The following is a 54,611-nucleotide window of genomic DNA, read 5'->3' as shown; positions in this document are numbered from 1 at the left end:
CTCCGGCGACCTCCCCGGCTACCGCACCTCACCCCGCGGCCACTGGCGCGTCAAGGTCGCCGACCTCGACGCCTGGGCCCGCGGCGAAACCGCCTCCAGGGCCGAGTGACATGGGCCGCCGCCACAGCGAGGAGTGGGAAACCCTCTCCGACGCCGAGAAGGCCTTTATCGAGCGGCAGCTCGCCAAGACCAAGCCGCTCGCCGAGTGCGACCCCGCCCGGGTGCGCCGCCTCGCGGTCCTCCTCGGCCTCCGGCCGCCCGTGATCGAAACCGGCGACTCGCTCCAGTGAGGGGCGAGCCGCCCGCCTAGACGACGGTGCCCCCGGCGACGAGAGCCGAGGGCACCGCGGAAAGGAACAACCCGTGAGAGCAAGCATGACCACCCCGCCGAGGCTCGGCAACACCGAGCCGGAGCCGCCCGACCACCGCTGCGCCCGCTGCGGTGTGCTCGACCTGACCGACCGGGCCCGAGCCGCAGGCCTCGGCCTGTTCTGCTCGGCCCGGCACTGCGCCGCCCGCGACCTTGGCTTGGCCCGGTGAGCGGCGCCAAGTCCGTGTCGGCGGTCCTGGTGGACCTCGCCGAGGAGCGATACGACTTTGGTTGCACCGAGGACGGCCATCCGTACGCGGTGCCCCGCCCCGATGGGCCCGTGCTCAACGTCGGGCACGTCGTCCGGCTGCTGCGCGGAGGCCAGGTCTCGCTACGTACCGAGCTGGCCGCCGCCTATCGAGCCGACACCGGGAAGGTGCCCGGACAGCAAGCCCTCACCGATGCACTCTCGGTCATCGAGGGCATGGCACACGAAGCCGAGCCTCGGCCGGTAGCGATCCGGGTCGCCGCTGACGAATACGGCACCCGTTGGCTCGACCTCGGCGACAAAGACGGTCGTGTCGTGGTCTTGAAGGAGGCCGGAGGGTGGGAGGTGCTCCACAACACCGACGGAACGATGTTTCGCCGCACCAAGTTGACCGGCGCCCTTCCTGTGCCCCTCCGGGGCGGGCAGCTCGACCGGCTGTGGTCGGTGCTCAACGTCGCCGCAGCCGATCGTCCGCTCGTGCTCGGCTGGCTGGTCGCCGCGATCATCTGCCCCGACATCCCTCACCCGGTGCTCGCATTGTTCGGCGAACAGGGCACCGGGAAATCCTCGGCCTGCCGCCGCCTCGTTTCGCTGGTGGACCCATCCCCGGTCCCGCTCCGCAAGCCGCCCAAAGAGCCCGAGTCCTGGGTCACCGCCGCCCTCGGTTCCTGGGTCGTCGGCCTCGACAACCTCTCCGCGGTGCCCGACTGGCTCTCCGACTCCCTATGTCGGGCAGTGACCGGGGACGGCGACGTGCGGCGCCAGCTCTACACCGACGACGGCCTCGCCGTCTTCGCGTTCCGCCGCGCCGTGATCCTCAACGGCATCGACGTCGGCGCGCTACGCGGCGACCTCGCCGACCGCACGCTCACCGTCAACCTGGACGTCATCCCCGAACGGGACCGGCTCCCCGAAAGCGAGCTTGACGAGGCCTGGGAGCTGGCCTACCCCCTCATCCTCGGCGCCCTGCTCGACCAGTGTTGCGCGGTACTTCTCCGGCTGCCATCTGTCCGTCTTGGCACCTCACCCCGCATGGCTGACTTCGCCCGCATCCTCGCCGCCCTCGACCAGATCAACGGCAGCGACGGCCTCGCGCGCTACCTCGGGCAGGCCCGCAGCCTCGCCGAGGACACTATCGACGCCGACAGCTTCCTCGCCGCGCTCCGCAAGACGGTCACGCGAGAATTCACCGGCACCTCTGCTGACCTGCTCGCCCACGTCGAGCACCGCCTCGGGGGCGAGGGCTGGCGCGCCCCCAAGGACTGGCCCAGCTCCCGCACCGTCACCGCCCTCCTACGCCGTAACGCCCCCGGTCTCCGGCGCCTCGGCTGGACCGTCGAGACCCAGCCCCGGTCCCGCGACTCCGGTGTGCTGCGCTGGCACCTACGCCCCGAGGGGTGCGAAGAGAAGGCGGCGAAACCACCCGCGCAATCCGCGCATCCCGCGGATGCGCGGATTGCGCGGATGAATTCCCCCACAACTCCTGCCACCCCCAGGCCCGGGGCGGCCCGAGGGGGCACCCAGTGACCACCTCGCCGTGCCGACACGCTGCCCCGCGAAGAAGTCACCGAAGAAGCCGAAGAGGTCAGCCCCTGAGAGCTGACCTCTTCGACACCTGTCGTGACCCCTTCGACAAGCGCCACGCCCGAGGAGGACCAGCCGTGAGCGACCCGCGGAGCACCCGCACGTGGCGCCGAGCCCGGGCCGCGTGGGCCCCGGTCGTCGCCGCGGGAGGAGTCGCCTGCCGCCGCTGCGGTGCCGTCCTGACCCCCGGCGAGCCCTGGGACCTCGGGCACCCCGAGGAGGCGCACGGCCGGGCGCCCCTGACCCCCGAGCTGCTCGCCGCCTGCCGTCCCGAACACGTCCGCTGCAACAGGTCCGCGGGCGGGCGAGGCAACACCCCCACCGCGATCGTCACCGCCCCGCCCGGGGTGCTGTGGTGACCCGGTGCCCGACCCCGAGGAGCTGACCCCCATGCCTGCCGCCACCCCGAGCCGTGAGCCGCACCCCGACCCGCTGGTCTTCGACATCGCACAGATTCGCGCGGTCGCCTCCGCCGCCTGGTACGCGGGGCGAGCGAGCGCCACCGGCAACGACGACGGCGCCCGCATCCTCGCCGCGATCACCGCCGACCTCGTGCAGGGTCGACCGATCGCTGGCGCCGCGCTGCTCGTGCTCCTCGACCTGCCGCCCGCCATCGCCGAGCACCTCCGCTAACCCTGTGCCGCTACCGCACTCCCTTATGCACCGATGCATACCTATGCACTCGCAGCCGCACCCGCCCGGTTTTTCCTGCGCCGCGCCGGACACGGGGCCAGAGTCACCGGCCGTCCCCCTCCCTCAACGGCCCCCGGGGGTGCTCCACGAGCCCCAGAAGGCCTCTAGGAAGCGCAGAAACCGCTCTAGGACGGCCTTTCACGGCTCAGATGCCACCTAGACGCTGCGGGAGGCGGAAAGAGCCCCGAATCGGGCGTTTGCCTCCCGCGACCCTCTCCCGCTGGCCGCGCCCGTGTGGGACGCTGATGCATAGATATGCACCGCCTGAGAGGAGCCAACCCGATGACCGACGAGGAGCTGACCCCACCGCCCGAGCCCGGCAGCCCCGGCGACCCGACGAGCCAGACACCGGAGCGAGTGGTCGGCCTCCTCGCCTCCGGCCTGTCGGTCTCCGCGGTCGCCGCGAAGCTCAAGGTCGGCATCCCCGAGGTGCTCGCGCAGGTCCGCGCCGCCGCCGAGGCCGAGTCCTGGGTCCCTAAGGACGTGCGCCGCACGATCGAGCTGGCCCACCTCGACATGCTCCGCCGCGCGCTGCTCCCGAGCGTGCTCCGCCAGGGCGACCCACAGTCCACGTATGCGGCACTCAAGGTCTCCGAGGCTCGGGCGCTGCTGCTCGGCATCACCGGCCCCGAGGGGTGGGGCGAGGAGCAGCCCGACGAGCTGGACCGCATCCGCGCCCGTCGTGCCGCCCGCCGAGCCGAGAACGGGGGCGCGTGATGACACCCCGCGACGCCGCCCGAGCCGCCTACGCGCGGTTCACCCCCACCCCGAACAGCCCGGAGGGGAACGACCCGGACCTGTGGCCCCTCGGCTGGGACCGGATGCCCGCGGATGGTGCCGAGGACACGTTCTGGATCATGCGCGTACCTGTCGAGCTGCTGCCCTACTACTGCCGCTGCGAGGCGGTCGACGCGAACCGTCTCCGGCAGGCGCGGCAGCGCCGCGAGAAGGCGCCCGACCGGGTGCCGGTGCTCGCCCAGCCGATCGCCGACCTCATGGGGGCAGGCGGGCGGCCGGTGCCGTTGCTGACCTTCTCCCGCGACCGGGGCGGGGACACCGACCGGATGCTGCACCTCCTCGCAGTCGCCGACGCCTGGGGCACCTGGCAGCAGGCCCGAGCTGCCGCCGAGCGGGTCCGTCAGGGCCGCTACTGCCGTTGTCAGATGTGCGCCCGGGTCGACCAGCTCGGCGTGTTCATCCGCACCCTGCCCGACGGCCGCACACCCCGCCTGTGCCAGCCGTGCTACGACGTCGCGCGGGAGGTGGCCGCCGAGCTTGCCGCCGAGGCCGCCGCCAACACCAAGCTCGCCACCGGGGCCACCCGCGCCCAGGCCGCACGGCAGCTTCTAGGAGCGTGACCCCGTGGTCCTCGCCCTCACCTTCGCCCAGCCCGTCAACACCCCGTCTACGGCCTCACACGGCCCGAGTACGGCCCACCACACCGCCCCCGAGGAGGTGCGCCGCGGATGGCCCGGAGGCCGCAGGCTGACCGGCTTGGCGGTGCCCTACGACCGCATCTCAACCCGCACCCAGTACGAAGACGGCGAGGTGTTCCGTTACGGCGCGTTCGCCGTCGACTGCGAACAATTCGCCGCGGGCGAGCTGTCGATCCCCCTCGTGGTCGACCACAACGACGAGGACCGCATCGGCTGGATCACCGAGATGCACGAAACCCCCGAGGGGCTAGAGGTCGAGGCCTGGGTGGGCGACCCAAACGAGCTGCTCACCATCCGCCGCAACCTCTCCATCTCCTTCCGCGACGGCGCCGTACGCCAGGGCCCCGAGGGAGTGCGGGAGGTGCTCGCCGCGCACCTGTCCCACGTCTCCCTCGTGCGCGACTCCGCCTACGTTGACGCGCGCATCTACGACCCGCCGCTCGCCCCCGCCCCCGAGCTGGTGCCCGCGTGAGCACCTGCCCCTGGTGCGGAAAACGTCCCCGAGCCGGAGCCCGGGGACGCTACTGCTGCCGCCGCTGCGAAACCGAAGCCACCCGCTACCGCCGCTGGCTCGCCCTCGGCTGCCCCACCCTCGGCACGGGGCAGTCCGCGCAGCTCGGCACCTAGACCGGCGAGGCGGCCGGGGTGCACGGCATGACCCCGGCCGTCTCCGCCATCGGCGTAGCCCTCCGTCAGGGCGTGGGCTTACGCCTCGTCCTCGCGTTTCTGCTCCGCCTGCTGGCACTCCATGCAGACACCAGTCCGCGCCTCAGCGAACGTCGGCCCGCCGACATACTCGTGGCACCGCTTGCAAATCATGTGGGCTCCTCCCTCTCACTTTCGAGGGTAGGAGCGGACACCGGCTCTCAGAGCCGACACGCCCGAAATGGCCCCGGCGCGCCACCTACCGCAAGCCTGCCCCCCGGAGCCAGCGTGCCCGCACGCCGCGCAGGTGTCACGTCCGTTACACCCGCGCCCGGCTCCCCAGCCGTTCACGCGCACAGGACAGCGCCCCGCTCCCAGGGGGTATAGGTAATCGCGTGGATTCCAAATTCACCAGCGTCCGCCCCTTCGGCGGCTGAATCACCAACGGCGCCGCCGGCAACTCGATCGTCTTGAACGCCTCCAAGATCCGCCCCGGCGTCAAGGTGGGCGCCTTCGCACCCGGCGGCTGCGCCGACGCCATCCCCGGACACCAGATGCGCCGGTCCTCCGGCCCCTCAGCCGTCTCATACCAGGACTGCTGCATCACTTGGCCGTTCTCGCAGCGTTGCGCCTCGCCACACACCGACAACCCACCGACCGCGCACACTGACTTCTGCCGATACGAGCCCTGATGATGGACGCTGACGATCCCAGCCGATGACGTGTCTCGGCCGCCACCCGGTGTGCCCGTGTCGTTGATCTTCTGTTGGCCTGAGGCCATATATCCGTTCTTGCCAGGCTTTGCCGTCACAGCATCAGCCACCGGAATGAACATGAACGCCAGAACCGCGCTGATAACGACCGTTGCGAGCCTCACTTGAGCGTCTCCCACAATGCGACCCGCCATCCGCTCGCCACCGGCTGGAGTGTGAAGCGGTTCGTTCCTCTTCCGCCGGAGTAGACCTCGTCCTTCTTCGTCCCGGGGAAGTCGACCACCTGCCTGGGGGAACTCCAGGAGTAGGTCACCGCCATCCAGACCTGGCCGGCGACATCCAACCTTCGAACAGTCTCACGTCCAACCGTGATTGCTCCGCCACGGATCGTGCCGCGCCCCTTCTTGACCCGTTCGACGAACTCAACGCCACCGGTGCATCCGGTGCAGTTCTCCGACGCCAGAGAGGCGACGAGGGAAGCGTCCAACGTCGTCTGGGCATAGTTGGCGGCGCGCCAGAAGTATCGAACGAACGCCTTCGCCCCCGCCACCGTGTGCGCCTTCGCGGCCTCGGGCATCTCCGGCGGAGCGAGATCGTCCGCCGGCGCAGCACTAGAGCTCACCGCCGACGGTGACGGATCAGCCGAGTGCGCAAACTTCGGTTTCGGGTCGCCCCCACACCCCGACACTCCACCAACCACCAGCGCGCCCACCGCGACGGCCGCCACCGACGTACGCCTCATCCCACGTCCTTCCCGAGAGCCACCGCCCGAGCGGCGTGCCAGCAGTATGGGCGCTAGTCGGGGAAGGCGCCACTGTCACCCCTGCTGACTGTGGATAACACAACCCGGCGCGGCCTTCGACCTCGCAAGCCCATCCTCAGAGTTGTCCGCGACGCGCCTCGCCGCAGAGCTTCGTTTGGGCCCGTAGTCATGCTCGCCGAGCCACTTCTTCTGTCATCACCTCACGTAGCGTCCGGAGCCATTCGCGCACCGGTTCGCCTGGAAGGTAGTAGCAGCCTGCTCCAAGAAGCCAGTCCTGCAATTGCTCTTCCGAGAGTTCCGCCGCAAGTAGAGATTCAATTTCCGAGATAGCCATACGCACGCAGTCAGCGTCGTCATGACGAGCAAAGTCGATCGCCCCGTCAGTGGCGTCGCGATACTCCAAGTCCCAATCCTGATGCAAATACGCACCAAGGAACTGAGTCAGATTCGGAAGATTCATCTTTGCTCCGGGAAGGCCGTGAGGACGCGATACCCAATCGGGAGATCGGCGGGACGAAGTACGACTCGAACAGAGAATGCCTCTATAGCTTCAGACTGACCCCGCCGCAACGTTATTCCCACAGGGCTAGAGAAAGTATGGGTGAACGCTGAGCCAGCCCTGCCGCCTCCCGAATCCAACCACGTCGACGGCCACACAGCTTCACATTCGGCACAGACTCGGATCACGTCACCTTTTGCTCGAACAGTTTTCACGGCGACCGGCCCCTGAGAACAGCGTGGACACTCGATGACGATGCTCATGAGAAGGGAAACTCAGTCTCAGCTCTTGACAATCCTGGCCAATGACGCCGGCCACATTCGCCGAACCGCGAGGCCAATTTAGTCCGCAGCGAATGAATCAAGGTCAGGCGGCATAAATTCTTCCTCGACCAACTCGGACGAGTATGCGCGCACACGATCAATCAACTCCCGAGGAACCATCACGCCAACGTTAGATATAGCCCAGGCGATCGAGCACATCCCTTCTGCCGGCTCGCCATGATCAACCAAGCGCTCAGCTTCAAGCAGCTCTTCGACGGGAAGATACTTCTTGGCCAAGTCCAGTGTCGCAATCACATTTTTGATGTAGATATCAACGGCACTCATGGATTCTTCGGGACGTTGGTAGGGTACGCCGTCCATATCTGGTTCCTCCGAATCAGGACTTCGATGTCTACACCCTCACGTGTGCCGCTGACCCAGAAGTCTCCTGGCCGCGACCCTGGCCGCCAACCCAGTGCGGGATCGGTCGCAATATCTGATATCTCGTGAATTATCTTGGCATCTGACCACGTCTCAGGAAACTCCGACTTTTGTGGAAAACCCGTACCGTGCCGATGCCCGCCACCATAGGTTCCGTTAGGCCGTACTTCACCGTCAAGGATATGGCGGCGGCGCCGGGCACCGACAAGATCAACAGCATCCCGACACGAGAACAACCCCAAGGGATCAGCCAGGACCGTGGGATTGGCGACATACGCGTTCGGGTTCGGCGCGGGGGCAAGGCCGAGCGGATCCTGAGAGAGGTAGCGGGCGGTGTCGGGGTCGTAGTAGCGGTGGAGGTTGTAGAAGAGCCCGGACTCCGGGTCGGCGTACTGGCCGGGAAAGCGCAACGGGACGGGGTCGGCGTCGGGAGTGCGCGGCGCGCCCCAGAGCGCACGACGGGCGTGCCACACCAACTCTCCATCCGCGGTGACCAGCTCGGCGGGCGCGCCGACGAGGTCGGCGACGATCGCGTAGAACCGCGCGTCGACGTCATCGTCGGTGGAGCGCTCGACCTGCGCCACGGGCGCAAGCCCCTCGTGGACCCACGCCCGCGACCCGGCAGCGGTGGTCTCCTCGACAAGCGTCGGACCGTCCCAGGCGAACAGCACCTCCTCGGCCACGTGCCCGTCGCGGTCCAGCCGCCGCTTCGCGACCCGCCGTCCGAGCGCGTCGTAGAGGTAACGCCACCACACGCCGTCGGGCGTCCTCAGACCGACAAGCCGGTCCTCGGCGTCCCACTGGTAGGCCCACACCTCGGGCTTGCGCGAGACCCGCGTGCGCACCCGACGCACGAGCCGCCCCTGACCGTCGTAGCTGGAGCGGGTCCGGCCGGCGCGGAGGAGCAGAGTGCCGTCGTACTCCCGCCGCTCGACGTCCCCGCCGCCCACTTCCGTGCCGCCCACTTCCGCGCCGCCGACGGCCGCGCGGACGATGTTGCCCATCGGGTCGTAGGCATAGACCTCCGCCACGTCGCCGTCGACGGCGAGGATCCGGTCAGCGAGGTCGAGCTCGAAGCGCCGTGCCCCACAGAGCCGGTCCGCGACACCGACGAGCCGGCCGGCGGAGTAGGTGTAGTCCCGCTGCTGCCGCACGGACAGCGTCGCCCCCGTCGCCTCCTGCGCTGCTCCGACCACGGCACCCAGCGTCTGCCTGACGAGCTGCCCGAGCATGTCCCAGGTCTGCTCGAGCACCGCCGCACCGACCTGACGCCGCGTCTCCCGCCCGCAGGCGTCGCGGAGGAAGCCGATCTCGTGGCCGCCGACGACCACCCGTTCGGGAAGCCTCGACGCGCCGAAGGTCCACGTCGTCTCGAGACCGGTCGGCGTGATGCGGGAGATACGCCGCCCGAGCAGGTCGTACGACGACGACACGGTCCGCCCGTCGACCGACTCGGCCACGACCCGACCCAACGGGTCCCGCTCAAGTGCGAGCTCGACGACCGGGCCGGTCGCGCGCAGCAGCCGGCCGAGCGGGTCGTAGGCGAAGGTCGTGACGGCGTCGCCCGCGCGCTGCCACACGACGTTCCCGAGCAGGTCGTGCGTCGTCTCGACGCACTCCCCCGCCCCATTGACCCGCCGCACGAGCTGGCCCGCCGCGTCGTAGCCGAACCGCAGCGTCCGTCCGTTGAGGTCGGTCTCCTCGACGAGGCGGCCGGCCGCGTCGTACTCATATCGCCACGTCCGCCCGTGCGGGCCGGTGACCGCGACGAGCCGCAGCTCGGGATCGTAGGCGAAGCGCGTGACACCACCGTCCGGCGCGGTGACCTCGGCAGGCAGGTCGAAGTGGGTGTACGCCGTCCGGGTGACCCGGCCCGCGGCGTCGACGTGCTCCACGGGGTTGCCCTCCGCGTCATAGCTCCAGCGCTCGACCGAGCCGTCGGCGAAGATGCGCGAGACGAGCCGGCCCGACCGCGTCCAGGTGAGCTCGGTCCGCGCGCCGAGCGCGTCCGTCACGGCGACGACCCGGCCCAGCGCCTCCCGGTCGAGCCGAGTGGTCGCGCCGTCGGGCTCCGTGACGACGACCGGCAGGCCGGCCGCGTCGCTCTCGATGGTGCGCGTCGCCCCGGTCGCGTCGGTCACCGACGCGAGATGGCCACGCGCGTCGTAGGCGTAGCGCGTGGTTGCGCCGACTGGGTCCGTCATCGCGGTCCGGCGACCCTGCTGGTCGTAGGAGAAGGTCCACACCGTCCCGTCGGCCAACGTGGCGCCGACCGGACAGGACCGGCCGCCGAAGGTCGCCCACGCGATCGTCTGCCGGGAGCCGTCGGGCCGGATGAGCGCGACCAGGTTGCCATCCTCGTCGTACTCGTAAGCCGCCGTCCGGCCGAGCGGATCGGTGATCGCCACGAGCCGGTCACCGTCCCAGACCTTGCGGGTCTCGTGACCGAGCGCATCGACCTCCCCGACGATCCGCAGCCGGTCGTCGACGACGAACCGGGTCGTACCGCGCGAGTCGGTGACCGCAGTCTCGCGCCACCCGTCGCCGAGGTCGGTGTAGGTGAACCGGCTGGCCATGACACCGTCGGTCCCGGCCTGGTCGGCGCAGCGTCCACGCGCGTCGTAGGCGTAGCCGAACACCATGCCGTTGCGGTCGGTCCAGGAGGTGAGGCGGCCGGCGGCGTCGTACGTGAGACGCAGCGGCTCGCCCGACTCGTCCACGACGGCGACGAGGTGGCCGTGGGCGTACTCGTAACTCGCGACCCGCTCCGCCTCCCCATCCTCGCGTACGACGGCCAGGCCGGTGATCCGACCGTCGGCCGCCTCCACGAGCACGCGATAGCCGGCGGAGTGCCGCACCTCCACCGGCGTGCCGACCGCGTCACGCACGAACTCGACCCGGTGCCCGTCGGCGTCCGTGATCGTCTCGAGCAGCGACCGCCCGCCCACCGGTGGGGCATAGCAGCGCGTCCACCCGGTCATCGGATCGGTGAGCGTGAAACCACCGTTGTCGGCGCGCCGCAGGAGGCCGCGCTCGCCGGCCGTCGGCGAGACCTCCGCGCTCCGCCGGGGACGCGGGAACACGATCGCGCAGGCATCGGCGCGGACGACGACCACGTGGTCGTCGCCGACGTCGATCCGCTCGTCGAACGTCGACGACCAGGTGGGTCCGAACCAGTGACCGTAGGCCCAGCTGGAGAGGTGGCGCCGGCGCAGCACCAGCGGCAGCGCGCCCGGGAGCTCCAGGTCGGTCTGGTCGAGGACCACCGCCCCGGTCGCGACGTCGACCGGATCCTTGCAGTGCACCCGCACGTGCGCCGGCCGGGCATGCTCCGCGGTCTTCGTCGCATCCTCGGCGATCTCGGTCGCCCGCCGGCCCAGCCCGCGCACGCCCAGCCGTAGGCCGAGCGAGCCGCCGGCCTCGGCCGCGGTGCCCGTGCCGCCGCTCACCAGCCCGAGCAGAAGCGACGGCGTCAGCCGGCCCGCTGCTCCGGCGGGATCGGTGCTCCAGCCGGAGCCGACGAGGCCGCGGAGCAGCTCTCGAGGGTGCGTGACGGAGGAGCCGAGCGAGTCGGCCGTCTCGGCGAGACGTGCGTCGTACTCCTCGGGGTGCGAACTGTTGGCGGGGTCGTTCGGCGAGAGGGCGCGGACGGTGTGGACCAGGTCGGCCGTGCCCTCGACGAAGCCACCGGCGAAGTGCACCTGCTGGAACTGGTGGAGCTGGGACAGATCGAGCAGGTCCATCCCCAGCCGGTCGTGGAAGGACGGGAGCGCCGGGGCGGTCGCCGTCGCCGCGCGGATCGCGGCGGCCGCGTGCTCGGCGGCGTCGTTGCGCTGTCGCCGTGCGTCGGCGAGCAGCTCCTGCGCCGCCGCGAACAGCGCGGGCCCGGGATCGTGGAACGGCGCCGGTTTCACCGGCGGCAGCCCGGGGCTCGCGCCGGTGGCGAGGTCGGCGTTGTAGTCGTCGACCGCCCGGTTGTAGGAGCGTACGGCGGTCCGGTGCGCCGCGAGTGCGGCCGATTGGCGTCCGGCCGCGGCGTTCCACTGCCGGACCGCCTCGGCGGCCTGCCGCTGCGCCCACCGAACGGTGCCGATGTAGCCGGCGAGCGCGCTCGCCGCGCGGTGACAGGCATCCTGCGCAGCCCGCCAGTCCCCCGGCGTCGTGCGCCACGTCGAGGCGAAGGCCTCCGCCCCGTCTCCGGCCCACCGACCCGTCTCGATCCGACCGAGCCCGTCGGCGACGTCACCGAAGGAGTCCCCGAGCTCGGTGAGCGAGGAGACCCGATCCTGCAGCGAGTCGGGTACGCCGTGGACGAGCTGCGCCGGGTCGTCGGTCTCTCCCAGGTCGCGCTCGCCCACCTGCGCGCCCAGCCTGTCGGCGAGTTGGTCACCGTGTGTGCGCACCCAGTCGGCGGCCGTCACGAGACCGACCTCGTCCAGCCGCTGCTCCGCAAGTCGGGACAGCGCCTCGACCCCGCTCCCCACGAGTGTCACCTGGTCGTCCCAGGCCTCCTCCACCGCGTCACCGACGGCGTCGACCTTGGACGCGATCCAGCCTCCGAGCCCCATCAGCGGCCTCCCGTGTCCGGGTCCGAGACGAGCGCCGCCGCGGTCGTGATCGCGCCCTTGAGCGCGGCGTCCTCGTGCTCGTAGAGCCCGGCCGAGAGGTCCAGCGCGGCCGCGGCACGGTTGGCGTCGACCACGAGACCACGCACATCCCATCCCCAGCGGTCGCAGAAGTCGGCCATCGCGGCAGCGAGCCCCTGGTGCCCCGCCTCCATCGTGGTCAGCGCCAGGCCGCCGAACCCGCGCCCAACCTCACCCTCGGACAGGACGCCCAGGCCGCTGAGGCCGGCGATCGTCTCGTCGATTCCCCGGGCGACCAGCGACAGCGCGTCGGGGTCCACCTCGAGCCGGCCCGCCATCACACGCCCCCGAGAGCGGGCGGCACCATTGCGTCACACATGAGGACATGATCTCGGACGAGTACGGGCGCAAACAGAGGCAAACACGAGGCTGTGGATAAGTCCGTTCCGTTCAACCGGTGACCCGCACCACATGCGCCGTCGCCGCGCCGTACACCGTCCACTAAGGTCGAGGTGTGCACGCTGATCTCGTGGTCGTCGCCAACCGACTCCCCGTCGACCGGGTAGAACTGGCCGACGGGACGCGGACGTGGCGGCGTTCGCCGGGCGGTCTGGTGAGCGCCCTCGAGCCGGTGCTGCGCGCCAACGACGGCGTCTGGATCGGCTGGCCCGGCGGCACGGAGACGGGCCTCGAGCCGTTCGACGACGACGGCCTCCACCTGCTGCCGATGTCGATGAGCGCGCAGGAGATCGAGGAGCACTACGAGGGCTTCTCGAACGGCACGCTGTGGCCGCTCTACCACGACCTTGTCGCCAAGCCGGAGTTCCACCGGGAGTGGTGGAACGGCTATCGATCGGTCAACCAGCGCTTCGCGGAGAAGTGTGCGGAGGTGGCCGCCGAGGGCGCGACCGTCTGGGTCCAGGACTATCAACTCCAGCTCGTCCCGCAGATGCTGCGCGAGCTGCGCCCCGACCTGCGGATCGGCTTCTACCTCCACATCCCCTTCCCTCCGGCCGAGCTCTTCCAGCAGCTCCCCTGGCGCCGCCAGCTCCTCGAGGGGCTCCTCGGCGCCGACCTCGTCGGCTTCCAACTCCCGGGCGCAGCCCAGAACTTCATCCGACTCGTCCGCCAGCGGGTCGGCCACAAGACCCATCGCGACCTCGTCTACCTGCCCGACGGGCGCACCGTCCGGGCAGCGGCCTTCCCGATCTCGATCGACTTCGCCGGCTTCGAGGAGCTCGCCCACCGCGAGTCGGTCAACGCCCGCGCCAAGGAGATCCGCGAGCAGCTCGGCAACCCCCGCAAGATCTTCCTGGGCGTCGACCGACTCGACTACACGAAGGGCATCTACGCGCGCCTGCGTTCCTTCGGGGAGCTGCTGCGCGACGCCCACTTCGACGTCGACGACGCGGTCTTCGTGCAGGTCGCCGTCCCCTCACGCGAGCGCGTCGAGCAGTACCGCGTCCTGCGCGACGAGATCGACCGACTCGTGGGCCGGCTCAACGGCGACCTCGGCCGGATCGGACGACCCGCGATCTCCTATCTCCACTCCTCCTTCCCCCGCGAGGAGATGGCGGCGCTCTACCGCGCGGCGGACATCATGGTCGTCACGCCCTACCGCGACGGCATGAACCTCGTCGCCAAGGAGTACGTCGCCTGCCGCTACGAGGACGACGGCGCGCTCGTGCTCTCGGAGTTCGCCGGTGCTGCGGAGGAGCTGCGCCAGGCCTGGCTCGTGAACCCCTACGACATGAACGGCATGAAGGCCGCCCTGCTGGAGGCCTACAAGGCCGACCAGCGCGAGCTCACTCGCCGGATGCGGGCGATGCGCAAGACGGTGTCGACCAACGACGTACGCCACTGGGCCGACACCTTCCTCGCCGAGCTCGCCCGCATCCCGGCCGACCACGGCAAGCCGGTCAAGCCCGCCAAGCGCAGCTGAGCGCGCTCAGGGTGGTCGACCGTGGCCGCCACCGCATTTCTGGCGATACCGTCGGTCCATGCCTCAGCTGCCGCTCCCCTCGATCCCTCGCCCCGGCCGCGCGGTGACCACCGCGGGCTCGCTGGCGCACAAGGTGCTGACGGGTGGGCTCACCGTCGCCCAGTCGCTCGTCGACCGGCTCCCCGGCGCGCCGGCGAGGCCGGACGCGTCCAGCATCGGCGCCAACCCGCAGCGCCGCTACCGCTCGGCGGGTTCGCGCAACCTCGCCCGCTGACGGCACTCCCCCGGCGCCCAGGCCCAACACTCAGGCCCAGCACTCAGGCCCAGCACTCAGGCCCAGCACTCAGGCCGTCGGCTTCTCGTCGAAGGTCGCCTTCGTGTGCAGCACGGTGGTGATGTCGTCGACGAGCTCGGGGCCGAGCTGGCCCCAGTGGTCCTTGTAGCCGTACATCCCCGCCAGCGTCCGGCTCTCGTAGTCGCCGTTCATGATCTCCACGTCGTGCGGGGTGATGAGCGAGGGGTGCGCGACGCCGACGGCGGCGCTGACCTTCATCAGCTCCTTGCGCAGCGTGATGAGATACGACGCGCAGCGGTCCGCCTTGTCGGCCGGGTCGAGGCCGCGGACGAGCCACGGGTTCTGGGTGGCGACACCGGTCGGGCACCGGTCGGTGTGGCAGCGCTGCGACTGGATGCAGCCGATCGACATCATCGCCTCCCGGGCGACGTTGACCATGTCGGCGCCGAGCGCGAACGCGACGACGGCGTTCTCGGGCAGACCGAGCTTGCCGGAGCCGATGAACGTGACGTCGTCGGTGAGCCCCAGCTCGGCGAAGGTGCCGTAGACCCGGGAGAAGCCCATCCGGAACGGCAGCGACACCGAGTCGGTGAAGATCAACGGCGCGGCGCCGGTGCCGCCCTCGCCGCCGTCGACGGTGATGAAGTCGACCCCACGCTGGCGGCTCTCCATCTGGTCGGCGAGCTCGAGCCAGAAGCCCATGTCTCCCACCGCCGACTTGATCCCGACCGGCAGCCCCGTCTCGCTCGCGAGCAGCTCCACGAAGTCGAGCATCGAGTCGACCCCGTCGAAGGCGGTGTGGCGCGAGGGCGAGGCACAGTCCTTGTCCTTGGGGATGCCGCGGATCTCGGCGATCTCGTCCGTGATCTTCGCCGCCGGCAGCAGACCGCCGAGGCCCGGTTTGGCGCCCTGGGACAGTTTGATCTCGATCGCCTTGACCGGCGCGGAGGCGACCGCGTCCTTGAGCCGGGCCAGGGAGAAGTCGCCCTTCTCATCGCGGCAGCCGAAGTACGCCGTACCGAGCTGGAGGATGAGGTCGGCGCCGTTGCGGTGGTACGGCGAGAGCCCGCCCTCGCCGGTGTTGTGCATGGCACCCGCCTTGGCCGCCCCCTTGTCGAGCGCCGTGATCGCCGCCCCCGAGAGCGAGCCGAAGCTCATCGCCGACACGTTGACCACCGACCGCGGCCGGAACGCCTTCACCCGACCCCGTGGGCCGCCGAGGACCTTGGCCGACGGCAGCAGCGCCGCGGGGTCGTGGTCGTCCGGGAGCCGGTCGGCGAAGGTGCGGTGCTTGATGTAGGCCCGCCCCTGGGTGTGCTCGACGTCGCAGTCGGTGCCGAAGCCGAAGTAGTTGTTCTCCTGCTTCGCCGAGGCATAGACCCAGCGCCGCTGGTCGCGGCTGAACGGCCGCTCCTCGTCGTTGCCGGTCACGATGTACTGCCGCAGCTCGGGCCCCACCTCCTCGAGGAGGTAGCGCGCATGCCCGATGATCGGGAAGTTGCGGAGGATCGCGTGCTTCTTCTGGGTCAGGTCGCGCGCGGCCACGGCTCCCAGAGCCACCGCAGCACCCCCCGCCAGGCGGCTCAGCTTCATGGCGTCTTCCTACCCTCCCGACCACCGGTGTTGTCAACGGCACGTCGCCGCCGTGCGCTGGACACGTGACCCCACGGCGTCCATCCCGGTTAACGTCGCGTGGTGCTCCCCATCCTCCGCACGAACCCGCTCGCGATCCCCCTCCGCGCAGCGGCCGGCAACGTCGCCCACAAGATCCTGTACGGCGGTCTCGCGGACCTGCGTCCGATGCCGCGGACGCTGATCGACGACGGCACGCTGCGCGAGGTCTATCACTACCGGCCGCTCCCGGGGGTTGCCCAGACGGGCGACCCGGTGCTGCTCGTGACACCGCTCGCGGCGCCCGCGATCTGCTACGACCTACGCCGCGGCTGCTCGGTCGTCGAGCACCTGCTGCGGCTCGGCCGACCCGTCTACCTCGTCGAGTACGGCGAGGTGTCGTTCGCCAACCGCTCGCTCGGCATCGAGCACTGGATCGAGGAGGCGGTCCCCGAGGCGGTCCGGCGGGTCGCGGAGCACGCGGGACGCCCGGTCCACGTCGTCGGCTGGTCGCTCGGCGGGATCTTCGCGCTCCTCGCCGCGGCCGACGACACCGAGCTCCCGATCGCCTCGCTCGCGGTGGTCGGCTCGCCGATCGACGTGAGCAAGGTGCCGCTGGTCGCGCCGCTACGCCCCCTCGTCGACCTGACCCAGGGCCGCATCGTCACGACGGCGTACCAGCTCCTCGGCGGCGCCCCGAAGCCGGTGGTCCGCTGGGCCTTCCAGCTCAGCGCCGTCGACAAGCTGCTCACCAAGCCGGTAGCGAAGCTCACGCACCTGGCCGACACCGAGTTCCTCGCCCAACTGGAGGCGGTCGACCGGTTCACCGAGAACCTCATCGCCTACCCCGGCCGCACGTTCGGGCAGCTCTACCACCGGTTCTTCCGCACCAACGTCATGGTCACCGGCCGGGTCGACCTCGGCGACCGCACCATCGACCTGGCGAAGGTCGCCGTCCCGGTGATCGTCCTGGCCGGCTCCGGCGACGGCATCGCGCCCGTACCCGCGGTGGAGGCCGTCCTCCCGCTCCTCGGCGGCGCGCGCGAGGTCCGCTTCGAGGTGGTGCCGGGCGGTCACCTCGGCATGCTCACCGGCCGGGCCGCGCGCACGACGACCTGGCCGCTGTTGGCGGAGTGGTTCGGCGCCCACGACGCGTCGTGACGGGTTGTGAGTGTCAGCGCGGCCCCTGGGCCGCGCTGACACTCACAACCGTGCGTCCAGTCAGCGCAGCGCCGGGATGACCTGCTGCTCGAACAGCTCCATCGAGGACCGGTCGTAGGCCGCGTCCGCGAAGTAGGCGATCGCGTAGGTCATGCCGAGCGACTCGAGGGTCTGCAGCTTCTCGACGATCTGCTCCGGCGTGCCGACGAGGCCGCTGCGGGCCGCGCCGCGGACCCACTTCTCGGCCTGCTCCTGACCGAGGTACGGCGTCACCCGGGCGATCGTGGCCTCGAGCTTCGCCTGCGCCTCGGCCTCGGTCTCCCCGATGAAGACGTTGTAGTTCGACGAGCGGGTGATCTCGTCGAAGTCGCGGCCGACCGTTCGGCAGTGCTCGGCGAGGATGTCCGACTTCGCCTTGAAGCCGTCGGCGTCGCCGAAGAAGTTGGTGTAGTCGGCGTGCTCGGCGGCGATCTTGAGCGTCACCTTCTCGCCGCCGCCGGCGATCCACAGCGGGATGCCGCTGCGGCCGGTCTGCAGCGGCTTCGGCTCCACGATGGCGCCGTCGACCTGGTAGTACTTCCCGTCCAGCGTCGCCGAGCCCTCGGTCCAGGCCTCGCGGAAGATCTTCACGCCCTCGCGGAGCATGCCGAGCCGGTCACGCGCCTCCGGGAAGCCGTAGCCGTAGGCCCGCCACTCGTGCTCGTACCACCCCGCGCCGATGCCCATCTCGACGCGCCCGCCGGAGACGTGGTCGACGGTGGCCGCGACCTTCGCGAGGTACGCCGGGTTGCGGTAGCTCATGCAGGTGCACATCTGTCCCAGACGGATGCGCTCGGTCGACGCACCGAACGCGGACATCAGGGTCCACGCCTCGTGGGTCGCCTGGTCCGAGGCCTGCGGGGTGGTGTGGAAGTGGTCGTAGACCCACAGCGACTCCCAGTCCGGGTTCGCGTCCGCGCGCTGCGCGAGGTCCTTCATCGTCTGCCACTGCTGTGCCGGCTCGATGCCGACGAGGTCGAACCGCCACCCCTGCGGGATGAAGACGCCGAACTTCATGTGACTTGCTCCTTGGCTCCGTGAGACCTGGTGCACCCGTGTTCCGTTTCGTGCACCAACTTAGCGTCGCTAACGACATCGGTCTCTCGGTACCCTCGACCACCGTGAGCGCACTGGCTGGACTCGTCGACCGCGGTCTGATGGCCCCCGATTGGGCGCAGGCCCTGCAGCCGGTCGAGGGACGGATCGAGCAGCTCGGCGCCTTCCTTCGCGAGGAGCTGGCGAAGAAGCGGCCCTATCTCCCCGCCGGCGACCGGATCTTCCACGCCTTCCGGCGGCCGCTGGCCGACGTACGCGTCCTCATCGTCGGCCAGGACCCCTATCCGACCATCGGCCACCCGATCGGTCTCTGCTTCGCCGTCGAGCGGCACGTCCGACCGCTTCCCGCGTCGTTGCGCAACATCTATCTCGAGCTCGCCTCCGACCTGGGTGTCACCCCACCCGAGCACGGCGACCTGTCGGCCTGGTCCGACCGGGGCGTCATGCTGCTCAACCGGGTCCTCACCGTCCGGCCCGGCGCCCCCGCGTCCCATCAGAACAAGGGCTGGGAGCAGGTCACGCAGTGCGCGATCGAGGCCTTGGTCCGCCGCCAGGCCGACGGGGGCGCGCCGCTGGCGGCCATCCTCTGGGGTCGTCAGGCGCAGTCGCTCAAGCCGATGCTCGGCGACGTGCCGTGGGTCGAGTCGGTGCATCCGTCCCCACTCTCCGCCCACCGCGGCTTCTTCGGGTCACGGCCGTTCTCCCGGGTCAACCAGCTGCTCGTCGAGCGTGGCGCCGCGCCGGTCGACTGGTCCTTGCCTGCCTGAGCGTCTCGCCGTGTGACACCCAGCGTGCAGAGCGCACCGTGGGTGTCACATCACTCGGTCGGCGCCCGGCTCACCCGGTGACGGCGTCGAGCTCCTCGAGGTCCTCCACGGTGGGCTCCCACCGCAGCGCGGCGGCGTTGGCCCGGACCCGGTCCGCCGAGGTCGCGCCGGGTGCCCGTGGGAGGATCGGGCCGTGCAGATCCTGTCCATCCAGTCCCACGTCGCGTTCGGCTACGTCGGCAACTCCGCCGCCGTCTTCCCCATCCAGCGACTCGGCCACGAGGTCTGGCCGGTGCTGACGGTGAACTTCTCCAACCACACCGGGTACGGCGAGTGGCGCGGCCCCGTGCAGTCGGCGAGCGACGTCGCCGACGTCCTGGCCGGGATCGAGGAGCGCGGCGCGCTCCCGACCGTCTCGGCGGTGCTCTCCGGCTATCAGGGCGACCCGGCGGTCGGGTCCGTCATCCTCGACGCGGTCTCCCGGGTGAAGTCGGCGAACCCGCGCGCGATCTACTGCTGCGACCCGGTGATGGGTGACGTCGGCCGGGGCTTCTTCGTCCGTGAGGGGATCCCCGAGTTCATGCGCGACGAGGTCGTGCCCGTGGCCGACGTGATCACGCCCAACCACTTCGAGCTCGACTTCCTCGCCGGCCGGGAGACCCACACGCTCGAGGAGGTCCTGGACGCCGTCGACGTCGTCCGCGGGATGGGGCCGCGCAACGTGCTGGTCACCTCGGTCGTCACCGGCAACCAGCACGAGCTCGCCCTGGTCGCGGTCGACGAGGACGGCGCCTGGGCGGTCACCACCCCGCTGCTCCCGATCACGCCCAATGGCGGCGGCGACGTCACCGCTGCGGTCTACCTCTCCCACCTGCTCTCGACCGACTCCACGCCGGACGCCCTGGGCAAGACCGCCAACACGCTCTTCGCCATCCTCGACCGCACGCTGAGGTCGGGCCGGCGTGAGCTCGAGCTGATCGCGTCGCAGGACGACATCGCCACTCCCTCGACGCGCTTCGAGGTGCGCCGGCTGCGCTGACCCCCGGCCGCGCCGTCCTCGGGTCCTCAGACGCGCCTGGCACGTCTGAGGACCCGAGGATCGATGGAGCCGGTGACAGGAATCGAACCCGCGACATCCTTATTACAAGTAAGGCGCTCTACCTACTGAGCTACACCGGCGCACCGCCCAGAGCCAGGCGACAGCGCGGCAATCCTAGACACCCACCCGGACAATGGACGCATGAGCCTGCCCGACACCCCGCGCAGCGACCCGACCGGCGACCTGCTCAGCGAGCCGCACCACGACGGTTCGCCGCTCTACCTCGACACCGAGTCGCCCACCCTGGGCTGGACGGTGAAGGTGCGCGTCCGCACGGCGGCGAGCGACCCCGTGCAGCAGGTCTGGATCAGGACGACCTACGACGCCGAGCCGACGTACCACCCGTGCACGGTCCTCGAGCACGACGAGCACACGACCTGGTGGCAGGGCGACCTGCCGGTGCACAACCCGGTCACGCACTACCGCTTCCTGCTCTCCTACGGACCCGAGCAGGGCGGGCGGCAGCGCTGGCTGACCGCCGCCGGCATGGTGGAGTACGACGGCCCCGACACGTTCGACTTCAAGGTGAGCTCCCACGAGGCGGCGCCGGCGTGGACCAGGGACGCCGTCGTCTACCAGATCTTCCCCGACCGCTTCGCGCGCAGCAGCCGGGCCGACGAGCGGCCGACGCCACAGTGGGCGGTGCCGGCGGCCTGGGACGACGAGGTCGCCTTCGAGGGCACCGACCCGCACACGCCGCTGCAGCTCTTCGGCGGCGACCTCGACGGGATCGTCGACCACCTCGACCACGTCGAGGAGACCGGTGCGAACGTCCTCTACCTCACGCCCGTCTTCCCGGGCGAGAGCAACCACCGCTACAACGCGACGACGTTCGACGAGGTCGACCCGCTGCTGGGCGGGGACGAGGCCTACGCCCGACTCGCGGAGGCGGTCCACGCCCGCGGCTGGCATCTGCTCGGCGACCTGACCGCCAACCACACCGGCGACACCCACGAGTGGTTCGTGCGGGCCAGGTCGGACCCCGCGTCCAGGACCCGCGGCTGGTACTACTTCCATCCCGACGGGGCCTACGAGTGCTGGATGGGCCACGGCACGCTGCCGAAACTCGACCACACGAACGACGAGATGCGGCGCACCATGATCGAGGGCCCGGAGAGCACGGTCGCCCGCTGGCTGCAGCCGCCGTACGCCCTCGACGGGTGGCGCATCGACGTCGCCAACATGACCGGGCGACTCGGTGCGATCGACGTCAACCACGAGGCGGCGCGCGCCGTACGCCGCACGGCGACCGCCGAGAAGCACGACGCCTGGGTCATCGGCGAGCACAACCACGACGCCTCGCAGGACATCGACGGCGACGGCTGGCACGGCACGATGAACTACTCAGGCTTCTCCTGGCCGGTCTGGTCGTGGGTGCGCGCCCACGAGACGCCGGCGCGCCCGTTCGGCCGCCCGGTCGCCGTCCCCCGCCGTCCCGGGCCACTCATCCATCGAGCACTGCAGGAGTGGCGCGCCCGCTACGGCCATCGGGCGAGCGCCCAGTCGTGGAACATCCTCAGCTCCCACGACTCCGCCCGCATCCGGACGCTCACCCGGGACCCCGCCCGCCACCGAGTGGCTGCAGGGCTGCAGTTCACCCTCCCCGGCGTGCCGATGGTCTTCGCCGGCGACGAGCTCGGCCTCGAGGGCGTCAACGGCGAGGACGGCCGCAAGCCGATGCCCTGGGGCCACCGTGACGCCTGGGACACCGCCACGCTGGCGGCGTACCGCACCCTCGCGACGCTGCGCCGCGACCACGTCGCGCTCGGCTTCGGCAGCCTGCGGTGGGCGTACGTCGACGACGACTGCCTCGTCTACCTGCGCGAGCACCCCGCGGGGTCGGTGCTGGTGTGCGCCCGGCGGGCGGGCGGCCCGGCGGTGGCGCTCGACGCGGGCCTCGTCGGCCTCACCGACGGCAGCGTGCTGGCGGCGACGGAGCCGGGCTCGGGGTCGCCGCTGAAGGCGACCGACGGCACCATCGAGCTGCCCGCGGCCGACGGCGCGGGGTTCTGGGTCTGGCAGCTGTGACCGGACGTCCCGGAGGGCACTAGTCTCGCAGCATGGCACTGCGCATCGTCGCGAGTCGCCCTGACCCCGGGATCGTGAGCCTGCCCTGGACGACGCCGCTCGGGGAGTGGGGGGACGAGGTCGTCGTACCCCTCGCCCAGGGCATCTCCCGCCACGTCGTCCGGATCGTCCGGCTGGGCGAGCGGATCTACGCGGTCAAGGAGACCCAGGAACCGATCGCCTTCCGCGAATACCGCACCCTGCGCGACCTCCAGCGCCTCGGCCTGCCGACCGTCGTCCCGCACGCCGTGGTCACGGGGCGCGTCGACGCCGCCGGCGAGGAGCTCCCGGCCGCGCTGATGACGGTGCACCTGCCGTTCTCGCTCCCCTACCGCGCGCTCTTCCAGCACGGTCTCACCAGCGACCGCCTGCCGACCCTCGTCGACGCCCTCGTCGTGCTGCTCGTGCGCCTGCACCTCGCCGACTTCTACTGGGGCGACGTGTCGCTCTCCAACGTGCTGTTCCGGCGCGACGCGGGCGGGTTCGCGGCCTACCTCGTCGACGCCGAAACCGGCGAGCTCCGGGAGACTCTCGCGGACCGGATGCGGGAGTGGGACCTCGAGGTGGCCTGCGAGAACGTGTACGGCGAGCTGCTGGATCTCCAAGCCACGGGCGCCGTCCCCGCCGACGAGACGCCGGACGCGATCGTCGAGCGGCTGCGCCGCCGGTATGCGGACCTGTGGACCGAGCTGACCACGACCCAGGAGTTCTCCACCGACCAGATGTGGGCGCTCGAGCAGCGGATCGAGCGGCTCAACGAGCTCGGCTTCGACGTGGAGGAGCTCGACATCGTCACCGACTACGACCGCGACACGATCCAGGTGTGTCCGCGCGTCGTCGAGGCCGGCCACCACCGCCGGGAGCTTCGTGGCCTCACCGGTCTCGACGTCGAGGACGAGCAGGCCCGTCGGATCCTCAACGACATCGCCGCCTACACCGTCTCGCGCGACCTCGGCGGACTCCCCCGCGAGGTCGTCGCCCAGCGCTGGCTCGCGGAGATCTATGAGCCGATCCTGGCGATGATCCCGCTGCAGGCCCGCGGCAAGCTCGAGCCGGCGCAGATGTTCCACGAGATCCTCGAGCACCGCTGGTTCATGTCCGAGCGCCGCGGCTCCTACATCAAGCTCCTCGACGCCGCGCGCGACTACTTCGCCTCGGTCATCCACGAGCGCCCCGAGGAGGCCCTCACCGCCCCGGGCGAGGCCTGACGAGCGGTCGGGCGCGCGCCCAGCAAAGTGTCACGGTGACAGTTTGCGCCACAGGTGACAGTTCGCAGCTGTCACCTGTTGCCCAACGTGTCACGGTGACACTTTGGCCAACCCGAATCGCGACGCCTCAGGCGCGCGCCTGCGCGACGGCGTAGAGCACCACGGACGCGGCGACGCCGGCGTTGAGCGACTCGACGGAGTTGGCCATCGGGATGGAGACGATCTGGTCGCACGTCTCCGCGACCAGGCGGGAGAGGCCGCCGCCCTCGGCGCCGACGACCACGACGAGCGGACCGCTCGCCAGGCTGTCGGGCGCGCCGAGCTCGGGCAGCGAGAGGTCGCCGTCCATGTCGAGCCCGACGACCATGCAGCCGGCGTCCTGGTAGGCCTTGAGCTGCCGGGTCATGTTCACCGTCTGGGCCACCGGGATGCGCGCCGCGGCACCGGCCGAGGTCTTCCACGCAGCCGCGGTCATGCCGGCGGCGCGGTTGGTCGGGATCACCACACCGTGGGCGCCGAACGCGGCGGCGGAGCGGACGATCGCCCCCAGGTTGCGCGGGTCGGTGACGTGGTCGAGCGCCACGACCAGCGCTGGCTCGCCCGCCTCGGAGGCGGCGTCGAGCAGGTCGTCGGCGTGGGCGTACTCGTACGCCGGCACGCGGGCCGCCAGCCCCTGGTGACCGTTGAACCCGGTGAGCCGGTCGAGCTCCGTCTTCGCCACCTCGAGCAGCGAGATGCCGGCCTCCGCAGCGATCTGGAACGCCTCCCGGAGCCGGCCGTCGCGCTCGGCCCCCTCGGCGACATAGACGCCGTTGACCGGGACGCCCTCGCGCAGCGCCTCGACGACGCTGTTGCGGCCGATGATCCACTCCGCATCCGAACTGGTCCGCTTGCGCGGACCCGCGCCCTTGCCGCCCCGCTTCGCGGCGGAGCGATCGGCGAGCTCCGCCGCGCGATAGGCCTTGTGGTAGGGCCGGTCCTTCGCCTTCGGCGTCGGTCCCTTGCCTTCGAGTCCGCGGCGGCGCTGGCCGCCGGAGCCGACCTGCTGGCCCTTCTTGGTGCCGGACTTGACGATCGCGCCGCGGCGCTTGCTGTTGCCTGCCATCAGGAGATGCTCCACTTCGGGCCGTCGGGGGTGTCCTCGATCTCGACGCCGGCGGCCTTGAGCCGGTCGCGGATCGCGTCGGCGCGCGTCCAGTCCTTCGCCGCACGGGCGGCGGCGCGCTCCTCGAGCAGCCCTGCGACGAGCACGTCGACCGCGTCGACGAGCTTCTCGTCCGCGCCGCCCGCGGTGCTCGCCCAGGCCTCGTCCGCGGGGTCGAGCCCGAGGACGTCGAGCATCGCCCGGACCGCCGCGACGTACGGCGCCGGGTCGCTCGCCCGGTTGCCCTCGCGGACGGTGTCATGGAGGACCGCCACGGCCGCCGGCGTACCAAGGTCGTCGTCCATCGCCGCGACGAACGCCGCCGGCAGCTCGCCGACCGGCGCCTCGGGGGCGCGCTCGATGAAGCGCTCCACGCGCTGGAACGCGCTGGCCGCCTCATCGAGCGCGTCGAAGCTGAACTCGACGTGGGAGCGGTAGTGCGCGGCGACGAGGTAGTAGCGCAGCTCGAGACCGCGGTAGCGCTTGAGCACCTCGGGGATGACGAGCGAGTTGCCCAGCGACTTCGACATCTTCTCGCCGGCGGTGGTGATCCACGCGTTGTGCAGCCAGTACGACGCGAACGGTCGCCCTGCGGCACGTGACTGCGCCTGCTCGTTCTCGTGGTGCGGGAAACGCAGGTCGAGACCGCCGCCGTGGATGTCGAACGCCGGGCCGAGGTACTTCCCCGCCATCGCGGAGCACTCGATGTGCCAGCCCGGGCGCCCGCGGCCCCACGGGCTCGGCCAGGAGGCGGTCTCGGGCTCGGACTCCTTGCGCCCCTTCCACAGGGCGAAGTCCCGCGGGTCACGCTTGCCGCGCGGGTCGGCGTCCTCGGCCGCGACCATCTCGTCGACGCGCTGGCCCGAGAGCTCGCCGTACGCCGGCCAGGTCCGGACGTCGAAGTAGACGTCGCCCGAGCCGTCCTCGGCGGCGTACGCGTGGCCCTTCTCGATGAGCTCGGCGATGAGCTCGATCATCTCGGGGGTGTGGCCGGTGGCGAGCGGCTCATAGGTCGGCGCCGCGACGTTGAGGGCGGCGTAGGCACGGTCGAGCTCGCGCTTCATCGCGTAGGCGAGGTTGTACCAGGGCCGGCCCTGCTCGGCGCTCTTGGCGAGGATCTTGTCGTCGATGTCGGTGACGTTGCGGATGAACGTCACCGCATAGCCCGAGGCGCGCAGCCAGCGCTGCAGCACATCGAAGTTCACGCCGCTGCGCACATGGCCCACGTGAGGCTCGGACTGCACGGTGAGGCCGCAGACGTAGAGCGACGCCTTCCCCTCCTCGAGGGGGACGAAGTCGCGGACTTCGCGGGTCGCGGTGTCATACAGCCTCAGGGTCACCCGGCAAGTCTAGGGAAGCGCCTGCTCACATCACGAAGCCTCGAGCGTCACCCGCGCGATCGCAGGTCGAGCCAGGGCTTTCCCGGCCGCCCTTGGAGGTCTGCGAGGAGCGCGGGCGCGTCGTCGATCGACGCCCCGGGCCGCAGCAGCTCCCCCGGCCTGATGGCGCCCCGTCCGATGAGGTCCATCACGGCGGCGAAGTCACGCGGGTGGTCATAGATGAACGAGCCGACGACGGTCAGCTGGCGCTGGACCAGCTGGAGGCTTGTCAGACCCAGGGGCGCCGAGCTCTCGCCGACGACGGTGACCTTGCCACCGACCGCGATGTGGTCGATGACGCCGGCCAGCGCCGCGGGCGCACCGGTCGTGTCGAAGACGTACGCCGCCTGCCACTCGCTCGCCGGCACAGGCTGTGCCCCCTGACGGACCGCGAGGTCGACCCGCTCAGGACGGATGTCGGTGACGAGCGGCCGCACCCCGACGGCCCGGAGACACTGGACGGCGAAGAGCCCTTGGGCGCCCGCCCCCAGCACGACGGCGGAGGCTCCGGCCGTGATGCCGGAGCGCCGAACGGCCGCTGCCGCGACACTGGCGGGCTCGACGCAGACGAGGTCCTCGACGCGCGCACCGGCCGGAGCGCGGTGCACGAACTCCGCCGGGTGCAGGACCATGTCCGTCATGAAGCCCGGTTGGGTCAGCACCCCGCTGCTGCGTCGGTGAGCGCACCGCGAGGTGTGCCCGGCTTCGCAGGCCGCACAGGTCAGATCCGGGAGGTTCGGCTCCAGCACGACCAGGTCTCCGGCGGCCGCTCCGCGCACGCCCGGGCCGACGCGGCGTACCTCGCCGACCGCCTCGTGCCCGAGGAGCCACGGCGTCGTCGGGACCGCCCGACGTCCGGACGCTAGGGCTGCGTCCGTCCCGCACAGGCCGACACCCAGGATGCGCACCAGCACCTGACCGATGCCCGGGTCACCGGGAAGCGGAAGGTCGTGACGGACGCGCACGCCACCGTCCGCCTCGACGACCACACCGCGCATCGTGCGCAACCCGGCGCCCGGGGCGACAGTTCCGCGCTCGGCGATGCTCATGCCGCGGCCACCCGCTCGTCGGCGAGGTGCTCACGGACGCCGTCTCGGCCTCGCAGCCGCAGGGCGATGAGGAGCGATGCTGCGCAGCCCACCGTGAGGTACGCCGCGACGAGGTACCACGTGCCACCGCCGAGCGCCACGAGGGCGGTCGCGATGAAGGGTGTGAACCCGCCCGCCACCGCGCTGGCGAGCTGGTATCCGAACCCGGCTCCGCTGTAGCGGAACTCCGGCGCGAAGAGCTCAGTGAAGAGCGGCTGCTGCACGCTCACGATCGCGTCATGGGCCACGTTGACCAACAGGACGCCGAACACAACGACGAGCACGCTCGCGCCGGCTTGGAGGGAGAGGAAGAACGGGACCGCGCTGACGACGCCGACGGCAGCGCCGGAGAGGAACACCGGACCGCGGCCGAACCGGTCGGACAGGTAGGCGTAGAACGGGATCGTGACGATCCCGAGCCCGCCGGCGACCAGGGTCAGCCCGAGGATGAACGACCTGTCATAGCCGAACTCGTCGGTGGCGTAGCTGAGCGCGAAGGTCGTGACGATGTACATCGTGAAGAGCTCGCCGAGGCGCATGCCGAAGATCTGCAGGATCTCGCGCGGATGGCGCCGCAGCGCCTCCAGCACCGGCGACGCCGCCTTCACGGTCTCGTTCTCCACCGCACCGGACTCCTTCGCCTGCTCAAAGACCTTCGTCTCGGTCAGGCCGGACCGGATCCACAGGGCCACGAACGCCAGCCCGGCGCTCACGAGGAACGGGATCCGCCAGCCCCAGGAGTTGAACGCGTCGTCGGAGAGGACCCCACCGAGGAATGCGACCAGCCCGGTGGCGAGCAGCAGCCCGACGGAGTAGCCGACCTGGACCCCACTGGAGAAGAAGGCCCGCCACTTCGGCGGAGCGCTCTCCACGGCCATCAGGGCTGCCCCGCCCCACTCTCCGCCGACGGCGATGCCCTGGAGCACACGGAGGACGACGAGCAGGAGCGGCGCATACCAACCGATCTGCTGATAAGTGGGGAGGACACCGATCGCCGCGGTCGCCACTCCCATCAGGGCGACCGTCCACACGAGCATGCGCTTGCGGCCGAGCCGATCACCGAAGTGTCCGAACAGCGCTCCGCCGAGCGGGCGGAAGCAGAACCCGACTCCGAAGGTCGCGAAGGCGGCCAGGGTGCCGGCGCGGCTGCTCGCGTCGGGGAAGAAGGCCTTGTCGAAGACCAGCGCCGCGACGATGCCGTAGAGCAGGAAGTCGTACCACTCCAGGACGGCGCCCACGAACGAACCGAGCGCGGCCCGCCGTGACTGCCTCTGTGTTCCTGTCGTCACTGAAGGCTCCTTTGTGCGGATAGCGCACATCTGTGCGTTGACCGCCCAAATGTAGCGCCGGTCACACCGCCTGCCAAGACCGCGCACATTTGTGCGCATCGCGCACAAATGCTAGGTTGCGACCACGGCGCATCGCTGTGCCGACGGAGGGAGGACAGCGTGGCCCGCGTTTCCGACGAGCACGACTCGCCTGCCGAGGCGGAGTCGCTGGACGAAGCCCCGGCTCCGAAGCATTTCGTCCGCGCCGTCGCACGAGCGCTCGCGGTGATCCGCACCTTCGACGCCGGCCACCCACGACTGACCCTGAGCGAGGTGGCCACCCGTACCGGGCTCGACCGGGCGACGAGTCGACGCCTCCTGCTCACCCTCCGCGATCTCGGGTACGTCGAGCAGAGCCGCCGCGACTTCGCGCTCACGCCTCGGGTGCTCGAGCTCGGCTACAGCTACCTCTCGGGTGCGACCCTCGTCGAAGTGGCCCGACCCCACCTGCAACATCTGGCGGACCTGCTGCACGAGACCGCCTCCTTGAGCGTCCTCGACGGCGAGGACGTCGTCTATCTCGACCTGGCGAGCAGCCGACGCATCACCGCGGTCCAGATCAAGGTCGGGACCCGGTTCCCGGCGCACGCCACCTCGATGGGCCGCATCCTGCTCGGAGAGCTCCCCGAGGACGAGCTCGACGCCCTGCTCGAGCGAGCGACGCAGACCGGTCGCGGCGAGCGTACGCACCGATCGGCCGAGGAGCTGCGGTCGGAGATCCGCACCGCCCACGAGCGCGGCTGGGCCATCGTCGACCAGGAGCTCGAAGCGGGCCTGACCGGCATCGCTGCCCCGGTCCGCAGCCGCGACGGCGCGATCGTCGCCGCCATCAACGTCTCAGCCCACGGCGTGAGCGGCTCGATCGACGAGCTCGCCCGCGCCTACGTGCCGCCGTTGAAGCAGGCCGCCGAGGAGATCTCGCGCGACTACGTCCCGACGTAGCCGACGGCACGCCGGACGGCACACGAGCTTCCCCTCACGAAGCCTCGAAGGACACCTGGTGCCACCCGGTGGCGCCGTCGGGGACGACGTCGCGGCGAACGGAGGTCTGCACGGTGCCGTCGCGGTCGATGGCGCGTACGACGACCTGGTGGCTGCCCGGGTCGAGGTCGAGCGCCACGGACCACTGCACCCAGGTGTCGACGCTCGGCACCCGTCCCAGCCGGGCCCGCTGCCACGGGCCGCCGTCGAGGGCCACCTCGACCGCCGAGATGCCCGTCTCCTGCTCCCAGGCGACCCCGGCCACGGTGTAGCGCCCCGCGGACACCGTCGCGCCGGAGCGCGGCCGGTCGATCCGCGACGCCAGCTTGACCGGGCCGTCGACCGCCCAGCCGCGGAGGATCCAGTAGCCGACCGCCTTCGCCATCGTCGTGACCTCGAGGTCGACGACCCACTTGCAGGCGCTCACGTAGCCGTAGAGTCCCGGCACCAGGGTGCGGACCGGGAAGCCGTGCTCGACCGGGAGCGCGGCGCCGTTCATGGCGACCGCCAGGATGGCGGGCCGGCCCTCGGTCAGGGCCGCGAGCGGCGTACCGCAGGTCCAGCCGTCGTCCGAGGTCTGCAGCACCGCGTCGGCGCCGGCCTGCACGCCCGCCTCCGCGAGCAGGTCGCGCAGCCGCACGCCGGACCAGTAGGCGTTGCCGATCAGGTCGCCGCCGACCGGGTTGGAGACGCAGTTGAGCGTGATCCAGGCGTCGGTACGCCGCCGGGCGAGGAGGTCGTCGAAGCTCAGCTCGAGCGGCGTGTCGACGAGCCCGTGGATGCGCAGGCGCCAGTGCGCGGGGTCGACGTAGGGCGGCGTGATCGCGGTGTCGATGCGGTAGAAGTCGCGCGTCGGCGTGGCCCACGGCTGTGCGAGCCCGAGGTCGGCGCCCGCGGGGGCGGTGGGCCGTCGCAGGCCCGGGATGCGCAGCGCCGACCGCGCGGCCTCGACCTGACGCCGCGCCCGGCCGACGGCCGGGCTGACGGCCGCGACCACGATGGCGCCCGCCGCCACGGCGCCCGCGCGCAGCCAGAACCGTCGCCCCTCGCCGTCCGCCGTCGGCTCTCGGGTGGGATCGGCGAGGACGCTGAACAGCCCGACCCAGGTCAGGAAGCCGACCACGACCGGCACCTCGTCGCGCGCCCCCGTCCCGGGCTGAGCGGCGACGGCGAGACCGCCGACGACCGCCAGCATGGCGAAGCCGGTGACCCCCGCCATTCGCCAGCGCGTGGCGAGCCGGCCGATCAACAGGCATGCGGCCGCCACCACGACGACCACGGTGGCGACAAGGACCTGCTTGTCGTGGTGGCCGAACCACGAGATGCCCTGCTCGGCCGTGCCGCCCGGCAGCCGCACGATGACCTGCTCGGCGACCGCACTGACCGGGTCGTCCTTCGCCGCCAGCGCATGCGCCGCGAACCAGCTCGTCGCCAGCCCGGCGCCTCCGGCGAGCACCCCGGCGATCGGCCACGCCCGCCGGCGGGCGGCCCGCATCCTCGTCACGCCCTCCAGTGTGCCTGCGGCATGATCACGCCATGGCTTCCCCGCTCCCCCGTGTGGGCATCGGCACCGACGTGCACCAGCTCGCCGACGGCGTACCCATGCATCTCGCCGGTCTCGCCTTCCCCGACGAGCCACGCGGTCTCGCCGGCCACTCCGACGGCGACGTCGCCGCGCACGCGTGCTGCGACGCCCTGCTCTCGGCCGCCGGTCTCGGCGACCTGGGTTCGAACTTCGGTACGGCGGAGCCCGCGTGGGCCGGGGCCGCCGGCGTCACCCTGCTCGCCGAGACGGCGCGGCGGGTCCGGGCGGCCGGCTACGAGATCGGGAACGTCGCCGTGCAGGTGATCGGCAACCGGCCGAAGATCGGTCCACGACGCGAGGAGGCGCAGCAGGCGCTCTCGACTGCCGCCGGTGCGCCGGTGACGGTCACCGCGACCACCACCGACGGCCTCGGTCTCACCGGCCGCGGCGAGGGCGTCGCCGCCATCGCCACCGCGCTGATCGTCGCCGAGGGAAGCGCTCAGGCCGCGTCGCCGGCCTTCCGGTGACCGACGAGCACGGTGCCGTCGACGACCTTGACGAGGTAGGCGGGGACGGCGACGTGCTGGTCATCGAGGCAGCGCCCGGTGCGCAGGTCGAACGCGTGCCGGTGGACCGGCGAGGCGACGAACGGCACCTGCCCGCGCATGCCGACGATGCCCTTGGCGAGGACCGACGCCTTCGCGTAGGGATCGTGGTTGCCGAGCGCGTAGACGGTGTCGTCGGCCATCCGGAACAGGGCGACGGCCTGGCCGTGCACGAGCGCGGTGGCACCGCGCTCGACCTCGAGATCGTCCACCGTGCAGACCGGCTGCCAGCGTTCGCCGGCCCGCGCGCGGGGTGTCATGAGGACGTCGCCGGCCCGAGCAGCTTCGTCGACATCAGGGCCCTCCCTTCGGTCGCTTTGAACGTAGGGCGGACGTGTTCGACGGCTGTTTCGCTGTGTAACGGGCGTGAAAACAACCAGGGGCCGGCTCACGGCACGGCTCGGGTAGCCTCCGGCTGTGCCTGCCGCCCTCGTCCTCCTCGCCGCCGGCTCCGGCACCCGTGTCGGGGCCGGCGCCAACAAGATCCTGCTGCCGCTCGGTGACTCGACCGCGCTCGGCCGCTCGGTCGCCGCGGCGCTCGCCGTCGACGACGTCCACCGGATCGTGCTCGTCGTGCGCGACGGCGACCAGGAGGCGGTCGCCGACGCCGTCGTACCTCTCCTCGGCGAGCGCGAGGTCGCCGTCGTCGTCGGCGGCGCCACCCGGCACGCCTCCGAGCGGGCTGCCCTCGACGTGCTCCGCACCGACATCGTCTCCGGCGCGGTCGACGTGGTGGCGATCCACGACACGGCCCGCCCGGTGGCGCCCCCCGAGCTCTATGCCGCGACGATCGCGGCGGCCCGTGAGCACGGCGGCGCCATCCCGGTCGTCCCGCTCAGCGGCCTCGTCACCCGCGGACTCCGGCCGGCCGCGGAGGGGCGCAGGCTGGTCGGCGTGCAGACGCCGCAGTCGTTCCGGGCGACGGATCTCCTCACCGCCTACGACCGGGCGGCCACCGACGACTTCGACGGCACCGACACGGCCGCCTGCCTCGAGCGGTATGCGACCGACCCGGGCCTGCGCGTCGCCGCGGTCGCCGGCTCACCGCTCAACGTGAAGGTGACCTTCGTCGAGGATCTCGCCACGGCCGCCGCCCTGCTCGCCTGACTGCGTTCTGGCGCACGAGCGCCGAGCCGGCGTCCACGGACGCCGACTCGACGAGTCAGGGACGGGTGAGCGCCTCGAGCAGGCGTACGTCGTCGAGCGACGCGACCCGACGGCCCTCGGGCGGGGCCTCGAGCGTGACCACGGGGAAACGCGCGGCGAGCAACGACACGAGCTCGGCGAAGTCGGTCGTGGGCAGCTGGTCGAGCGCCTCCACGACGGCCGCGGGCAGCACGATGGGCGACGCGACCGAGAGCAGCGTGTCCCGGTCGACCGTCTCACCGACGTACGCGCCGTCGTCGGAGAGGGTCTTGACCGTGTCGGTGACGGGGCGTACGCCGACCACGACCGCGCCGCGCTCGACCGCTGTCGCGACGCACTGGGCGAGGAACGGCGCCGGCGTCATCGGGCACAACGCGTCGTGGAGCACGAACGGCTCGCCGGACTCGCGGACCTGCTCCCAGCCGGTGGTGAAGTCGAGCGGCGTCACACCGGCCTCGCCCAGCGCCCATACGGCCGCGACCAGGAGGGCCTCGCCGTGGATCAGGGCGAACGGCAGCGACCCGCGGTCGCTCTCCACCACGGTGCCGAGGGCGGGAGGGGCGTCGTCGTACTCGTCGATCACGCGGCCAACCTATCGGGGCCGGCGAGCCGCCCTCACACAGCAGAACGCCCCGGGCGTCTGCCCGGGGCGTTCTCGCGTTCTGCAGAGACCTGACATCGTCAGGAGGCAAGAACCTCATCCAAGAGGGCCTCAGCCTTGTCCTCATTGGTGTGCTCGCAGAGGGCCAGTTCGGAGACGAGGATCTGGCGCGCCTTGGCGAGCATGCGCTTCTCGCCGGCCGAGAGGCCCCGGTCGCGCTCACGGCGCCACAGGTCGCGCACGACCTCGGCCACCTTCATGACGTCGCCGCTGTGCAGCTTCTCGAGGTTGGCCTTGTAGCGGCGGGACCAGTTGGTCGGCTCCTCGACGTGCGCGGCGCGCAGGACCTCGAAGACACGGTCGAGGCCGTCCTTGTCGACGACGTCACGGACGCCGACGAGGTCGAGATTGTTGGCGGGAACCCGAACAACGAGGTCCTGCTGGGCGATGATCCTCAGAACGAGGTATTGCCGTTCCTCTCCCTTGATGGTCCGCATCTCGATGTCCTCGATGACAGCGGCCCCGTGGTTCGGGTAGACGACGGTCTCGCCGACGGTGAAAGTCATATGTCAGGTACCCCTTCCTAGACCATCCATCCTACCACGGTTTTCGACCACCTCTTGCCGCGTTTGCGCAGGTCAGGGGCACACTGGGGGCTTGACAGATCGCCTCGGCCTGTGGTGGCGGGATGTGACCGGGCGCACACGCCGGACCGCCGACGAGTCATTCCGGCACGCCGTTCCAGGCGTTTGGCATGGCCTTCGTCCACCCCGTGCCGGATACTGCGGGCCATGTCGAAGTCGCGTCCCTGGCAGCGCAAGGCCGCCGGAGCTCGGACCGAGGACGCCGCCGACCCGGCCGCGGAGGCGGCCGAGGGAACACCGGCAGCGACGTCGGACGAGGTCCGCCCCGACCCCGCACCCGCCGACGGTGCGGCGGACCGATCGTCCACGGCCGTCGAGGCCGCGGCGCAGCCCGCCGCGACGCAGGCCGCGCCGGCCGCGCCGGCCGGGCCCGCCGGGCCGGCCGGAACGATCTTCGACGACGAGACCGCCGGCGACGGGTCGGACGACGACCGCAGCACCGCCGGCGCAGCGGGCGACCGCACGCCCGCGGCCGGCGCCGTACGCCGCCATCGGGCGCGCGACTGGACGCCGTTCCTCCTCGTCCGCGCCGCCCACCCCCGCCAGGCCGTCCTCACCGCGGTCGGCATCACCGTCGCCGCCGCCCTGGCCGGCCGGCCCTCCCGCGAGCTGGCCCTGATCTTCGCGACCGTCCTGGTCGGCCAGTGCATCCTCGGCTGGCACAACGACCTCGTCGACGAGCCGGTCGACCTGGCCCACGAGCGGACCGGCAAGCCCATCTCCGACGGCCGCCTCGACCCGGGGACGGCCTGGTTCACGCTGTGCTGCGGGGTGCTGCTCGTCGTACCCCTCGCCGTGTCCAACGGCGTCGTGGCCGGGCTCTGCTACCTCGCCTCGGTCGTCGTCGGGATGATCGGCAACGTCGTCCTCCGACGCGGCCTGCTCTCCTTCGTCCCCTGGGCGGTCTCGTTCGCGCTCTACCCCGCCTTCCTCTCCTACGGCGGCTGGGGCGGCTCCGCGCACGGCCCGGCACCGGAGATCGTGATGGTGGTCCTGAGCGCGCTGCTCGGCGTGGGCGTGCACGTGCTGCTGGCGCTGTGGGGGCTGGTCGCCGACAACGACGACGGCTGGACCTACCTCCCGCTCAAGCTCGGCCTCCGCATGGGCGCCGGGCGCCTGCTGACCCTGTCGCTGATCTATGCGCTCGTCGTGACCGCCGCACTCCTCTACGCGGGCCACGAGGTGGGACTCTCGCAGTGACGACCGCTCGGACGGACCTCGCGTTCACCGCCCCCGACCCGACCGCTAGGCTGTCGGCCGTGACGACCAGTGTTCGACCGCACCTGCGACGCAAGCTCGCCCTCGTCGGGGGCCTCGCCGTTCTCGCCGTCCCGGCGCTCAGCGCGTGCGGCAGCTTCGACTACGCCACCGACCGTCCGAACGTGATCGCCAACGGCGGCTACAACATGGACAGCAACGTCCGCGTCAACGCGGCCCGGATCGTGAGCCCGCGGGCCGGGAAGGGCGTCTTCATCGCGACGTTCACCCTCAACCCGACAATCGGCGCCGCGACGGCCGGCTCGCCGAACCCGTCGTTCACGGGTCTCGAGACCTCGGCGGACGCCAAGCAGACCGTCCAGGCCAAGGGTGGCTTCGACATCCAGATCGGCAACGCGGGCCTGGTCAACCTCGCCGACCCCTCGACCGGTGGCGTGGTCGTCACCGGCGACTTCAAGCCCGGCGACGTCGTCCCGCTGACGCTCTCGTTCAGCGACGGCGACAAGGCGACGGTCCAGGTCCCGGTCGTCACCCAGTGCGGTGCTTATGCGTCGGTCGTCCCGCTCGGCAAGAAGTCCCCGCTCCCGGCCCCGGAGGCCACCGGCGACACCTCGACCGACCCCTACTCCTGCACCTATCCGTCGGTCGGCCCGTACGGCGAGTGACGCGATGACCTACACGCTCGTCCTGCTGCGTCACGGCGAGAGCGAGTGGAACGCGCTCAACCTCTCCACGGGCTGGGTCGACGTCGCGCTCTCGGAGAAGGGCCGCGCGGAGGCCGTCGCCGGCGGCAGGCTGCTCGCCGACAAGGGTCTGCTCCCCGACGTCGTCCACACCTCGCTGCTGCGCCGGGCGATCAACACCGCCGCGATCGCCCTCGACGTGTGCGACCGCCACTGGATCCCCGTCGCGCGGTCGTGGCGCCTCAACGAGCGTCACTACGGCGCCCTCCAGGGCAAGAACAAGAGCGAGACACTGCAGAAGTTCGGCGAGGAGCAGTTCCAGCTCTGGCGTCGTTCCTACGACGTACCCCCGCCGCCGCTGGCCGACGACGACGAGTTCTCCCAGGTCGGTGACCCGCGGTACGCCGCCGAGCTCGGCGGCCCCGGCGACGACCTGCCCCGCACCGAGTGCCTCAAGGACGTCGTCGAGCGGATGCTCCCCTACTGGGAGTCCGGCATCGTGCCCGACCTCAAGGCCGGGAAGACCGTCCTCGTGACCGCCCACGGCAACAGCCTCCGCGCGCTGGTCAAGCACCTCGACGGCATCTCCGACACCGACATCGCCGCGCTCAACATCCCGACGGCGCAGCCGCTGGTCTACCGCCTCGACGAGTCGCTGACGCCGATCGTCGCCGGCGGTGAGTACCTCGACCCCGAGGCCGCCGCGGCCGCTGCCCTCGCCGTCGCCAACCAGGGCAAGCAGTAGCAGTCAGCCCGTGCGGACGGCGCCAAGCGCACGTCCGGTCGCCGAGTCGGCGTACCTGTCCGCCGACTCGGCCGTGCCTGGCATGACTCAGGCGACGGTGGGCTGCTCGCCGGTGACGACGAAGACGACCCGGCCGGCGACGGAGACGGCATGGTCGGCGATGCGCTCGTAGTAGCGCCCGAGCAGCGCGATGTCGACGGCCGCCTCGATGCCGCTCGTCCACTCCGAGCCGAGCATCTCGGCGAAGGACGCCCGACGCAGCTTGTCCATTTCCTCGTCGTCCGCCCGCAGCTCGGCTGCGGCATCGACGTCCCGCTCGCGGATCACGTCCGCGGTGCGGGCGACCATGCTCTCGGCGATCTCCGCCATCCGGCCGATGATCGGCGCACACTGCGCGGGGACGGCGATGTGCGGCGTACGAAGGCGAGCGATCTTGGCGACGTGCACCGAGAGGTCGCCCATCCGCTCGAGGTCGGAGACCATCCGGAGGGCGGCGACGACGACGCGGAGGTCACCGGCGACCGGCGCCTGCAGGGAGAGGATGGCGAGCGCGTTGTCCTCCACCCGCTCGCGGGCCGCGTCGATGGCCGCGTCGCCGCTGATCGCCCGCTCCGCGAGATCGGCGCGGCCGGTGAGCAGGGCGTCCGTCGCGATGCGGACGGCGGTCCGCACCTGGTCGCAGATGTCGGCGAGATCGTCGAAGACCGAGTCGAGCTGGTCGTGGAAGGCAGTGCGCATGTCCGCACGGTAACCACTCGAAGTGACCGGTACGGCGCTTCTGGTGAACCCTCGGTGAACGTTCACCCCACGGGGTCTCTCTGGCACGGAGCAGGTGGATGATGGCCTTACGCTTGGGTCGTGGATTCGACGACGCAGGCGTTCCTCGCTGCGCTCCTCGGAGCCGTCGTTGCGGCTGCCGGCGTGCTCGCCTGGCACATCAGCGACCGTGAGCAGCACCGCGTCCCGGTCGTCGAGGAACCCGTCGTCCCTCCCGAGGTGGCCACCGTGCTCTCCGTGCTCCGCAGCAGCGCGGTCGTCGTCGGTGACGACGACGTCGTCCTGAAGGCGTCCGCGCCGGCGTACGCCCTCGGTCTGGTGCGCGGCTCCGCCCTGCTCTCCCCCGACCTCGCCGACCTGGTCCGCCTGGTCCGCCGCGACGGGCAGATCCGCGAGACCGAGCTGGTGATGGAGCGACCCGGCGCGCCGGCGCGTCACGTCACCGCCCGCATCGCCCCGCTCGGCTCACGGCTCGTGCTCGCGCTCGTGGAGGACCGCACCCGCGAGCGCCGCGTCGAGGCCGTCCGGCGCGACTTCGTCGCCAACGTCAGCCACGAGCTCAAGACGCCGGTCGGCGCCATCCGCGTGCTCGCCGACGCCGTGGCCGACGCGGCCGACGACCCCGAGGCCGTACGCCGGTTCGCGGGCCGCATGCTCACCGAGAGCGACCGTCTCACCCAGCTCGTCCAGCAGATCATCGAGCTCTCCCGTCTCCAGGGCGACGACCCGCTCGAGGCGCCGGTCGCGGTCGACGTCGACGGCGTCATCGCGAGCGCCATCGACACCAGCGCCGTCGACGCACAGCGCAAGGGCATCTCGGTGGTCGCCGCCGGCGCGTCCGGGCTGCAGGTCTTCGGCAACGAGGAACAGGTCCTCGCCGCGGTCACCAACCTGGTCGCCAACGCGGTCGCCTACTCCGACGCCGGTTCGAGCGTCACCGTGACGACGCAGGCGACGGACGGCTCGGTCGAGATCTCCGTCGTCGACCAGGGCATCGGCATCCCCTCCGACGAGATCGACCGCATCTTCGAGCGGTTCTACCGCGTCGACCCGGCCCGCCACCGCTCCACCGGCGGCACCGGCCTCGGCCTCTCGATCGTCAAGCACGTCGCCGCCACCCATGGCGGCGAGGTCAAGGTCTGGTCCGTGGAGGGCCAGGGCTCGACCTTCACTCTCACCCTGCCCCAGCACCTTCCGTCGGACTCCCGCACCAGCGGGCAGACCATGGTCCCGACGGCCACCACCAAGGAGGAAAGCCCGTGACTCGGGTACTCGTTGTCGAGGATGAGCAGAGCTACAGCGAGGCGCTCTCCTACATGCTGCGCAAGGAGGGGTTCGAGGTCGCCGTGGCCGAGGACGGTGCCGACGCGCTCAAGGAGTTCGACCGCAACGGCGCCGACATCGTCCTGCTCGACCTCATGCTGCCCGGGATCCCGGGCACCGAGGTCTGCCGCCAGATCCGGGCCACGTCATCGGTCCCGGTGATCATGGTCAGCGCCAAGGACGACGAGGTCGACAAGGTGGTCGGCCTCGAGCTCGGCGCCGACGACTACGTCACCAAGCCGTACTCGCCCCGTGAGCTGGTCGCCCGCATCCGCGCCGTCCTGCGCCGCGGGCAGGAGCCCGACCTCGCCCCCGCCACGCTCGAGGCGGGCCCGGTCAGGATGGACGTCGAGCGCCATGTCGTCACCGTGGACGGCCAGGAGCAGCGCCTCCCCCTCAAGGAGTTCGAGCTCCTCGAGATGTTCCTGCGCAACCCCGGCCGCGTCCTGACCCGCGGCCAGCTCATCGACCGGGTGTGGGGCTCCGACTACGTCGGAGACACCAAGACGCTCGACGTCCACGTCAAGCGACTGCGCGCCAAGCTCGAGCCGGACCCCAGCGAGCCGAAGTTCCTCGTCACGGTGCGCGGGCTGGGCTACAAGCTCGACCTCTGACCGTCCGGCGGCGGGAGCGCCGAAGTGTCACCGTGACAGTTCGCGGCGTAGGTGACAGTTGGCACGTGTCACCGAAGGCAGGAACTATCACGGTGACACTTTGGTCCACGTCGCCGATCGCGGTCGCGCTAGGAGGCGTCGACCGGCGGCCCGTTCTCCGCGAGCCACGCGTCCGCGCGGCGCCGTGAGGCCCGGGCGAGCCAGGCGTCCTGGACGATCTCGGTGAGCTCCTCGAGGCTGATCTCGCCGAGCCGCGACCCCCGCAGCAGGACCGACGGGTGGCCGTCGAAGTGCGCGGTGGTGAAGTACGGCGTCGACGGGTCACGCACGAGCGCGTCCTTGTCGACCTCCGACCCGACCCAGAACATGATGACGTCGTCGTACCGCTCCCCCGTGACAGGATCGGCGGCGTCCGGCCGCGGCGTACGGAAGAAGACGAACGACTTCCGGCCGACCTGGTAGACCGGGTTGCCCTTCGGCCCGTGCTCCACCGTGACGTACGGCATCGCGCGGGCGAGCGCGTGCACGTCGTCGACCGTCGCTGGTCGGGATGCCATGGCGTCGACGATAGCCGCCGTCACCGGGAGAGCCGGTGACCGGTCACAGGGCGACCCTGTGAGATCACAGGAGCGCGCTCACTACTGCGGCCGGCGGTCCGCACGGAGACTGGTGACGATGAGCAAGAGCACCAGCCCTGCCCTCGCCTCGGCGTTCCCACCGCCGAGGGTGCTTCCGCACGTCCTTCGCGGGACGCCCCTCGGCCGCCTTCTCCCGGGTCTGGCCGCTGCGGTCGCCCTGGCCGTCGTCAGCACCGCCATCGGACGCGCCGTCCCGGTCCTCGGCAGCGCGGTCCCGGCCGTCGTGCTCGGTGCGGCGATCGCGACGGTCCGGCGGCCGGGTCCGCGGCTCGTGCCGGGACTGCAGTACGCCGGCAGTCGGGTGCTCCAGGTCGCCGTGGCGGTCCTCGGGCTGCGGCTCTCGCTCGGCCAGGTCGTCGAGGTGGGCGCCGCGTCGCTGCCGGTCATGCTCGGCACGCTCGCCGTCTGTCTGGTCGTCGCCCAGGTCGCGGGCCGGGGCCTCGGCGTCACCGGCGACCTGCGCATCCTGATCGGCTCGGGCACCGGGATCTGCGGCGCCTCGGCGATCGCCGCCGTCTCCCCCGTGATCGGCGCGGTGGGGGCCGACGTCGCCTACGCGATCTCGACGATCTTCGTCTTCAACATCGCCGCCGTGGTGGTCTTCCCGCTGGTGGGCCACGCCCTGGGTCTGAGCCAGCACGCCTTCGGTCTCTTCGCCGGCACTGCCGTCAACGACACCTCCTCGGTCGTGGCCGCAGCCTCGGCCTACGGCTCGGTCGCCGCCGACCATGCGGTCGTGGTGAAGCTGGTCCGCACCGTCATGATCGTCCCGGTCGTCCTGGTCCTGGCCGTGGTCACCAGGCGCCGCCGTACAGCACCCGGCACCGCGCCGGAACGACTCACGCCGCTGGGGGTCGTCCGGCTGGTGCCGTGGTTCCTGCTCGCCTTCCTGCTCATGGCTGCCATCGACTCCCTCGGTCTCGTGCCGGCCCACGCCGACCCCGGCATCGCCGCGGTCTCGACGTTCCTGATCACCGTGGCGCTCGCCGGGATCGGGCTCTCGACGGACCTGCCCGCGTTGCGACGCACCGGGCCCCGGCCGCTCGTCCTCGGTGCGGTCCTGTGGGTGACCGTCTCGGTCGTCAGCCTCGGCATCCAGGCGTTCACCACCGGCTGGTGAGGCTCCCCCGCCGCGAGGGCGGCATCAGTGACCCCTCGGCGCGGAACGAGTGACTATTCGGCGGAGGTGTCGTCGCGCTCCAGCCAGCCGCGGAACGCCTCGAGGTTGGCGGTCGACTCGCCGCGCAGCTTGCGCCACTCCCACTCCTTGCGGATGGAGGACGCGAAGCCGAGCTCGAGGAGCGTGTTGAACGACTCGTCGGCGTAGGTCAGGACGGAGCCGAGCAGCCGGTCGAGCTCGTCGGGGGCCACCATGGTGAGCGGCAGTCGGGCGTCGAGGTAGATGTCCCCGAGCCGGTCGACCGCGAACGCGACGGCGTAGAGCCGGAGGTTGCGCTCGAGCAGCCAGCGGTGGACGCCCTCGACGTTCTCGTCGGGACGGCGGCAGACGAACGCGTGGACGCCGAGCGCGTGGCGGCCCACGTCGAGACGGACCGGCGTCTGCAGCTTGCGCTCGCCCGGGAGCGAGAACGAGAAGGTCACCTCCCCGGTCTCGGCGGAGGTCTCCTCCCATTCGATCTCGTTGTCGCGCAGCCAGGCGCGGACCGTCTCCTCCGGCCTCTTAGGCACCGTGGTCATGCCACCTCTTCCCGCATCAGCGTCCTCGCCAGCTCATAGACGGCGAGGGTGTTCTGGGCAGTGGCCTCCCAGGAGAAGTCCTGCGCGTGGACCAGCGCCTGGGCGCCGAGCTGCTCGCGGAGCGCGTCGGACGCGATGACCTGCGTGAGCGCGTCGGCCCAGCGGGCGGGGTCGTGTCCGTCGACGAGGAAGCCGCTGCGACCGTGGTCGACCGCCGTCGTCAGGCCGCCGACCGCGGCCGCCACGACGGGCGTGCCGCAGGCCTGCGCCTCGACGGCGACGAGGCCGAACGACTCGTTGTAGGAGGGCACGGCGACCGCGGAGGCCGCGGCATACCACTGGGCGAGCTCCGCCTGCGACACCGGCGGCACGAAGCGGACGACGTCGTCGATGCCGAGCTCGCGCGCCAGCTCCACCAGCGATGACGGCCGCTCCAACCCGGAGCCGGACGGGCCTCCGACGACCGGCACGACCAGCGACGACCGCAGGCCCGGATCGCGAGCGATCATCACCGCGACCGCGCGAAGCAGCACGTCGGGTGCCTTGAGCGGCTGGATGCGCCCCGCGAAGAGCAGCACGTGGGCGCGCGCGGGCAGGCCGAGCGCTGCGCGTGCCGCCGCGCGCGGCTGGGGGGTGAACACGCTCAGGTCCACCCCGGGGTGAACCACCTCGACGCGACCGGCGTCGGCGTCGTACAGGTTGATGAGCTGCTTGGCCTCGAGGTCGGTGTTGGCGATCAGGACGTCGGCGGCGTCCACGACCTGCTGCTCACCGATGACACGCGCCTCCGGCTCGGGGGCGTCGCCGTCCGCGAGGGCATCGTTCTTGACCTTGGCCATGGTGTGCATCGAGTGCACTAGCGGAACGCCCCACCGGTCGCGGGCGAGCGCGCCGACCTGGCCGGAGAGCCAGTAGTGGGAGTGGACGGCGTCGTAGTAGCCGACCGGATGGGCGGCCTCGGTCCGCAGCACCTCGCGCGCGAAGACGCACAGCTGTCCGGGCAGCTCCGCCTTCGACAGCCCCTCGAACGGCCCGGCGTGCACATGGCGTACGACGACCCCGTCGCAGGCCTCGACCAGCGGGTCGAGGCGCGAGGAGGTCGCGCGCGTGAAGATGTCGACCGCGATGCCCTCCCGGGCGAGGCGCTTCGAGAGCTCCAGCACGTAGACGTTCATGCCACCTGCATCGCCCGTTCCGGGCTGGTCCAACGGCGAGGTGTGGAGGCTGATCATCGCCACCCGCTCGATGGGGCTCACGTCTCTCCTCTCGCCACGCCGTGGGCTGGGATCCAGGCGGCCTCCGGCCTGCTGGTCCGGAGCGTCCAACCACCCAGTTTCCCTGATCATTCCCACTACCCTCGAAACCTCCCCACCAGACGAACGCCGGTCCACGCCGACCCCGACGGCGAAAGTCGACCGACACAGGAGACAATGACGCCATGACCGAGACCCAGAAGACCGCCGTCGTCACCGGAGCCAGCAGCGGGATCGGCGCCGCCACCGCCCGCCGCCTCGCCGATGAGGGCTACCACGTGTTCCTCGCCGCCCGCCGCGCCGACCGGATCGAGGCGCTCGCTGCCGAGATCGGCGGCACCGCCGTGGTCACGGACGTCACGGACGCGGCCTCGGTCGCGGCGCTCGCCGAGAAGGTTGGCCCGGCCCTCGACGTCCTCGTCAACAACGCCGGGGGCGCGTTCGGCTCGACGCCCGTCGCCGAGGCAGACAGCGACGAGTGGAAGCGGATGTATGACGTCAACGTGGTCGGCACGATGCAGGTGACGCGGGCGCTGCTCCCGGCGCTCGTCGCCAGTGGCGCCGGCGCGATCGTCAACGTCGGCTCGACGGCCGGCCGGGTGTCCTACGAGGGCGGCGCGGGTTACAACGCCGCCAAGCACGGCGTGCGGGCGCTGACCGGTGCCCTGCGGCTGGAGCTCTTCGACCAGCCCGTCCGTGTCATGGAGATCGCGCCCGGCATGGTGCACACCGAGGAGTTCTCGCTGGTCCGCTTCGAGGGCGATCAGGCCAAGGCGGACGCGGTGTACGCCGGCGTACCGGACCCGCTGGTCGCCGAGGACATCGCCGACGCGATCGGCTGGATGGTCACCCGCCCGGCGCACGTCAACATCGACGAGCTCGTCATCCGTCCCCGCGCGCAGGCCGCGCAGCACAAGGTCCACCGGGTCGCCACGGACTGAGCCCACGGGCCTGCTGCTGGGCGCCGCGAGGAATCGCCCGACGTCACACGACCATGTTGTACTGCCGATGTGCAGACGATCGGACTCATCGGCGGGATGAGCTGGGAGAGCAGCGCCGCCTACTACGAGGGCCTCAACAAGGGCGTCCAGGAGCGGCTCGGCGGTCTCCACTCGGCCAAGACCGTGCTCGCGTCCGTCGACTTCGCCGAGCTCACGGCGCTGCAGGAGCAGGAGCGCTGGGACGAGGTCGCCGCGATCCTCGCCGAGGCCGCGCAGGGCCTGGAGAAGGCCGGCGCCGACTTCCTCCTGCTGTGCTCGACGACCTTCCACATCGTGTACGACGAGGTGGCGGCCGCGGTCTCCATCCCGGTGCTCCACCTGGCCGACGTCGTGGCCGAGCGCTGCAAGGCGAGCGGCGTCACCAAGGTCGGCTTCCTCGGCACCGCCTTCACCGCGGAGAACGACTTCTTCGCCCAGCGTCTCTCCACGCACGGCATCGACGTCAACCTCCCCGACCCGCTCCACGTCGAGACGATCGACTCGATCGTCTATGAGGAGCTGATCTTCCGGACGGTGCACGCCGAGTCCCGCCGCCGGGTCATCGGCATCATCGACGAACTCTGGGACGCCGGCGCGGACGGCGTCTTCCTCGGGGCGAGTGAGCTTTCGCTCCTCGTGCGCCAGGAGGACGTCGAGGTCCCCGTCCTGGACGTCATCACGGTCCACGTCCAGGCCGCCCTCGACCGCGCACTCGCCTGACCACCGCGGCCCTCAGCGCAGGACGAGGTCCGCGATCCGCTGGAGCTCGGTGGTGAGGTGTTGCTCCGGCAGGCGGCAGGTCGAGCCGCACAGGTCGAAGTCGTAGACATAGCGGTCCGGCTGTGGCGCCTGCTCCTGCGGAAGCGCGGCAACGTCGACCCGGCCCACGAGGTCACGCAGCTCACCGGCCCGGTCGTCGTCGGCGTCGAGGTCGACGGCGCCTTCCACCGTCCGTCCCGTGAAGCCGCCGCTGCGGCGGACGCGCACCTGCGACCCGCTCGTCGACGCGCCAGCGCCCGTGGCCGCTCCGCCCGCGGCCGCTGAGGCGGCCGGCGTGACGCCGACCGTCTCCCACGCCTGGCGCACGGCGTCGGCCTGGTCGCCCGCGGCGGCGACCGTCGCGGCGGCGAAGCCCGCGAAGTCGGTGTCGGGGCCGATGCCGCTGGTCAGCGCGTCGAACCAGATCCGGCCCGCCCCCTCCCAGCTGTGACCTCCGATCGCCAGCGCGGCGAGCGCGAACGCGCGGTTGGGGATCCCGGAGTTGGTGTGGACGCCGCCGTTGTCGTCGGTGGTGTCGACGTAGCCGCTCATGTCGGCGGCCTGCGGGTCCTTGCCGAGCCTCGGGTCGTCGTAGGCCGTGCCGGGGTTCCTCATGTCGCGCAGCGCCCGGCCCTGCACGCCCGGGAGGAAGAGGTCCGCTCCGATCAGCCAGTCGGCCTGGTCCACGGTCTGGCCGAGCAGGCGCTGCTTGAGGCAGGAGCCGAAGACGTCGGAGACCGACTCGTTGAGCGCCCCGGACTGGCCGGAGTAGGTCAGCCCGGCGGTCCGCTCGGTGACCGCATGGGTGAACTCGTGGCCGAGCACGTCGACGGGCTTGGTGAACCGGTCGAAGATCTCACCGTCGCCGTCGCCGAAGACCAGCTGGGTGCCGTCCCAGTAGGCGTTGTCATAGCCCTGCTCGTAGTGCACCGAGAGACTCACCGAGGCACCGGCCCCGTCGTAGGAGTCGCGGCCGTAGACCTCGGAGAACAGCGCCAACGAGCCCGTGATGCCGTCCGCGGCCTCATCGACGGCAGCGTCGCCCGACGCCGCCTGGCCGGCGGACCGCACCACGTCGCCCGGCAGCGTCGCGGAGTTGTGACAGGTGTGGACGACCCAGGCCGCCGCGCCGCGAGCGACGCTCTCCCGGATCGGGTGCGGCCCCGCCGCGCGAGCGGAGCGGAAGTCGTCGTCGTGGTGCAGCTTGTCCGGCTGGAGCCGCTCCATGAGGTAGGGCGGGATGAACTGGCAGCGGTGAAGGGGTGTCCGAGATGTCATGAATCAAGAGAACACCCCGGCACCGACAATTTCACGCGTCGTGCCGGATCGGCGTCTCAGGACGGGACGCGGTCCGGCGGGAAGCCACCGGTGGCGACCGGGCCCCACGACGTCGGCGTGATGCGCAGGAGCGACTTTCCCTGCCGGCGCATCGCGTCGCGATACTCGTCCCAGTCCGGATGCTCGCCGGAGATGCAGCGGAAATACTCCACCAGCCCCTCCAAAGCCTCCTCGGACGGCATGTCGAGCACCTCGGCGGTGCCGTCGACCTGGACCCAGGCGTCGTTCCACTCCTCGGAGAGGACCATGACCGAGGCCGCCGGGTTGCGGCGCAGGTTCACCGCCTTCGCACGGTCGGGATAGGTCGCGATCACGATCCGACCGGCCGCGTCCACGCCGCCCGTGACGGGCGAGAGCTGCGGGCGGCCGTCGGCTCGCGTCGTGGCGAGCACCAGGTGGTGCCGCGTCCGGACGAAGTCGAGGAGCTCCTCACGGGAGACACGGGTGTTCGTGGCGATGGACGGCATGCTCGCAGGTTAGGCCCGCACTCCCAGCTGGGGCGAGCGGCCCGATCGACGCCTCGTACGCCGGCGTACGCCTGCTCCTCGCGATGCGGGCCGATCGACCGCACGCCGATAGGATCGCCATGTTTCCCTCCCCTCGAGAATCCGGGTCGCCCACGCATGTCCGAAACCCAGTCCGCGAACCTCCGCAACGTCGCCATCGTCGCGCACGTCGACCACGGCAAGACCACGCTGGTCGACGCCATGCTCAAGCAGGCCGGTGCCTTCAGCGAGCACGACATGGAGTCGGTGGCCGACCGCGTCATGGACTCGGGTGACCTCGAGCGCGAGAAGGGCATCACGATCCTCGCGAAGAACACCGCGGTGCACTACACCGGCCCCTCGGCGCCGCAGGGCATGACGATCAACATCATCGACACCCCCGGCCACGCCGACTTCGGCGGCGAGGTCGAGCGCGGGCTGTCGATGGTCGACGGCATCGTGCTGCTCGTCGACGCCTCGGAGGGCCCGCTCCCCCAGACCCGGTTCGTGCTGCGCAAGGCGCTCAACGCCGACATGCCGGTCGTGCTGGTGGTCAACAAGGTCGACCGCCCCGACGCGCGCATCGACGAGGTCGTGGACGAGACCTACGAGCTCTTCATGGACCTGCTCGACGACTCCCACAGCCAGGACGCGCTCGACTTCCCGATCGTCTATGCCTCGGGCAAGGCGGGCGTCGCGTCGACCGAGAAGCCCGGCAACGGCGAGCTCCCCGACTCCAAGGACCTCGAGCCGCTCTTCAAGACGATCCTCGACACCATCCCGGCGCCGCAGTACGTCGAGGGCGCGCCGCTCCAGGCCCACGTCACCAACCTCGACGCCTCGCCGTTCCTCGGCCGGCTCGCGCTGCTCCGCATCCACCAGGGCAACCTGAAGAAGGGCCAGACCGTGGCCTGGATGCGCCGCGACGGCGAGGTGAAGAACGTTCGGATCACCGAGCTCCTCATCACCGAGGGCCTCGAGCGGAAGCCGGGCGAGCACGCCGGGCCCGGCGACATCGTCGCGGTGGCGGGCATCCCCGACATCACGATCGGCGAGACCCTCGCCGACCCGGAGAACCCGGTCGCGCTCCCCCTGATCCACGTCGACGAGCCGGCCATCTCGATGACCATCGGCACCAACACCTCCCCGTTGGTCGGCAAGGTGAAGGGCGCGAAGGTCACCGCGCGGCTGGTCAAGGACCGCCTCGACCAGGAGCTGATCGGCAACGTCTCGCTCAAGGTCCTCCCCACCGAGCGTCCCGACGCCTGGGAGGTCCAGGGCCGCGGCGAGCTGGCGCTGGCCATCCTGGTCGAGCAGATGCGCCGCGAGGGCTACGAGCTGACGGTCGGCAAGCCGCAGGTCGTCACCAAGGAGGTCGACGGCAAGGTCCACGAGCCGTTCGAGCGCCTCACCATCGACGCCCCCGAGGAATATCTCGGCTCCATCACCGAGCTGCTCGCCGCCCGCAAGGGCCGGATGGAGGGCATGACCAACCACGGCACCGGCTGGGTGCGCATGGAGTTCATCGTCCCCGCCCGCGGCCTGATCGGCTTCCGCACCGAGTTCCTCACCGAGACCCGCGGCACCGGCATCGCCCACCACATCTCGGAGGGCTACGACCGCTGGGCCGGCGAGATCCGCTCGCGCAACAACGGCTCGCTGGTCGCCGACCGCGCGGGCGCGGCGACGGCGTACGCCATGACCTCGCTGCAGGAGCGCGGCGTCCTCTTCGTGGAGCCCACCACGGAGGTCTACGAGGGCATGATCGTCGGGGAGAACTCCCGCGCCGACGACATGGACGTCAACATCACGCGCGAGAAGCAGCAGACCAACATCCGCTCCGCGACGTCGGACAACTTCGAGAAGCTGGTCCCGCCGAAGAAGCTCTCGCTCGAGCAGTGCCTGGAGTTCTGCCGCGAGGACGAGTGCGTCGAGGTCACTCCCGACATGGTCCGCATCCGCAAGGTCATCCTCGACCAGAACGAGCGCGCGAAGATCGCCGCTCGTCAGCGCAAGGCCAACAAGTGAGGCCCTGAGCAGCAGGCGTACGACGGCCGCCGACCCACCCGGGTCGGCGGCCGTTGTCTCTCAGGCGGGGTACGTCCGACCACGCGGGATAGTCCGGGACGTTCAAGTCGGTTACTGACGAGTAGACCGACCGGAACGTCCCGGACTACCCCGACCGACCGACTGCTCCCGACCAACCGTCAGAAGTGCTGCATACCCCCGTCGATGCTGATCTGCTCGGCGGTGATGAAGGCCGCCTCGTCGCTCGCGAGGAAGGCGACGACGTGGGCGATCTCGTCGGCCTCGGCGGCATAGCGCGGGAGGAAGACGCCACCCATCGCCTGCAGCTGGGGCGTGGTCTCGGCGGCGTGCTCCATCGCGCTCTGCATGTCGCCCGAGCCCATCGGCGTGTTCACCGCGCCGGGGTGGACACTGTTGACCCGGATGTTGTGCGGACCGAGCTCGGCCGCGAACGCGCGTGTCATCCCCACCAGCGCGTGCTTGCTGGTCGTGTAGTGCACCATCCACGGCTGGACCTTGCGGCCGGCGTACGAACTGGTGATGGTGATCGAGCCGCCGCCGCGCGCGATCAGGTGCGGAGCGGTCGCCATCACGGTGTTCCAGGCGCCGGTGACGTTGATGTCGATCGTGTCCTTGAACGTCGCGGCGTTGATCTCGTCCCACCGCTGCGGGATGCAGATCCCGGCGTTCGCCACGACGACGTCGAGGCCGCCGAGCTCGTCGACGCCTCGCTGCGCGAGCGCGCGCAGCGCCTCGGGGTCGCGGACGTCGCCCTGCTCGAGCAGCGCACGGCGCCCGACGGTCTCGACGGCATGGAGGGTGTCCTCGAGGTCGGACGGGCTGGGTGAGTCATAGGGGACGCCGGGCAAGGGTCCGGCGAGGTCGATCCCGACGATGTCGGCCCCCTCGCGGGCGAGCCTGACGGCGTGGGCGCGGCCCTGGCCGCGGGCGACCCCGGTGATGAAGGCGACCTTGCCCTCGAGACGTCCGGTCACGGTGAGCTCCTCTCAGCACGGATGCGGCGTACGCCGGCGGCCGGCCCCGGGGCGGGTCCGCCGACAAGGCGCACCCTGCTCCGTCGTACGCCTGACGCGCAATGCGGCGCGCCCGGGTCGCCCGGGTCGCCCGACGCGCCCGGCGTGCGCGGCCGCGAACTCTGGCGCCTCGAGCGACCGCCTCGGCCGCCTCGGACGACCACTTCTGCCGACTCGGTCGTCCATTTCACGCAACTCGACGCCGATTTGTGAGAGCGCTCCCACGCGGTCAGTCACAAATCCCCCGCGAGCGTTGACAGCACCTGTGACGGCCGTCATAGTTGCGGACCAGGCGAGAGTGGAAGCGCTCTCACACCGCCGGGGCGACCCGGGATCATCACCACGAAGTGCACACACAGGAGCGTCCCACGGTGCGAAAGAACCTCTCTTGGCGCAAGGGCCTTGCCCTCGGCGCCGTCGCGACCCTCGTCGTCGGCGTCACCGCCGCGTGCGGGAGCAGCGGCGGCAGCGACACGGCGCAGAAGTCTCTCGGGAAGAACGACACGCTGACCATCACGACCTTCGGCGACTTCGGCTACGGCGATCTGATCAAGAAGTGGAACGCCGACCCGGATCGACCGTTCAAGGTCCACGAGACCCAGATCGCGGAGTGGGACACGTGGAAGCAGACCCTCACCTCCGACCTGCAGGCCGGCACGGGGCTGACCGACATCGTCGCCATCGAGGGTGACGCCATGCCGCAGTTCCTCGCCGACGGCGCGTCCGACCAGTTCGTCGACCTCTCCGACTCCTCGCTCGACAACCGCTGGGTCGACTACAAGGCCAAGGCCGGCCAAACCACCGACGGCAAGCAGATCGGCTATCCGACCGACGCGGGCCCCGAGGCGGTCTGCTACCGCGCCGACCTGTTCAAGAAGGCCGGCCTCCCGACCGACCGCGCCCAGGTCGCGAAGCTCTTCGACACCTGGGACGACTACTTCAAGACGGGCCAGGAGTTCGTCAAGAAGGTCCCCGGGACGAAGTGGTACGACTCGAGCGGCTCGATCGCCCAGGCGATGCTCAACCAGGCGAAGTACCCCTTCCAGACCAAGGACCAGAAGGTCGACGTCGACAACCCGGACCTGAAGCAGGTCTACGACACCGTCGCGAAGTACGCCGACACGCTCTCGACCAAGGCCGTCCAGTGGAGCGACGACTGGCAGGCCAACTTCACCGACAACGGCTTCGCGACCATGCCGTGCCCGGGCTGGATGTTCGCCAACATCAAGTCCTCCGCGCCGAAGGTCAAGGGCTGGGACATCGCCGACGCCTTCCCGGGCGGCGGTGGCAACTGGGGCGGCTCGTTCCTCGCCGTACCCACGCAGTCCAAGCACCAGGACGAGGCCAAGCAGTTCGCCAACTGGCTGACCGACCAGGCCCAGGAGGTCGGCGCGTTCGAGAAGGCGGGCGCCTACCCGGCCAACATCGCTGCGGAGGAGCAGCTGAGCAAGTCGGCCAAGCCCGACCCCTACTTCAACAACGCCCCGACGGCGCAGATCCTCGCCAACCGTGCCAAGGCCGTGGAGCCGGACCTGCCGTTCAAGGGTGACAAGTACTCCGACATCCTCGGGCTCTTCCAGACCGCGATCCAGCGCGTCGACGAGGGCAAGTCGCCGGAGTCGTCCTGGAAGACGTTCGTCCAAGCCGTCAGCCAGCTCTCCTGACGGCTGAACCTGCTCCATGAGTGACCACGCACCAGCCACCCTCGGGGGCACCGGCCGGACCTCGACCTCCAGGTCCGGCCAGGCGCCCCCGGCGGGGGTGCCCTCCCCCGATCACCGGGACATGAGGCGTACGCCGGCACGGCTGACCCTGCGTCAGCGGCTGTCCCGCTGGGACATGAAGGTGTCGCCGTACCTCTACGTCCTGCCGTTCTTCCTCGTCTTCCTCGTCATCGGGCTCTACCCGATGGTCTACACGGGCTATCTCTCGTTCTTCTCCTGGCCGCGCTTCGGCGCCGGTCACGGCCCCTGGGTCGGCTGGGAGAACTACAGCCACGTCCTGAAGGACCCCGTCTTCCACAAGGCGTTCTGGAACACCATCGGGATCTTCCTGCTCTCCTCGGTGCCCCAGGTGATCGTCGCGACCGTCGTCGCCGCCCTGCTCGACACCAACCTGCGCGGCCGCACCTGGTGGCGGATGAGCGTGCTGCTGCCGTTCGTCGTCGCGCCTGCGGCCGCGGCGCTGATCTTCGGCGCCCTGTTCGCCGACAAGTCGGGGCTGGTCAACGACGTCCTGAGCGGGATCGGGCTTCCCACGGTGCAGTGGCACGCCAACCGCCCCGCGAGCTGGCTGGCGATCGCGACGATGGTCAACTGGCGCTGGACGGGCTACAACGCGCTGATCATCCTGGCCGCGATGCAGGCGATCCCGCGCGACCTCTACGAGGCCGCGTCCATCGACGGCGCCAGCCGGGTGAAGCAGTTCCTCTTCGTCACGCTGCCCTCGATCCGCCCGACGATGATCTTCGTCATCATCACCTCGACGATCGGCGGGCTGCAGATCTTCACCGAGCCGCGCCTCTTCGACACCAACCTGCAGCACCAGGGCGGCTCGAGCTACGAGTACCAGACCCTCACGATGTACGTCTTCAACACCGCGAACAGCAGCACCAACCCCTACCCGCGGGCCGCGGCCGCCGCCTGGATCCTCTTCCTCATCATCGTGGCCTTCGCGCTGGTCAACTTCGCCATCACCCGCGCCGTCCAGAAGCGGAGCCACGCATGACACGCACGAGTCGGACCGGACCCGGATTCCTCGTCTACGGCCTGCTCGCCGCGTTCTTCGTCGGCTCGGCCTTCCCGCTCTACTGGTCGTTCGTGATCGGCTCGGTCACCAGGCAGCGCGCCGGGGAGAACCCGCCGCCGCTGACCCCGGGCGGCCACTTCTTCGAGAACGCCGCCCGGGTCTTCGACCGGATCGACTTCTGGTCCGCGCTCGCCAACTCCGTGATCGTCTCCGGCGTCTCGGCCTTCTCGGTCGTGCTCTTCTCGACGCTGGCCGGCTACTCGTTCGCCAAGCTGCGGTTCCGCGGCGCGAACGCCGCCATGGTCTTCGTCATCCTCACGATGGCGGTGCCGACGCAGCTGGCCCTGATCCCGCTGCTCAAGGAGTTCAGCAACCTCGGCCTCACCGGCACCCACGCGGCGGTGATCCTGCCGTGGCTGGTGACCGCGTTCGGCGTCTTCTTCATGCGGCAGTATCTCGTCGACGCGATCCCCGACGAGCTGATCGACGCCGCCCGCGTCGACGGCTGCTCGATGATCCGCACGTTCTGGACCGTCGCCGTCCCGGCCGCGCGGCCCGCGATGGCGATCCTCGGACTCTTCACGTTCATGCAGGTCTGGACCGACTTCATGTGGCCGCTGCTGGTCCTGCAGGGCTCCGACGTCCAGACGCTGCAGACCGCGCTCGACCAGCTCAAGATCGCGCCCGGCCAGGGCCTCAGCGACATGGCGCTCCTCCAGGCCGGCACGATCCTGGCCACGGTGCCGCTCCTCCTCCTGTTCATCGCGACCGGTCGCCAACTCGTGGCCGGCATCATGCAAGGAGCCGTCAAGGGATGACATCCCCCGCAACCTCCCCCCTCACCTTCCCCGCCGACTTCGTCTGGGGCGCCGCCACCGCGGCCTACCAGATCGAGGGCGCCGTGGACGAGGACGGCCGCACCCCGTCGATCTGGGACACCTTCGCCCGGGTCCCGGGCGCCGTCATCGACGGTGACACCGGCGACGTGGCGTGCGACCACTACCACCGGGTCCCCGAGGACGTCGCGCTCATGAAGCGGCTCCACCTGGCGTCGTACCGCTTCTCGACCGCGTGGCCACGCGTCCGGCCCGACGCCGGCGCGGTCAACCAGAAGGGGCTCGACTTCTACAGCCGGCTCGTCGACGAGCTCCTCGAGGCCGGCATCGCGCCGTGGGTGACGCTCTATCACTGGGACCTGCCGCAGGCGCTCGAGGACCAGGGCGGCTGGACCAACCGCGACACCGCCTACCGCTTCGTCGACTACGCCACCGCGATGTACGACGCCCTCGGTGACCGGGTCGCCACCTGGACCACCCTCAACGAGCCGTGGTGCTCGGCGTTCCTCGGCTACACCGGCGGCCAGCACGCCCCCGGTCGGCAGGAAGGCGTGGCCGGGCTCGTCGCCGCCCACCACCTCCTGCTGGCGCACGGCATGGCCACCGACGAACTGCGCCGGCGCGGCGCCACCCCCGAGGCCGGGAAGCAGGTCGGCATCACCCTCAACCTGACCGTGGCCGACCCGTTCGACCCCACCGAGCCGGCCGACCTCGACGCCGCCCGCCGCCTCGACGGGTTCTTCAACCGGGTCTTCCTCGAGCCGCTCTTCCGTGGCCGGTACGCCGAGGACCTGGCCGCCGACACCGACGGCCTGACCTTCCAGGGCCGGCCGTGGCAGGACTGGGTCCTCGACGGCGACCTCGACGTCATCCACCAGCCGCTCGACGCGCTGGGCGTGAACTACTACCACGGCGACGGCGCCTCGGGGCTCCCGCACGACGACGACCCGGCCCGGCTGCTCGGCAGCGCGGTCCGCCACCCGGAGCGGCCCACCAGCTCGCCGTACCCCGGCGGTGGGCTCTCCTTCCCGCGCCGCGGCCTGCCGACCACCGGGATGGACTGGGAGATCCAGCCGGAGGGCCTCACGCGTCTGCTGGTCCGGTTGCGCGACGATTACGCCGTGCCCCCCGTCTACATCACCGAGAACGGCGCCGCCTACGAGGACGTCCTCACCGGCGGCGCGGTCCACGACCCGGAGCGGCGCGACTACCTCGCGCAGCATCTGCGCGCCGTCCACGACGCGCTCGAGGCGGGGGTCGACGTCCGCGGCTACTTCGCCTGGTCGCTGCTCGACAACTTCGAGTGGGCCTACGGCTACGGCCAGCGGTTCGGCATCGTCCACGTCGACTACGACACCCAGGTGCGCACGCCGAAGGACAGCGCGCTCTGGTATGCCGAGGTCGCCGCCACCAACCGGCTCGCCTGAGCGGGACGCCGATGGTCGACGACACCGACGCCCACCCCGAGCCCCCGTCGGCGGGGACGGGCGGCTCGCCCACACTCGAGGAGGTCGCGCGGCTGGCCGGCGTCAGCCGGGCGACGGCCTCCCGCGCCATCAACGGCGGC

At 71.0% G+C, this 54,611-nt stretch carries 58 protein-coding genes and 1 tRNA gene (2 of these 59 only partly in view); 33 read left to right on the top strand and 26 right to left on the bottom strand.

Annotated elements, in window-relative coordinates; translation table 11 throughout:
- The 9 genes from AB3X52_RS04615 to AB3X52_RS04575 all read left to right on the top strand — a co-directional run.
- Positions 1-109 carry the 3' portion of a helix-turn-helix domain-containing protein gene (locus AB3X52_RS04615; RefSeq protein ID WP_367991749.1) on the top strand. The gene continues 101 nt to the left of window position 1, outside the view, so the window shows 109 of its 210 coding nt (coding positions 102-210); its start codon lies off the left edge, out of view; it ends in the stop codon at positions 107-109.
- A gap of 1 nt (position 110) precedes the next feature.
- Positions 111-290 carry a hypothetical protein gene (locus AB3X52_RS04610; protein ID WP_367991747.1) on the top strand — a complete coding sequence of 60 codons (180 nt, stop codon included), beginning with the start codon at positions 111-113 and terminating at the stop codon, positions 288-290.
- Between the two features lie 73 nt (positions 291-363).
- Complete coding sequence (locus tag AB3X52_RS04605; RefSeq protein WP_367991745.1) at positions 364-540, top strand: hypothetical protein; 177 nt, start codon at positions 364-366, stop codon at positions 538-540.
- A 29-nt stretch (positions 541-569) separates the two neighbouring features.
- Positions 570-2,105, top strand: a complete 1,536-nt coding sequence (locus tag AB3X52_RS04600; RefSeq protein WP_367991743.1) for an AICE element replication initiation protein — start codon at positions 570-572, stop codon at positions 2,103-2,105.
- 134 nt (positions 2,106-2,239) lie between these two features.
- Positions 2,240-2,521 (top strand): hypothetical protein, encoded by a 282-nt coding sequence (locus tag AB3X52_RS04595; protein WP_367991740.1) that lies wholly within the window; start codon positions 2,240-2,242, stop codon positions 2,519-2,521.
- 31 nt (positions 2,522-2,552) lie between these two features.
- Positions 2,553-2,795, top strand: coding sequence for a hypothetical protein (locus AB3X52_RS04590; RefSeq protein ID WP_367991737.1), 243 nt, complete (start codon positions 2,553-2,555; stop codon positions 2,793-2,795).
- A 342-nt stretch (positions 2,796-3,137) separates the two neighbouring features.
- Complete coding sequence (locus tag AB3X52_RS04585; RefSeq protein ID WP_367991735.1) at positions 3,138-3,572, top strand: hypothetical protein; 435 nt, start codon at positions 3,138-3,140, stop codon at positions 3,570-3,572.
- A complete protein-coding gene (locus AB3X52_RS04580) occupies positions 3,572-4,213 on the top strand; it encodes a hypothetical protein (RefSeq protein ID WP_367991733.1) in 642 nt (213 codons plus the stop codon). Before AB3X52_RS04585 ends, AB3X52_RS04580 begins: the two co-directional genes overlap by 1 nt.
- Before the next feature lie 4 nt (positions 4,214-4,217).
- Positions 4,218-4,763, top strand: coding sequence for an HK97 family phage prohead protease (locus AB3X52_RS04575; protein WP_367991731.1), 546 nt, complete (start codon positions 4,218-4,220; stop codon positions 4,761-4,763).
- A 492-nt stretch (positions 4,764-5,255) separates the two neighbouring features.
- On the opposite strand, the gene AB3X52_RS04570 is transcribed toward AB3X52_RS04575, so the two are convergent.
- From AB3X52_RS04570 to AB3X52_RS04540, 7 genes are all read right to left on the bottom strand, one after another.
- Positions 5,256-5,813: a hypothetical protein gene (locus AB3X52_RS04570; RefSeq protein WP_367991729.1), complete on the bottom strand. Its 558-nt coding sequence runs from the start codon at positions 5,811-5,813 to the stop codon at positions 5,256-5,258.
- Positions 5,810-6,391 (bottom strand): DUF6318 family protein, encoded by a 582-nt coding sequence (locus AB3X52_RS04565; RefSeq protein WP_367991727.1) that lies wholly within the window; start codon positions 6,389-6,391, stop codon positions 5,810-5,812. The genes AB3X52_RS04570 and AB3X52_RS04565 overlap by 4 nt, the downstream gene beginning before the upstream one ends.
- Before the next feature lie 187 nt (positions 6,392-6,578).
- A complete protein-coding gene (locus AB3X52_RS04560; RefSeq protein ID WP_367991725.1) occupies positions 6,579-6,872 on the bottom strand; it encodes a contact-dependent growth inhibition system immunity protein in 294 nt (97 codons plus the stop codon).
- The gene (locus AB3X52_RS04555; protein ID WP_367991723.1) at positions 6,869-7,174 is read right to left on the bottom strand and encodes an RNase A-like domain-containing protein; all 306 of its coding nucleotides are present in this window, start codon (positions 7,172-7,174) and stop codon (positions 6,869-6,871) included. Before AB3X52_RS04555 ends, AB3X52_RS04560 begins: the two co-directional genes overlap by 4 nt.
- A 78-nt stretch (positions 7,175-7,252) precedes the next feature.
- Entirely contained in the window at positions 7,253-7,519 is a 267-nt protein-coding gene (locus AB3X52_RS04550) for a hypothetical protein (RefSeq protein WP_367991721.1), read from the bottom strand.
- Positions 7,516-12,183, bottom strand: a complete 4,668-nt coding sequence (locus AB3X52_RS04545; RefSeq protein ID WP_367991719.1) for a putative T7SS-secreted protein — start codon at positions 12,181-12,183, stop codon at positions 7,516-7,518. Before AB3X52_RS04545 ends, AB3X52_RS04550 begins: the two co-directional genes overlap by 4 nt.
- Complete coding sequence (locus AB3X52_RS04540; protein WP_367991717.1) at positions 12,183-12,539, bottom strand: hypothetical protein; 357 nt, start codon at positions 12,537-12,539, stop codon at positions 12,183-12,185. Before AB3X52_RS04540 ends, AB3X52_RS04545 begins: the two co-directional genes overlap by 1 nt.
- Before the next feature lie 176 nt (positions 12,540-12,715).
- Here AB3X52_RS04540 and AB3X52_RS04535 point away from each other — a divergent pair, with 176 nt between their 5' ends.
- Both AB3X52_RS04535 and AB3X52_RS04530 read left to right on the top strand, forming a co-directional pair.
- Positions 12,716-14,143 carry an alpha,alpha-trehalose-phosphate synthase (UDP-forming) gene (locus tag AB3X52_RS04535; RefSeq protein WP_367991715.1) on the top strand — a complete coding sequence of 476 codons (1,428 nt, stop codon included), beginning with the start codon at positions 12,716-12,718 and terminating at the stop codon, positions 14,141-14,143.
- Positions 14,144-14,201: 58 nt separating this feature from the next.
- Complete coding sequence (locus tag AB3X52_RS04530) at positions 14,202-14,417, top strand: hypothetical protein (protein ID WP_367991714.1); 216 nt, start codon at positions 14,202-14,204, stop codon at positions 14,415-14,417.
- A 69-nt stretch (positions 14,418-14,486) separates the two neighbouring features.
- Here AB3X52_RS04530 and AB3X52_RS04525 read toward each other — a convergent pair whose 3' ends face one another.
- Positions 14,487-16,031 carry an FMN-binding glutamate synthase family protein gene (locus AB3X52_RS04525; protein ID WP_367991712.1) on the bottom strand — a complete coding sequence of 515 codons (1,545 nt, stop codon included), beginning with the start codon at positions 16,029-16,031 and terminating at the stop codon, positions 14,487-14,489.
- Between the two features lie 102 nt (positions 16,032-16,133).
- Between AB3X52_RS04525 and AB3X52_RS04520 the strand changes: the two genes are divergently transcribed.
- On the top strand, positions 16,134-17,210 hold the full coding sequence (locus AB3X52_RS04520) for an alpha/beta fold hydrolase (RefSeq protein WP_367991710.1): 1,077 nt from the start codon (positions 16,134-16,136) through the stop codon (positions 17,208-17,210).
- A 60-nt stretch (positions 17,211-17,270) separates the two neighbouring features.
- On the opposite strand, the gene AB3X52_RS04515 is transcribed toward AB3X52_RS04520, so the two are convergent.
- Positions 17,271-18,266, bottom strand: coding sequence for an LLM class F420-dependent oxidoreductase (locus tag AB3X52_RS04515; protein WP_367991708.1), 996 nt, complete (start codon positions 18,264-18,266; stop codon positions 17,271-17,273).
- Positions 18,267-18,406: 140 nt separating this feature from the next.
- Here AB3X52_RS04515 and AB3X52_RS04510 point away from each other — a divergent pair, with 140 nt between their 5' ends.
- A complete protein-coding gene (locus AB3X52_RS04510) occupies positions 18,407-19,072 on the top strand; it encodes a uracil-DNA glycosylase (RefSeq protein WP_367991761.1) in 666 nt (221 codons plus the stop codon).
- A gap of 70 nt (positions 19,073-19,142) precedes the next feature.
- Here AB3X52_RS04510 and AB3X52_RS04505 read toward each other — a convergent pair whose 3' ends face one another.
- Positions 19,143-19,292, bottom strand: a complete 150-nt coding sequence (locus AB3X52_RS04505; RefSeq protein ID WP_367991706.1) for a hypothetical protein — start codon at positions 19,290-19,292, stop codon at positions 19,143-19,145.
- Here AB3X52_RS04505 and pdxY point away from each other — a divergent pair.
- The gene (gene pdxY, locus AB3X52_RS04500; protein WP_367991704.1) at positions 19,266-20,111 is read left to right on the top strand and encodes a pyridoxal kinase PdxY; all 846 of its coding nucleotides are present in this window, start codon (positions 19,266-19,268) and stop codon (positions 20,109-20,111) included. The genes AB3X52_RS04505 and pdxY overlap by 27 nt on opposite strands.
- Before the next feature lie 64 nt (positions 20,112-20,175).
- Here pdxY and AB3X52_RS04495 read toward each other — a convergent pair.
- Positions 20,176-20,251: transfer RNA gene (locus tag AB3X52_RS04495), tRNA-Thr, on the bottom strand.
- A gap of 61 nt (positions 20,252-20,312) precedes the next feature.
- Here AB3X52_RS04495 and AB3X52_RS04490 point away from each other — a divergent pair.
- The gene (locus AB3X52_RS04490) at positions 20,313-22,199 is read left to right on the top strand and encodes a glycoside hydrolase family 13 protein (protein WP_367991702.1); all 1,887 of its coding nucleotides are present in this window, start codon (positions 20,313-20,315) and stop codon (positions 22,197-22,199) included.
- A 32-nt stretch (positions 22,200-22,231) separates the two neighbouring features.
- Entirely contained in the window at positions 22,232-23,446 is a 1,215-nt protein-coding gene (locus tag AB3X52_RS04485; RefSeq protein ID WP_367991700.1) for a DUF4032 domain-containing protein, read from the top strand.
- Positions 23,447-23,573: 127 nt separating this feature from the next.
- Here the strand turns inward: AB3X52_RS04485 and rlmB are convergent, their stop codons facing one another.
- The 4 genes from rlmB to shiA are packed head-to-tail and all read right to left on the bottom strand — an operon-like array spanning position 23,574 to position 28,376.
- Positions 23,574-24,551: a 23S rRNA (guanosine(2251)-2'-O)-methyltransferase RlmB gene (gene rlmB, locus AB3X52_RS04480; protein ID WP_367991698.1), complete on the bottom strand. Its 978-nt coding sequence runs from the start codon at positions 24,549-24,551 to the stop codon at positions 23,574-23,576.
- Positions 24,551-25,930, bottom strand: coding sequence for a cysteine--tRNA ligase (gene cysS, locus AB3X52_RS04475; RefSeq protein WP_367991696.1), 1,380 nt, complete (start codon positions 25,928-25,930; stop codon positions 24,551-24,553). The genes rlmB and cysS overlap by 1 nt, the downstream gene beginning before the upstream one ends.
- A 47-nt stretch (positions 25,931-25,977) precedes the next feature.
- Positions 25,978-27,018 (bottom strand): zinc-dependent alcohol dehydrogenase, encoded by a 1,041-nt coding sequence (locus tag AB3X52_RS04470; RefSeq protein ID WP_367991694.1) that lies wholly within the window; start codon positions 27,016-27,018, stop codon positions 25,978-25,980.
- Positions 27,015-28,376, bottom strand: a complete 1,362-nt coding sequence (gene shiA / locus AB3X52_RS04465) for a shikimate transporter (RefSeq protein ID WP_367991692.1) — start codon at positions 28,374-28,376, stop codon at positions 27,015-27,017. The genes AB3X52_RS04470 and shiA overlap by 4 nt, the downstream gene beginning before the upstream one ends.
- A gap of 129 nt (positions 28,377-28,505) precedes the next feature.
- Between shiA and AB3X52_RS04460 the strand changes: the two genes are divergently transcribed.
- Positions 28,506-29,327, top strand: coding sequence for an IclR family transcriptional regulator domain-containing protein (locus AB3X52_RS04460; protein ID WP_367991690.1), 822 nt, complete (start codon positions 28,506-28,508; stop codon positions 29,325-29,327).
- Positions 29,328-29,361: 34 nt separating this feature from the next.
- Here the strand turns inward: AB3X52_RS04460 and AB3X52_RS04455 are convergent, their stop codons facing one another.
- Positions 29,362-30,861, bottom strand: a complete 1,500-nt coding sequence (locus AB3X52_RS04455; RefSeq protein WP_367991759.1) for a molybdopterin-dependent oxidoreductase — start codon at positions 30,859-30,861, stop codon at positions 29,362-29,364.
- Positions 30,862-30,902: 41 nt separating this feature from the next.
- On the opposite strand from AB3X52_RS04455, the gene ispF reads away from it, so the two are divergent.
- Positions 30,903-31,418 (top strand): 2-C-methyl-D-erythritol 2,4-cyclodiphosphate synthase, encoded by a 516-nt coding sequence (ispF, locus tag AB3X52_RS04450; RefSeq protein WP_367991688.1) that lies wholly within the window; start codon positions 30,903-30,905, stop codon positions 31,416-31,418.
- Here the strand turns inward: ispF and nirD are convergent.
- Positions 31,391-31,756 (bottom strand): nitrite reductase small subunit NirD, encoded by a 366-nt coding sequence (gene nirD / locus AB3X52_RS04445; RefSeq protein WP_367991686.1) that lies wholly within the window; start codon positions 31,754-31,756, stop codon positions 31,391-31,393. The genes ispF and nirD overlap by 28 nt on opposite strands.
- A 157-nt stretch (positions 31,757-31,913) precedes the next feature.
- Here nirD and AB3X52_RS04440 point away from each other — a divergent pair, with 157 nt between their 5' ends.
- Positions 31,914-32,603 (top strand): IspD/TarI family cytidylyltransferase, encoded by a 690-nt coding sequence (locus AB3X52_RS04440; protein ID WP_367991684.1) that lies wholly within the window; start codon positions 31,914-31,916, stop codon positions 32,601-32,603.
- Positions 32,604-32,658: 55 nt separating this feature from the next.
- On the opposite strand, the gene AB3X52_RS04435 is transcribed toward AB3X52_RS04440, so the two are convergent.
- A complete protein-coding gene (locus AB3X52_RS04435; protein ID WP_367991682.1) occupies positions 32,659-33,225 on the bottom strand; it encodes a 2-C-methyl-D-erythritol 4-phosphate cytidylyltransferase in 567 nt (188 codons plus the stop codon).
- 98 nt (positions 33,226-33,323) lie between these two features.
- Positions 33,324-33,809, bottom strand: a complete 486-nt coding sequence (locus AB3X52_RS04430; RefSeq protein WP_348858580.1) for a CarD family transcriptional regulator — start codon at positions 33,807-33,809, stop codon at positions 33,324-33,326.
- 225 nt (positions 33,810-34,034) lie between these two features.
- Here AB3X52_RS04430 and AB3X52_RS04425 point away from each other — a divergent pair, with 225 nt between their 5' ends.
- The 3 genes from AB3X52_RS04425 to AB3X52_RS04415 are packed head-to-tail and all read left to right on the top strand — an operon-like array spanning position 34,035 to position 36,533.
- Positions 34,035-35,087, top strand: a complete 1,053-nt coding sequence (locus AB3X52_RS04425; protein ID WP_367991680.1) for a UbiA prenyltransferase family protein — start codon at positions 34,035-34,037, stop codon at positions 35,085-35,087.
- A 59-nt stretch (positions 35,088-35,146) separates the two neighbouring features.
- On the top strand, positions 35,147-35,770 hold the full coding sequence (locus tag AB3X52_RS04420; protein ID WP_367991678.1) for a hypothetical protein: 624 nt from the start codon (positions 35,147-35,149) through the stop codon (positions 35,768-35,770).
- A 4-nt stretch (positions 35,771-35,774) separates the two neighbouring features.
- On the top strand, positions 35,775-36,533 hold the full coding sequence (locus AB3X52_RS04415; protein WP_367991676.1) for a phosphoglyceromutase: 759 nt from the start codon (positions 35,775-35,777) through the stop codon (positions 36,531-36,533).
- Between the two features lie 87 nt (positions 36,534-36,620).
- Here AB3X52_RS04415 and phoU read toward each other — a convergent pair whose 3' ends face one another.
- Positions 36,621-37,271 (bottom strand): phosphate signaling complex protein PhoU, encoded by a 651-nt coding sequence (gene phoU, locus AB3X52_RS04410; RefSeq protein WP_367991675.1) that lies wholly within the window; start codon positions 37,269-37,271, stop codon positions 36,621-36,623.
- A gap of 120 nt (positions 37,272-37,391) precedes the next feature.
- Between phoU and AB3X52_RS04405 the strand changes: the two genes are divergently transcribed.
- Both AB3X52_RS04405 and AB3X52_RS04400 read left to right on the top strand, forming a co-directional pair.
- Positions 37,392-38,573 (top strand): sensor histidine kinase, encoded by a 1,182-nt coding sequence (locus tag AB3X52_RS04405; protein ID WP_367991673.1) that lies wholly within the window; start codon positions 37,392-37,394, stop codon positions 38,571-38,573.
- Positions 38,570-39,247 carry a response regulator gene (locus tag AB3X52_RS04400; RefSeq protein ID WP_367991671.1) on the top strand — a complete coding sequence of 226 codons (678 nt, stop codon included), beginning with the start codon at positions 38,570-38,572 and terminating at the stop codon, positions 39,245-39,247. The genes AB3X52_RS04405 and AB3X52_RS04400 overlap by 4 nt, the downstream gene beginning before the upstream one ends.
- A gap of 128 nt (positions 39,248-39,375) precedes the next feature.
- Here the strand turns inward: AB3X52_RS04400 and AB3X52_RS04395 are convergent, their stop codons facing one another.
- Entirely contained in the window at positions 39,376-39,804 is a 429-nt protein-coding gene (locus tag AB3X52_RS04395; RefSeq protein ID WP_367991668.1) for an MmcQ/YjbR family DNA-binding protein, read from the bottom strand.
- A 118-nt stretch (positions 39,805-39,922) separates the two neighbouring features.
- Here AB3X52_RS04395 and AB3X52_RS04390 point away from each other — a divergent pair, with 118 nt between their 5' ends.
- On the top strand, positions 39,923-41,005 hold the full coding sequence (locus AB3X52_RS04390) for a YeiH family protein (RefSeq protein ID WP_367991666.1): 1,083 nt from the start codon (positions 39,923-39,925) through the stop codon (positions 41,003-41,005).
- 53 nt (positions 41,006-41,058) lie between these two features.
- Here the strand turns inward: AB3X52_RS04390 and AB3X52_RS04385 are convergent, their stop codons facing one another.
- Positions 41,059-41,583, bottom strand: a complete 525-nt coding sequence (locus AB3X52_RS04385) for a type III secretion system chaperone family protein (RefSeq protein WP_367991664.1) — start codon at positions 41,581-41,583, stop codon at positions 41,059-41,061.
- The gene (gene mshA, locus AB3X52_RS04380) at positions 41,580-42,839 is read right to left on the bottom strand and encodes a D-inositol-3-phosphate glycosyltransferase (protein WP_437440533.1); all 1,260 of its coding nucleotides are present in this window, start codon (positions 42,837-42,839) and stop codon (positions 41,580-41,582) included. Before mshA ends, AB3X52_RS04385 begins: the two co-directional genes overlap by 4 nt.
- Positions 42,840-43,021: 182 nt before the next feature.
- Between mshA and AB3X52_RS04375 the strand changes: the two genes are divergently transcribed.
- Both AB3X52_RS04375 and AB3X52_RS04370 read left to right on the top strand, forming a co-directional pair.
- The gene (locus tag AB3X52_RS04375; protein ID WP_367991662.1) at positions 43,022-43,777 is read left to right on the top strand and encodes an SDR family NAD(P)-dependent oxidoreductase; all 756 of its coding nucleotides are present in this window, start codon (positions 43,022-43,024) and stop codon (positions 43,775-43,777) included.
- A 69-nt stretch (positions 43,778-43,846) separates the two neighbouring features.
- The gene (locus AB3X52_RS04370) at positions 43,847-44,536 is read left to right on the top strand and encodes an aspartate/glutamate racemase family protein (RefSeq protein WP_367991660.1); all 690 of its coding nucleotides are present in this window, start codon (positions 43,847-43,849) and stop codon (positions 44,534-44,536) included.
- A 12-nt stretch (positions 44,537-44,548) separates the two neighbouring features.
- Here AB3X52_RS04370 and AB3X52_RS04365 read toward each other — a convergent pair whose 3' ends face one another.
- Together AB3X52_RS04365 and AB3X52_RS04360 are read right to left on the bottom strand one after the other, a co-directional pair.
- Complete coding sequence (locus tag AB3X52_RS04365; protein WP_367991658.1) at positions 44,549-45,853, bottom strand: protealysin inhibitor emfourin; 1,305 nt, start codon at positions 45,851-45,853, stop codon at positions 44,549-44,551.
- Positions 45,854-45,909: 56 nt separating this feature from the next.
- Complete coding sequence (locus AB3X52_RS04360; protein WP_367991656.1) at positions 45,910-46,380, bottom strand: PPOX class F420-dependent oxidoreductase; 471 nt, start codon at positions 46,378-46,380, stop codon at positions 45,910-45,912.
- A gap of 156 nt (positions 46,381-46,536) precedes the next feature.
- Between AB3X52_RS04360 and typA the strand changes: the two genes are divergently transcribed.
- Positions 46,537-48,426 (top strand): translational GTPase TypA, encoded by a 1,890-nt coding sequence (typA, locus tag AB3X52_RS04355; protein WP_367991654.1) that lies wholly within the window; start codon positions 46,537-46,539, stop codon positions 48,424-48,426.
- Positions 48,427-48,605: 179 nt separating this feature from the next.
- Here the strand turns inward: typA and AB3X52_RS04350 are convergent, their stop codons facing one another.
- Complete coding sequence (locus AB3X52_RS04350; protein ID WP_367991652.1) at positions 48,606-49,421, bottom strand: mycofactocin-coupled SDR family oxidoreductase; 816 nt, start codon at positions 49,419-49,421, stop codon at positions 48,606-48,608.
- 410 nt (positions 49,422-49,831) lie between these two features.
- Between AB3X52_RS04350 and AB3X52_RS04345 the strand changes: the two genes are divergently transcribed.
- The 5 genes from AB3X52_RS04345 to AB3X52_RS04325 form a co-directional block, all read left to right on the top strand.
- Positions 49,832-51,124 (top strand): ABC transporter substrate-binding protein, encoded by a 1,293-nt coding sequence (locus tag AB3X52_RS04345; RefSeq protein WP_367991650.1) that lies wholly within the window; start codon positions 49,832-49,834, stop codon positions 51,122-51,124.
- A gap of 121 nt (positions 51,125-51,245) precedes the next feature.
- Positions 51,246-52,187 carry a carbohydrate ABC transporter permease gene (locus AB3X52_RS04340; RefSeq protein ID WP_367991648.1) on the top strand — a complete coding sequence of 314 codons (942 nt, stop codon included), beginning with the start codon at positions 51,246-51,248 and terminating at the stop codon, positions 52,185-52,187.
- Positions 52,184-53,026 carry a carbohydrate ABC transporter permease gene (locus AB3X52_RS04335; RefSeq protein ID WP_367991646.1) on the top strand — a complete coding sequence of 281 codons (843 nt, stop codon included), beginning with the start codon at positions 52,184-52,186 and terminating at the stop codon, positions 53,024-53,026. The genes AB3X52_RS04340 and AB3X52_RS04335 overlap by 4 nt, the downstream gene beginning before the upstream one ends.
- Entirely contained in the window at positions 53,023-54,471 is a 1,449-nt protein-coding gene (locus AB3X52_RS04330) for a glycoside hydrolase family 1 protein (protein ID WP_367991644.1), read from the top strand. The genes AB3X52_RS04335 and AB3X52_RS04330 overlap by 4 nt, the downstream gene beginning before the upstream one ends.
- Positions 54,472-54,482: 11 nt before the next feature.
- Positions 54,483-54,611: the 5' end (the start) of a LacI family DNA-binding transcriptional regulator gene (locus AB3X52_RS04325; protein WP_367991642.1), read on the top strand. It continues 924 nt past the right edge of the window; 129 of the gene's 1,053 nt are visible here — the first part of the coding sequence; the start codon lies at positions 54,483-54,485; its stop codon lies beyond the right edge, outside the window.

It is taken from the genome of Nocardioides eburneus (assembly GCF_040838215.1).
Taxonomy (GTDB): Bacteria; Actinomycetota; Actinomycetes; order Propionibacteriales; family Nocardioidaceae; genus Nocardioides; species Nocardioides eburneus.
The sequence above is the reverse complement of the archived record's forward strand: the minus strand, read 5'-3'. Positions and strand labels throughout refer to the sequence as shown.

What these genes read in the sequence shown, in the direction of transcription:
- AB3X52_RS04610 (WP_367991747.1), top strand. Translation starts at nt 111, where the DNA reads ATGGGCCGCCGCCACAGCGAGGAGTGGGAAACCCTCTCCGACGCCGAG.
- AB3X52_RS04590 (WP_367991737.1), top strand. Translation starts at nt 2,553, where the DNA reads ATGCCTGCCGCCACCCCGAGCCGTGAGCCGCACCCCGACCCGCTGGTC.
- AB3X52_RS04585 (WP_367991735.1), top strand. Translation starts at nt 3,138, where the DNA reads ATGACCGACGAGGAGCTGACCCCACCGCCCGAGCCCGGCAGCCCCGGC.
- AB3X52_RS04580 (WP_367991733.1), top strand. Translation starts at nt 3,572, where the DNA reads ATGACACCCCGCGACGCCGCCCGAGCCGCCTACGCGCGGTTCACCCCC.
- AB3X52_RS04565 (WP_367991727.1), bottom strand. Translation starts at nt 6,391, where the DNA reads ATGAGGCGTACGTCGGTGGCGGCCGTCGCGGTGGGCGCGCTGGTGGTT.
- AB3X52_RS04560 (WP_367991725.1), bottom strand. Translation starts at nt 6,872, where the DNA reads ATGAATCTTCCGAATCTGACTCAGTTCCTTGGTGCGTATTTGCATCAG.
- AB3X52_RS04555 (WP_367991723.1), bottom strand. Translation starts at nt 7,174, where the DNA reads ATGAGCATCGTCATCGAGTGTCCACGCTGTTCTCAGGGGCCGGTCGCC.
- AB3X52_RS04550 (WP_367991721.1), bottom strand. Translation starts at nt 7,519, where the DNA reads ATGAGTGCCGTTGATATCTACATCAAAAATGTGATTGCGACACTGGAC.
- AB3X52_RS04545 (WP_367991719.1), bottom strand. Translation starts at nt 12,183, where the DNA reads ATGGGGCTCGGAGGCTGGATCGCGTCCAAGGTCGACGCCGTCGGTGAC.
- AB3X52_RS04540 (WP_367991717.1), bottom strand. Translation starts at nt 12,539, where the DNA reads ATGGCGGGCCGGCTCGAGGTGGACCCCGACGCGCTGTCGCTGGTCGCC.
- AB3X52_RS04530 (WP_367991714.1), top strand. Translation starts at nt 14,202, where the DNA reads ATGCCTCAGCTGCCGCTCCCCTCGATCCCTCGCCCCGGCCGCGCGGTG.
- AB3X52_RS04525 (WP_367991712.1), bottom strand. Translation starts at nt 16,031, where the DNA reads ATGAAGCTGAGCCGCCTGGCGGGGGGTGCTGCGGTGGCTCTGGGAGCC.
- AB3X52_RS04515 (WP_367991708.1), bottom strand. Translation starts at nt 18,266, where the DNA reads ATGAAGTTCGGCGTCTTCATCCCGCAGGGGTGGCGGTTCGACCTCGTC.
- AB3X52_RS04510 (WP_367991761.1), top strand. Translation starts at nt 18,407, where the DNA reads ATGGCCCCCGATTGGGCGCAGGCCCTGCAGCCGGTCGAGGGACGGATC.
- AB3X52_RS04490 (WP_367991702.1), top strand. Translation starts at nt 20,313, where the DNA reads ATGAGCCTGCCCGACACCCCGCGCAGCGACCCGACCGGCGACCTGCTC.
- AB3X52_RS04485 (WP_367991700.1), top strand. Translation starts at nt 22,232, where the DNA reads ATGGCACTGCGCATCGTCGCGAGTCGCCCTGACCCCGGGATCGTGAGC.
- rlmB (WP_367991698.1), bottom strand. Translation starts at nt 24,551, where the DNA reads ATGGCAGGCAACAGCAAGCGCCGCGGCGCGATCGTCAAGTCCGGCACC.
- AB3X52_RS04470 (WP_367991694.1), bottom strand. Translation starts at nt 27,018, where the DNA reads ATGAGCATCGCCGAGCGCGGAACTGTCGCCCCGGGCGCCGGGTTGCGC.
- shiA (WP_367991692.1), bottom strand. Translation starts at nt 28,376, where the DNA reads ATGTGCGCTATCCGCACAAAGGAGCCTTCAGTGACGACAGGAACACAG.
- AB3X52_RS04455 (WP_367991759.1), bottom strand. Translation starts at nt 30,861, where the DNA reads ATGCGGGCCGCCCGCCGGCGGGCGTGGCCGATCGCCGGGGTGCTCGCC.
- ispF (WP_367991688.1), top strand. Translation starts at nt 30,903, where the DNA reads ATGGCTTCCCCGCTCCCCCGTGTGGGCATCGGCACCGACGTGCACCAG.
- nirD (WP_367991686.1), bottom strand. Translation starts at nt 31,756, where the DNA reads ATGACACCCCGCGCGCGGGCCGGCGAACGCTGGCAGCCGGTCTGCACG.
- AB3X52_RS04430 (WP_348858580.1), bottom strand. Translation starts at nt 33,809, where the DNA reads ATGACTTTCACCGTCGGCGAGACCGTCGTCTACCCGAACCACGGGGCC.
- AB3X52_RS04425 (WP_367991680.1), top strand. Translation starts at nt 34,035, where the DNA reads ATGTCGAAGTCGCGTCCCTGGCAGCGCAAGGCCGCCGGAGCTCGGACC.
- AB3X52_RS04415 (WP_367991676.1), top strand. Translation starts at nt 35,775, where the DNA reads ATGACCTACACGCTCGTCCTGCTGCGTCACGGCGAGAGCGAGTGGAAC.
- phoU (WP_367991675.1), bottom strand. Translation starts at nt 37,271, where the DNA reads ATGCGCACTGCCTTCCACGACCAGCTCGACTCGGTCTTCGACGATCTC.
- AB3X52_RS04395 (WP_367991668.1), bottom strand. Translation starts at nt 39,804, where the DNA reads ATGGCATCCCGACCAGCGACGGTCGACGACGTGCACGCGCTCGCCCGC.
- AB3X52_RS04390 (WP_367991666.1), top strand. Translation starts at nt 39,923, where the DNA reads ATGAGCAAGAGCACCAGCCCTGCCCTCGCCTCGGCGTTCCCACCGCCG.
- AB3X52_RS04385 (WP_367991664.1), bottom strand. Translation starts at nt 41,583, where the DNA reads ATGACCACGGTGCCTAAGAGGCCGGAGGAGACGGTCCGCGCCTGGCTG.
- AB3X52_RS04375 (WP_367991662.1), top strand. Translation starts at nt 43,022, where the DNA reads ATGACCGAGACCCAGAAGACCGCCGTCGTCACCGGAGCCAGCAGCGGG.
- AB3X52_RS04365 (WP_367991658.1), bottom strand. Translation starts at nt 45,853, where the DNA reads ATGACATCTCGGACACCCCTTCACCGCTGCCAGTTCATCCCGCCCTAC.
- AB3X52_RS04360 (WP_367991656.1), bottom strand. Translation starts at nt 46,380, where the DNA reads ATGCCGTCCATCGCCACGAACACCCGTGTCTCCCGTGAGGAGCTCCTC.
- typA (WP_367991654.1), top strand. Translation starts at nt 46,537, where the DNA reads ATGTCCGAAACCCAGTCCGCGAACCTCCGCAACGTCGCCATCGTCGCG.
- AB3X52_RS04340 (WP_367991648.1), top strand. Translation starts at nt 51,246, where the DNA reads ATGAGGCGTACGCCGGCACGGCTGACCCTGCGTCAGCGGCTGTCCCGC.
- AB3X52_RS04335 (WP_367991646.1), top strand. Translation starts at nt 52,184, where the DNA reads ATGACACGCACGAGTCGGACCGGACCCGGATTCCTCGTCTACGGCCTG.
- AB3X52_RS04330 (WP_367991644.1), top strand. Translation starts at nt 53,023, where the DNA reads ATGACATCCCCCGCAACCTCCCCCCTCACCTTCCCCGCCGACTTCGTC.